This is a genomic window from Nocardia arthritidis (genome assembly GCF_011801145.1).
In the GTDB taxonomy this organism is placed as follows: Bacteria; Actinomycetota; Actinomycetes; order Mycobacteriales; family Mycobacteriaceae; genus Nocardia; species Nocardia arthritidis_A.
On the sequence record NZ_CP046172.1, the window covers coordinates 6,655,018 to 6,712,688 of the forward strand.

Genomic DNA, 57,671 nt, shown 5'->3' on the forward strand with positions numbered 1-57,671 from the left:
CCACGCATTGGGATCGGTCGCGCCCGCCCCGCGCGCAACGAACAGCGGGAAGATCACGTGATCGCGCAGCAGCCTGCCCAGGTAGCCGGGGGCCTTCCGGTCCCCCCGCTTCTTTCCCCATGCCACAACGTGTTCGACCCGCGCGCGGCGCTGCCGCTCATAGCTCGCGAACGCGGATTCGACAGAGGCTTCGTCGCGCAACGCCTTGCCCAGCACCACCGCGTCCTCCAGCGCCATCGACGCACCCTGCCCCGATGCCGGTGACGCCGCGTGCGCGGCATCGCCGATGATGATCATCCCGTCGCGATACCAGGTGGGCACCGAGGGGAAGTCGTAGGTGCCGAACGGCGCGATCAACTGTTCGGTATGCGCGATGAGGTCGAGCGCGGGCGAATTGTCCCCGGCGAAAAGGTCGTTCAGGCGGGCGCGGACATCCATGGCCGCCAACTCGTCGGGCCGCGGTTCGGCGGCCGCGCCGAAATTGGTGAACCACCAGACCGCGTCGTCCGGATGCCGGACGTATCCGAAGAAGGCCCGGCGGCCGAAGACGAAGGTCATTTCGCCAACCGGCGCATCGACTTTCGCGCCGTGCGCGTAACCGCCGGTGTTGAGCAGTCCGGTGTATCGGGCGGGCGGGGCGGCGGGATCGATGAGCATCCTTGTGCGCGAACGCAATCCGTCCGCACCGATGAGCAGGTCACCGTCGGCGGCCGAGCCGTCGGCGAATACGGCGCGCACCCCGGCCCGCCTCGGCTCAACCTCGACGAGCCGCTTGCCGTGCACGATCTCGATATCGCGGGCCAGTGCCGTCGCCCGCAATGCCGCGTACAGGTCCGTGCGATTCATCGTCCGGCAGCTGTCACCGTCCGCGAGCGTGGGCCCATAGTCGAAGGCGGCCAGGCGTTTTCCGGTGCCGCTGTAGATGGACATGCGCGGGGTGGGGAAGCCTTCGCGCAGGCAGTCGGCGCAATCCAGTGCGCGCAGGGCGTTGCGGCCGTTGACCGCGACCGTGAGGAAGCCGCCGACGGATTCCGCGCTCGTGGAATGAGATTCGTAGACGGTGGACCGAATCCCGGCCCGCCGCAAGGCCAGTGCGGCCGCGGGCCCGGCGATTCCCGCCCCGATGATCAGTGCGTGTCGCATGCATTAACCATAACATGGATAGCTATAAAATGGTGTCTAACTTTCCGAGATAGGAGGCCGAGACGATGGCCCGTCGCGCCGATCAGCGCTCACCGCTGGCGCTGCTGGTGTTGGCATTGCTGGCCGAGGCGCCGATGCACCCGTATCTGATGCAGCAGCTGATCAGGCAGCGCGGCAAGGACACGGTGGTGAACGTCGCGCGCAGTGCGAGCGTCTACCAGACCATCGACCGGCTGGAACGGGCCGGACTCATCACCCATCACGAGCACCAGCGCGCCCCGGGTAAGCCGGAGAGAGCCGCCTACCGTCTGACCGAGGACGGACAGACCGCGCTGTACGGATGGCTGGATTCGATGCTGGCCGAACCCGGTCGCGAATACCCGGAATTCCCCGCCGCGCTCAGCGTCGCGATGCTGCGCACCCCCACGGATCTGCTGCCGCTGCTGGAAACTCGCGCGGCCGCGCTCACCGCGGAACTCGATCGGCTGGCGGCACAACCCGATTACGGCCTGCCGCGCATCTCCATGATCGAGGACGAATACCGGGCCGCGATGGTCCGGGCCGAATTGGCGTGGACGGAATCGATTGCCGCCGAACTCCGTTCGGGGACGCTGAGCTGGACGATGCCGGAAATCATCGCGGCCGCCGAACAATCCAGGAAAGCCGCTTCGAGCGAGTGATCCAGGCCACGCGCCTGACGCATTCGCTCCGGCCATGCGCGGGCTGCGGGCGGCTTCGCCGACAGCGCCTATTAGGCTGGTTGACGCAATGACCAGGACAGCCGACGCGAGTCTCCGCGAGCTTCGTACCCGCCTGGCCGCCGTATCCCTGCGCGACGAACACCGGTTGCGCCGACGCCTGGACCGCGCCCGCGGCGGCGACCTCACCGGTATCGCGGCGGAGATCGCGGCCGCCGAGCAGCGGATCGAGGCCCGCCGAGCAGCGGTACCCGAAATCCGTTATCCGGAACAGCTACCCGTCTCGGCGCGCCGGGACGATATCGCCGCGGCCATCAGCGAACACCAGGTGGTGATCGTCGCGGGCGAGACCGGCTCCGGCAAGACCACCCAGATCCCGAAGATCTGTCTCGAACTCGGGCGCGGCATCCGCGGCACCATCGGCCACACCCAGCCGCGCAGGCTGGCCGCCCGCACCGTCGCCGAACGCATCGCCGAGGAGTTGGGCACCGAACTCGGCGATATCGTCGGCTACACCGTCCGCTTCACCGATCAGGCCTCCGAGCACACGCTGATCAAGCTGATGACCGACGGCATCCTGCTCGCCGAGATTCAGCGCGACCGGCTGCTGCGCCGCTACGACACGATCATCATCGACGAGGCGCACGAGCGCAGCCTGAATATCGACTTCCTGCTCGGCTACCTCAAACAGTTGTTGCCGCGCAGGCCGGATCTCAAGGTGATCATCACCTCGGCGACCATCGATCCCGAGCTGTTCGCCAGGCATTTCGCCGCCGAGGACGGTACGCCCGCGCCCATCGTCGAGGTATCGGGGCGGTCATATCCGGTCGAAATCCGTTACCGCCCACTGTCGTTGGAACTACCCGCCACCGACGATCCGGACGACGAGGACACCCGCGTCGTCGACCGCGATCCGACCGACGCCATCGGTGACGCGGTGGCCGAACTGTTCGCCGAGGGCGACGGCGATGTGCTGGTGTTCCTCTCCGGCGAACGCGAAATCCGGGACACCGCGGACGCTTTGCGCGATCTGAAGCTGCCGCGCACCGAGATCCTGCCGCTCTATGCCCGGCTCTCGGCCGCCGAACAGCACCGAGTGTTCCAGTCGCACACCGGACGTCGCGTGGTGCTGGCCACCAACGTCGCCGAGACCTCGCTCACCGTTCCCGGCATCCGATACGTCATCGATCCCGGTACCGCCCGCATATCACGCTATTCGATGCGCACCAAGGTGCAGCGGCTGCCGATCGAGCCGATCTCGCAGGCCTCGGCCCGGCAGCGCTCGGGCCGCTGCGGGCGCGTCGCCGACGGTATCGCGATCCGCCTCTACGCCGAGGACGATTTCGAGGCCAGGCCCGCCTTCACCGAACCGGAGATCCTGCGCACCAACCTCGCCGCCGTCATCCTCCAGATGACCGCGCTCGGGCTCGGCGATATCGAGGGTTTCCCGTTCGTCGAGGCGCCGGATCGGCGAGCGATCCGGGACGGCATCGCGCTGCTGGAGGAATTGGGCGCGCTGGCCCGGCAGGGCTCCGGAAAACGCGCCGCGGCAACCGATTCGGAGCCCGAGCCGCGAACCGATGATGCGGCAGGCGGGCTGACGCTGACACCGATCGGCCGGGAAATGGCGCAGCTGCCGGTGGATCCGCGGATGGCGCGAATGCTGGTCGAGGCGAACCGCGCGGGCTGCCTGGCCGAGGTGCTGATCATCGTGGCCGCGCTATCCATTCAGGACGTGCGGGAACGTCCGGCGGAATTCCAGCAGGCCGCCGACGCCAAACACGCCCGATTCACCGTCGAGAATTCCGATTTCCTGGCCTACCTGCGGCTGTGGGACTATCTGACCGAACAGCGGAAATCGCTGTCGTCCAATCAATTCCGGCGCATGTGCCGGGACGAGTTCCTGCACTACCTGCGCATCCGCGAATGGCAGGACCTGCACGGCCAGCTGCGCACCATCACCAGGGGCCTCGGCTGGTCGATCCAGGGTCCGGACGACGAAACCGACCGCCGGTCAAAGGATTCCGCGGGCCGATCGGCGAAAACGCCGGACCGCGCCGGGCGGGGCCGTCGGCCGTCCCGCGCCGACAACCGCGAATCCGACGGCGGCACAGTCGATTCGGCCGACCTGCCCTGGGATGCGACGTCCATCCATCAGGCGCTGCTATCCGGCATGCTGTCGCATATCGGCGTCCGTGAGGCCGAGTCCAGGGAGTTCCTCGGCGCGCGCAACGCCAAGTTCATGATCTTCCCGGGTTCGGCGCTGGCCAAGAAACCCCCGCGCTGGGTGATGGCCGCCGAACTGGTGGAGACCTCGCGGCTGTGGGGCCGGATGGCGGCCAGGGTCGAACCGGAGTGGGCCGAGCGGCTCGCGGGCGATCTCGTCAAACGCACCTATTCCGAACCGCATTGGTCGGCCAAGCGCGGCGCGGCCCGCGCCTACGAGCGGGTGACCCTCTACGGCGTGCCGTTGGTGACCGGCAGGCCGGTGGATTACGGCCGCATCGATGCGGAACTGTCCCGTGAACTGTTCATCCGGCATGCGCTGGTGCAGGGCGAATGGCAGACCAGACACGAGTTCTTCCACCGCAATCGCGAATTGCTGGACGATGTCGCGGATCTGGAGCATCGCGCCCGCCGCCGCGACATCCTGGTCGACGACGAGGTGCTGTTCGAGTTCTACGACCGGCGGCTTCCGGCCGAGATCGTCTCGGTGCGGCACTTCGACAGCTGGTGGCGCACCGCGCGACGCAAAGATCCCGCGCTGCTGGACTTCTCGACCGATACGGTGGTGAACGAGGGCGCGGCGACGCTGGATCCGGCGGACTTCCCCGACGCCTGGCGGCAGGGTGAGCTCAGCTTCCCGCTCACCTACCAGTTCGAGCCCGGCAATGCCGACGACGGTGTGACCGTGCACATTCCGATAGCGCAGCTGGCACACGTGCGGGCGGTCGGCTTCGACTGGCTGGTGCCGGGTATGCGCGAGGAGCTCGCCGCGGCGCTGATCAAAACCTTGCCGAAGACGCTGCGCCGCAGCGTGGTTCCCGCGCCCGACTTCGCTGCCGCGGCGCTGGCCGCGCTCACCCCGCGTGCCGAGCCGCTGCGCACCGGCCTGGCGCGGGAGCTGTCCCGGCTGGGCTCGGTGACCATCACGGCGAACGATCTGGACCCCGCCGCACTGCCGGACCATCTGCGGATGACCTTCGCCGCCTCCGACGCCTCGGGCGCCGTCGTCGCCCGGGGCAAGAGCCTCGCGCAGCTCAAAACCCAGCTGGCCGAGCAGGTTTCCGCCTCGGTCGCGCGGGCGACCGCCGGCGCCGAACGGGCGCCCGCCACCGTGTGGACCACCGAATCCCTCGGCCGCCTCGACGAGACGGTCCGCCGCGAGGCGGGCGGCCAGACCGTCACCGGCTATCCGGCGCTGGTGCCGGAGGGCGACGGCGTGGCCGTACGAGTGCTGAGTTCGCCTGCGGCACAGGCGAATGCGATGCGCGCGGGCACCAGGGCCCTGGTGCTGCACGCGATTCCCACCTCGGCGCGCACGGTCACCGCCGGTCTGCCGCCGACGGATCGCCTTGCGCTGAGCCAGAATCCGTACGGTTCGCTGGACGCGCTGGTCGAGGACTGCCGGGCCGCGGCGGCCGACGAGCTGATCGCCGCGGCGGGCGGGCCGGTGCGCGATCCGGAGCGGTTCGACGCGCTGGTCGCGCGGATCCGCCCCGAACTCACCTCGGCCGTGGCCGCCATCGTGCGCCTCGCGGTGCCGGTACTGGCCGCGGCACACCAGGTTTCGAGTGCGCTGACGCGGACCGCCGAACAGGACATAGCCGATGACGTGCGCCACCAGCTGGCGGATCTGGTGTTCCCCGGTTTCATCTCCGAATGGGGTACCGCACGCCTGCGCGAGCTGCCCCGCTACCTGCAGGCCGCGCTGATCCGGCTGGAGTCGCTGCCCGGTTCGGCGGTGCGCGACCGGCAGGGCATGGCCGAACTCGACCGGGTACTGGCCGCCTACGACCGGCTGGTCGCGAATCTGCCGGAGCCGCGCCGGAATTCGCCCGCGATCGGCGAGATCTGGTGGATGATCGAGGAATTCCGGGTGAGCCTGTTCGCGCAGCGGCTCGGCACGCCATATCCGGTGTCGGCCAAGCGAATCGAGCGGGCGATCGCCGCCGTCCGCTGACCGCCCAATGGACGCTGTCGGGCGAAGCCCGTCCTCAGCCCGCGCACGGCCGGAGCGAATGCGGAGGTACGCCTACTTGGCGGCGGCGGTCGCGGCGGCGCGGGCTTGGCGCATCTCCTGGATCTCACGTTCGAAATCCTCGGCCGAGCTGAAGGATCGGTAGACCGAGGCGAAGCGCAGATAGGCCACCTCGTCCAGATCGCGCAGCGGCCCGAGGATCGCCAAACCGACCTCGTGGCTCGGCACCTCCGGCGAACCCTTGGCCCGCACCGCATCCTCCACCTGCTGGGCCAGCAGGTTCAGCGCGTCGTCGTCGACCTCGCGCCCCTGGCAGGCGCGGCGCACGCCGCGAATGACCTTCTCGCGGCTGAACGGTTCGGTGACACCACTGCGCTTGACCACGGAGAGGATCGCGGTCTCGACCGTGGTGAAGCGCCGCCCACACTGCGGGCAGGAGCGTCGCCTGCGGATGGCCGTGCCTTCCTCGGTCTCGCGCGAGTCGACCACCCGGGAGTCGGGGTGACGGCAGTACGGGCAATGCATCCGAGAGATCCTTCGTCGATGCGCGCGCTCGCGACCGGTCGGTCCGGCGAGCTCATGTACAGGGGCCTGAACCCGGTAGCAGGTATACCTCTGTTGACATGCGGTATACCTTCATAGCACTTCGAGGATACCCGGACTATCGATTCATTCGGTCAGCGACCACTCACTGGTGAGATCACAGATCAGGTCGGGCAGCCGCGCGACGAGCCTGCCGTTGGCCAATTTGTTCCAGAACGGCTCCCCGAGCACGGTCGCCGCGAACGGCGTGTTCGATTCCATATCGATGTGGCGCGGCACCAGGTCACCCATGATGTACGTCCACCGCGTGTCGCGATCGGCCCAGTTGAAGCCGGGTAGCGGCGCCCGCAGCGCCACGGTGCGACCGCCGACCTCGGCGCGCACGGTGATCGGCGCGAACACTCCCGGCGCGCGAACTCCCGGCACCGCGGCCTTACCGGCCAGCGTGCTCACGTAGGTGAGCGCACGGCTGATCGGCGCGCGGCCCGCCGAGGTGGCGTCCCACTGGTCGGCGATCACGTGGTTCTGCTCCCGGTCGGTCATCCTGATCAGCGCGTCCACGTAACCGGCCTGGGTGCCGGATGCGATGGATTGCCATGCGGTGTGCAGACTCTCGTCGATCACACCGGCGGCGAACAGCTCGTCGATGGCTCGCATGCCATCGGCCGCGTACGCCTCGTGCATCGGCACCAGGTCGGTGAAGATGTGCCGCTGCATGATCATCAGCCTGGTCTGGTACCAGCTGAGATCGGCGCCGGTCAGGCGGGAGCCTTCGGTGGCGAGCAACCGGACGTCGTCGGGCAGCAGCGCCGTCAGTTCCGGTGGGGTGCCGCGCAACAGATCGGCCACCGCGTCACCGAGCTGGTGGATGCCGGTCAGGTCGATCAGCACGCCGACATCGCGCATATCGAAGAAACCCGAGGCGAACGAACCGCCGGCGAGCCCGGCCAGGCCCGCCCACCAGAAGTCCGGGTGCCGGGTGGCCAGCCGCAGGTAGTTGACGTAGACCTGGTTGAAGGTGGCCTCGTTCGCGCGAACCCCGCGGGTGGGATCCCATCCGGTGATGTCGATACCCGCGTTATCGGTGGCGACCACCATCCAGTACTGATGCAGCAGGGTGGCATAGCGTTTCGGATCGATGCCGTCGGCCCGCGCCGCGTCCAGTGCCGCGCGCAGGGCCGATTCGTCGAGGGGCAGCGCCGGATTCAGTCCGCCGCCACGTTCGCCCGCGCCGTTGAGCGATGGCAGATCCAGGTATTCCGCATAGCCGGGCGCCGCGGCGACGACGGGTGCGGCGCCGAATCCCAGTAGCAGGCAGGTGAGCACGCCGATTACTCGAATGATCGAGCGTGCGGCGGTGGCGAGGTTGATCATGGGGTTCGGTCCCGACATCGTTGCGCGGCAACCCCGTTCGCGAATTCCGGTGGACGCCGGAAGCCGAAGCCAACGTGTTGCCCTGATCACAGGTTTTCCGCACAGTAGCAACACGTTCTTGTCGCCGATCAACAAATTCGGTCACCTTGTTCGGCCCCGAATCCCCTTGGACCCCAATCGTGCCCATCCTCGCCGCACCGGGTTCTAGCGCGGCGCGACGCCGTCCTGGGGTGCCGAACCGTCGACGATCATCGGCGCCGGCGCGGGCGTGCCGTGGTCGAAAGTGCCCGCGCGCCAATGCCCCAACCCGATCAGCGCCGTCACCACCAGCGCGCTGAGCAGCGCCGACACCGCCAGCGCCGCGAAGCCGACCTTCGCCTCCTCGACCCGCTGCATCGGATACACGCTGCGCGACTGCCGCGGAGTCAGCGGGCGAGCGTCGTAGGCGACAACCGCGGCGCGCGGGCGCGCGCCACGCGGACGGCGGTCCACTGCGGGGCGGTATAGCGCCGCGGCGGTGCGGGCCCGCAGCACCGGCGGATGGACGGTGCGAACCCGCGGGACGGTGTCGAAGCCCAGGTCGTCCTCGACGACGGGGGCGGTGGCGATTTCGCTGATCGCAGTGCTCATCGGACAGACCTCCGGTTGCGGCCGTGGGATATGAGTGGAGATGTCGTTCGATCACGTGTTCGAAGAAAACTGTGTTCGATTTCTACCACGCGGCACCGACAAAGTCAGCAGAAACGCCCGACATACCTCGAACAGATGTTTGAAACATCGCCGTGACCGGACTAGATTCGAGAGACGAAAAACACGACTGCGGCATGAGCTCCGGCGGGCGCACGCGGGCCCGCGCATGCCGCGAATCGAACATAGGAAGGGCGGTTGCGGTGAGCCACACAGACGACACGGGTGATGAGAGCGACGTCGGCGCCGACCCGTCGGGGACCGGAGCGGAGCTCACCGTGCGTCAGCGCAAGGTGCTGGAGGTCATCCGGACCTCGGTCAGCGAGCGTGGGTACCCGCCGAGCATCCGGGAGATCGGCGATGCCGTCGGGTTGACCTCCACCTCCTCGGTGGCGCATCAGCTACGGGCACTGGAGCGCAAGGGCTATCTGCGCCGCGACCCGAACCGGCCGCGCGCGGTGGACGTCCGCGGGCTCGACGAGGCGGTCCGCGCGGTCACCAGCCTGCAGACGGTCGGCGCGAGTATCGAGGAGGCCGACGCCGCCGATCCGAACCGCCCGGTGCCGACCTTCGTCCCGGTGCTCGGCCGCATCGCCGCCGGTGGGCCGATCCTGGCCGAGCAGGCGGTGGAGGATGTCTTCCCACTGCCGCGTGAGCTGGTCGGCGACGGTTCGCTGTTCCTGCTGAAGGTCGTCGGCCAGTCGATGGTCGACGCGGCGATCTGCGACGGCGACTGGGTGGTGGTGCGTCAGCAGAACGTGGCCGACAACGGTGAGATCGTCGCGGCCATGATCGATGGCGAGGCGACGGTCAAGACGTTCAAGCGCACCGGCAAGGACGTCTGGCTGATGCCGCACAACCCGCTGTTCGAACCCATCCCGGGTAACGACGCCCGGATTCTCGGCAAGGTCGTCACGGTCATCCGCAAGATCTGAACGGCGAAAGATGAACGGCCGCACGGAGTTCCGTGCGGCCGTCCGTTTTCGGGTTCCCGATCCGCCCTGCTCACAGCGGATTGACAGGAAACATCCAGCGACTTCACCCCTCGGGTTGCCACACTGTCGCGAGTGACCGCAACCAGCGCCGTGCCCGATGCGACCGATGCCGCCTCGAACGACGAAACGCAGACCCCCGGTCCGCCCGCGCCCGACGCGGCCGGGAGGGCCGCGGCCACCCTGCCGCCCGCACGCCGCTGGGAACGTCTCGGTCTGGCCGCGCTGCTGCTCGGCACCGCGGCGGCCTACCTGTGGAATATCACCGTCAACGGAATGGGGAACGGCTTCTACGCCGCGTCCGCCTGGTCGGGCTCGCTGAACTGGAAGGCGCTGCTGTTCGGCTCGCTGGATCCCGGCAATTTCATCACCGTCGACAAGCCGCCGGTATCGCAGTGGGTGATGGGTCTGTCCGGGCAGCTGTTCGGGTTCGGCAGTGCCGGCATGCTCGCGCCGCAGGCGTTGATGGCGGTGGCCGCGGTGGCGCTGATGTACGGCGCGGTCGCCCGGGTCACCCTGAGCCGCGGCGCCGGACTGCTGGCCGGCGCCGTACTGGCGCTCACGCCGGTGGTGGCCATGATGTTCCGGTTCAACAATCCGGATGCGGTGATGGTGCTGCTGATGACCGCAGGCGCCTACTGCACCATCCGGGCGCTACCCCGGGCGAGCCTGCGCTGGCTGATGCTGGCCGGTGTCGCGCTCGGCTTCGCCTTCCTGGCCAAGATGCTGGAGGGCCTGATGGTGCTGCCCGCGGTGGCGCTGGCGTACCTGATCGTGGCGCCGACGTCGCTGCGTAATCGGTTGGGGCACTTGCTCGCCGCCGCTGCCGCGCTGATGGTGTCGTCGGGTTGGTATGTGCTGCTGACGATGCTGTGGCCCGCCTCGTCGCGCCCGTATCTGGCCGGATCCACCGACAACACCTTCATGGATCTCGTCTTGGGCTACAACGGTTTCGCCCGCTATCTCGGCCAGAACCACCGCGGCGGCGGTAACCGGATGGCGTTGCCCGAGGGCTACGAGATGCCGCATTTTCCGGGCGGCCGAGGCGGTTTCGGCGCCTTCGGCGGTGGTACGGGACCGGACAAACTCTTCACCGGTGAGATCGGCTTCGAGATCTCGTGGCTGCTGCCCGCGGCGCTGCTGGCCTTCGCGCTGGTGCTCGCGCTGCGCCGGCGGGCCCCGCGCACCGATGTATTGCGCGGCGCCGCACTGGTTTTCGGGTTGTGGCTGCTTATCGACGGGGTCGCCTTCACCGAGATGAAGGGCGGGATGCACGCCTACTACACGCTCGCCGTCGCACCGGCCATCGCGGGCATGTTCGCGATCGGGGTGCACGAGCTGTGGCGGCGGCGCGCCGATAACTTCGGCCGGATCGGTTCGGCGGCACTGATTCTCACCGGCGGCATATGGGGATTCGTTGTGCTGCAACGCAATGCGGATTGGCTGCCGTGGCTGCGCTGGACCATCCTCGTCGTCGCGGCGCTCGCCGCCGCCGGGCTGGTACTCGTCTCGCTGCCCGCGGCCGCGCGGTTGCGGGCCAGGGCGGTGACGGTGCTCGCGGTGGCGGGAATCCTTGCGGCATTGGCCGGTTCGACGGCGTACGCGGTGGCGACCCTGCCGCAGCCGCACACCGGCGGCAGCCCGTCGGTCGGCCCGGCCCGGCATCGGGCGGACTCCGGTCCGGCCGCCGAAATGCGCAGGCAGATGAGCATATTCATGGGCGACGGCGGTTACGATCCGAAGCTGGTGGACCTGTTGCGCGACACGTCGACGAAATGGTCCGCGGCGGTGGATCGTTCGTCCACCGCGGCGGGTCTCGAGCTGGCCAGCCGCACACCGGTCATCGCCATCGGCGGCTTCACCTCCGACGACCCGGTGCCGACACTGGACCAATTCCAGCGCATGGTCCGCGACCACCAGGTCACCTATTACCTCGCCCAGGAGGTCAAGCTCCCGGATTCCTGGCGGGTGCCGACCGCGGGCCGGCCTAGCCCGAACGCACAACCGCCCGCCGACCAGGGTTGGTGGCGTCCGGTGGGGCACAAGGACATCGCGGACTGGGTGAGCGCGCACTACACGCCGACCCACATCGGCAATATCGCCGTATACGACCTCACGGTGGCACCCAACTGATTCGTTCCCGAAGTCGGTACGGAACTATCCGCACCGACCGGGTCCAACCGCACGAGAATCAGCCAGCCGCAGGGGGTTTCGTGGGCATGCGCCGGGTCAGCCAGCCGAGGGCGGGAGCGTAGCGGTAGTCGATGCCCGCATGGCCGTCGTCGAAGTGTTCGAAGTGGATGATGTCGTCGGCGACGCCGTTGGCGCGCAGGGCATCTCGGAAGGCCTGCGCGCCGATATCGAGGAACCACTCGTCGCGGGTGCCGCCGTCGATCCAGATCGCGCGCATGGAGCGCATCGCCTCGGCGTATTTCGGCACCATGCGCACGGGATCCCAGTCGAGCCAACGCTGCCAGGGGATCTCCCGGAGAACACCGGTGACCGGATCGAACGGAAGTTCCGGCACACCGTCCTCACCCGCGGAATAACAAGCGGAGAGACCGAGCAGCATGGCGAGCAGGCTGTCGGTGTCCTTCAGCGGACCGCCGCGGGCCATGCGCTCGCTGAAATCACGCCAGAATGCCCAGATATCGCCGTCGTACTCGCGCAGCCGCCGGACACCCTTCCCGAATTCCATGATGTACGAGTACTCGTAGAGAGCGTCGCCGGCGTGCGTGGCAAAATTCGCGAACAGGTCGGGGCGCAGCATCGGGGTGATCATCGCGCCGAATCCGCCACTGGATTTGCCCTGGATCGCACGGTATTCGCGATCCGCGATCGTTCGATAATTGCGGTCGACCCACGGCACGATCTCCTCGCACAGATAGGAGTGGTAGCGCCCGGTACCCGGTGAATCCACGAATTGGCTGCCACCGTATTTGGTCCACGCGTCGACGTAGACGACGATCGCCTGCGGCGCCTCCTCGGCGGCGAACATCCGGTCGACCAGTTCCACGAAGGGGCTCTTGAAGGGATGCCGATATCCCCACATCGGCAGTCGACCGGAATAGCCCTGAATGACATAGACCACCGGGTAGCGCTCGGTTTCCCGGGCGTCGTAGCCGGGCGGCAGATACACCCACAGCGGGCGCTCGTGCGGATCACCGAGCGGGTTGCCGCGCAGCAGCGCGCTGGAGAAGGCGTGCTGCTCCAATCGTCCGGAGAGTTCGAAATCGGGTACGAAATCCGTCATTCCCCGACAATACGGATAAACATCCCAGGATTATGCGAAATCGACTGCTGGACAGCGATTTCCATCGTGCACCAGCGTTCGCGCGGCGTCGATCCACCGGAAATAACCCGGCGAACCGTATGGTTGGTAACCGTGTGACCTATCGCCGAGCCGAGAGGACCGTTCGATGGCCAAGATGACCAAGGCGGAGCGCGAGGCGTTCCTGGCAGACCTCCATGTAGGCGTGATCGCCGTCGAGCGACCGGACCGGGCGCCGCTTTCGGTGCCGATCTGGTACGCGTACGAACCGGGTGGCGAGGTCGCCATCTGGACCGAAATCGGGTCGGTGAAGGAGAAGCTGATCAGCGCGGCGGGCCGCTTCTCGATCACCGCCCAGGTGGAACAGCCGCCGTACCGCTACGTCACCGCGGAGGGCTCCGTCACCGGCACCGAACCGGCCACCGCCGATACGGTGCGGCCGATCGCGATCCGCTACTTCGGCGAGCAAGAGGGCGCGGATTTCGTCGAGAAGAATCTCGGCGCCAATTCGATCATCATCCGGATGCGCCCGGAGCGGTGGCTGAGCACGGACTACTCGAAGGAGTGACCAACTCCCCGACGACCGCCGCCGGTGCGTTCAGCGTGGCAGCGGGCCGGTGAGCTTGCCACCGGCCGGGTCGTGTACCGCGCAGACGATGCGCCTGCTCTGCAGCCAGCCGATTTCGCTGTCCGGTGACAGCGTGATCAGCGAATATCCGGCGACGCGCGGGCTGGTGCGCAGGATGTCGTCGAGTTCGGCGCGGCAGACCTGATGGGCCTGCTCGGCCACCACGTCGGCGCCGGGCCAGGGCGCGTCGGGCAGTTCCGGGTCACCGATCACCTCGGCGTCGTGCGGGGCGGTGCAGGACAGCACCGTCACCGTGTCGATATGTCCGATATGCACACCGTCGACGCAGTCGCCGACGCGAAGATCGTTGCTGGCGATCGCATTTCCGTGCACCGAACTCGGCAGCGGGGCGGCGACGGGCCGACCCGCGATCGGCCCGCGCAGCCAGCCGGCGGCGATCGCGACGGCGACGAGCACCGCCCAAACCGCCGAGGCGACCAGCCCGCCGATCGCGAGCAGACGCCCGCGCCCACCCCTGGCACCGAGTCGGGCCAGCGCGACGATCGCGAACGGAACCGCCAGCAGGCAGCCACCGAGCAACCCGAAGATCAGTGCGGCGACGGCGAACCCGTCGATTCCGCCGTACGCGCGCGACCGAGGCGCGGCTGGTCTGCGCGAATACTCGGTGGGCCGGTGCGGCTCGGCCATGGTGCCCTCCCCACGGCGAACGGCTATCGACCACAGTAGCCGCGCTCGCCGCAACCGCGCCGCCACTTCGTCCAGCTAAAATACGTGGCTGAACCGTGATCGACGAGCGAGGTGGTGCCATGCTGTCGGCTCTCGAGCCGGATGTGCTCGGACTGGCGCCCGCCGACTTCTCCTGCCGCGGCTACACCGAACACACCGTGCCGCACGCCGCGCTGCGCGGCCTGGTGGTCGGGGACTACCGGCACGGCCGCCAGCACCGTTGTTTCGCCTCCTGGCGGGTGCCCGCCCATCCGACGGTGCTGCTCACCGTGCTGCACGAACCCGTCGACGGCAGGCTCACCGGTTTCGTCAAACGGGAGACGCGACCGTATCTGGTCACCGCGCCGCCGGTTTCCACCGCCGCCTGTCTGACGCCGCTCGCGGCCTATCGGCTGTTCGGCCCGGCCGCAGGCGAATTCGAGACCGAGACGGTCTCGCTCACCGATCTGTCCGGCGGCTTCGGCCGCAGGCTCGGCGAGCGGATCGGCGCGGCCGCGAACAATGCCGAACGCGGCGCGGTGCTCAACGACTTCCTGGTGACGCGGCTGAGTCACGCGGTGCTGCCGACGCCGCAGATCGTTCAGGCCTGGCGGCTCATCCTGGATACCGCGGGCCGGATGCCGATCGCCGATATCGCCGCCGCGATCGGCTGGAGCCACAACCATCTGATCCGCCGGTTCAAACAGCACCTCGGCACGACACCGAAAACGATGGCGCGGCTCATCCGGTTCCAGTCGTTGCTGCGGCGGATCAACGGCCCGCAGCGGGTGCACTGGGGTGAGGTCGCGGCCGAATCCGGTTACAGCGACCAGGCGCACCTGCACCGCGATTTTCACGAACTCGCGGGCGTCACCCCGGCGCGCTATCGGGCGCGGGCGGAGCGCTGCGGCTGCATGGGCGCGGAATGATCATGCTGCGGCACAAGGCTATTCGATAGCTCTGACCGAAATCGCTAATGCGACACGGGGATACGCGCGGCGATGAATTCGGCGAGCTGCTCGGTCGCCGCGGCGGCCTCCGGTGTGCCGAGCGCAGTCTGGTAGACGTGCGGTAGCCCGGCGCCGACCTCCAACGTGACGTCCACGCCCGCGGCGGCGGCCGCCGCGGCGAACCGTTCCGCATCGCTGAGCAGCAGTTCGGCGCCGCCCACCTGAATCAGCAGCGGTGGCAGCCCGGACAGGTCCGCGAACAGCGGCGAGGCAAGCGGCACATGCGGATTGGCTCCGGCCAGATAGACCGTGGCGATGCCGCGCAGCATATTCGGGGTGAAAACGGGGTCGTCGTCGACGCGTTCGACGACCGATGCGCCCGAGACGGTGAGGTCGAGCACGGGCGAGAGCAGCGCCGCGGCGGCGGGTAGCTCCGCGCCCGCGTCGCGCAGCCGCAGCAGCAGTCCGGCGATCAACCCGCCGCCGGCCGAATCACCGGCCAGCACGATGTTTTTCGCCGCAACACCCGCATCGGTGCGCAGCCAGCGCCAGACGGCGAAAATGTCCTCGGGCGCTGCCGGGAACGGATGTTCCGGCGCCAGCCGGTATTCCGGGAACAGCACCCGCATACCGGCCGCGCGGCCCAGCCGCGCCGCCAATTCGCCGTGGCTGCCGAGCGATCCGATCGAGTAGCCGCCGCCGTGCACGAACATCAGCACCCGATCGGAATCCGCACCCGGTGCCGAAAGCCAGTGTGCGGCAACGCCTCCGGCGTTCACCGCGGTGACCCGCACGTCGTCCGGAATCGGGTGGCGCCGCAGCGCGGGCGCGAATGCCGCCCGCACCTGCGACAGCGGTGGCGGCGCCTGTCCGGCTCGGACCTTCCTGCGCTCTCGAAAGGCCTCGATCACCGCTTGCATTTCCGGACTCGGCATCGTCGAACACTCCTCAACGTCGATACACGCTGGCCAACAGTGCGCCGCCACACAGTATTCCGCCCAGACCCAGGAATCAGCGGTGGCACGCGCCGCCCGAATGTGCTGGAATGCGGCGATGTCCAGTGGAATGCTGCTCGGTTTCGTGGTAGTCGCCCTGTTGGCGGTGTTGACACCAGGACTCGACACCATGCTGATGCTGCGCTACGCCGTCATGGGTGGTTGGCGGGCGGGATTCCTTTCGCTGATCGGTATCAGCCTCGGTTGCGCGGTGTGGGGCACCGCGAGCGTAGCCGGGTTGACCGCGGTGTTGCGGGCCTCGCAGCTCGCCTACGACGCGGTGCGGGTGGCAGGCGCCTGCTACCTGTGCTGGCTCGGTGCGTCCGCGCTGTGGAAGAGCATGCGCCGCAACCGATCCCCCGAGGACGCACCGGAGGTCCCAGTGGCGCGTCCGTCGGCCGCGCTGCGGGCCGGGCTCACCACCAACCTGCTGAATCCCAAGGTCGGCGTGTTCTATATGAGCCTGCTGCCGCAGTTCCTGCCCGCGGGCGCCATCGCGTGGGGTGCGGCGCTCGTCGCGATCCACGTCGGCATCGGGTTGATCTGGATGAGCACGCTGCTGTCCATGGCCGCGAAGCTGCGCACCTACCTGCTGCGGGACCGGGTTCGGCGCTGGCTGGATCGGCTCAGCGCGACCGTGCTCATCGCGTTCGGCCTGCGCCTGGCCGCCGAATCCAATTGAGCCGAACCACGATTCGCTACTCGACGCAGGTGAACTGCACCACATCCAGATGCCCGGCACGGAAATGGTGGGCACATCCGGTCAGATAGTGCATATAGGTGTCATAGGTTTCCCGCCCGCACAGCGCGATCGCCTCGTCGCGGTGCGCTTCCAGGGAAGCCGCCCAGCAATCGAGCGTCCTGGCGTAGTGCAATTGCAGCGGCTGCATGAACTCGACCGTGAATCCGGCGCGCTCCGCGAATTCCTTGACGCCGGGCAGCTTTTCGCTGCCGGTCGCGAACGGCAGCTGACCGCCCGGGAAGATGACACCGCGGATGAAGCGCATGAAGGCGATATCGTCGCGATCATATTTGAGGCCACGTTCGTGCATATAGTCCAAGCCGTGGATGACGATGGTGTGCAACAGCATTCGGCCATCGTCCGGCAGCGCCCGATAGGCGAAATCGAAGAAGTCGGCGTGCCGCTCGTGCCGGAAATGCTCGAACGCGCCGATACTCACGATCCGGTCGACCTTGCCGTCGAATTCCTCCCAGCCCTGCAGACGCACCTCGGCGTGCGCACGCTTCGGATGCGCCGCCAGCAGCGACCGGATATGGGCATGCTGATGCTCACTAAGCGTCAACCCGATGACGTCGACACCGTAGTGGTCGAGGGCGCGCAGCATGGTCGAACCCCAACCGCAGCCGATATCGAGCAGCGTCATGCCGGGACGCAGGCCGAGCTTGCCGAGGGCCAGATCCACCTTCGCCAACTGCGCCTGTTCCAGTGTGTAGTCGTCTTTTTCGAAATACGCGCAGCTGTATGTCCGGCTCGGATCCAGGAATAGCGCGAAGAAATCGTCCGACAGGTCATAGTGGGACTGCACGTCCGCGTAGAAGGGCGCGTATCGGCTCATCGGAACATCTCCCATCGGCTGGATCGGACGATCAGGGCAGCGATCGATCTCGGTACACCAGTTGGTTGCTCGACAGCAGACACAATGAATAGCGGCGACTCAGGAGAGTTGCACTGTCGCGATCGCGCGGCCGAATATCTTCTTACCGTCGTGGGTGGCGGTGATGGCGATGACCGCCGTGCGGTCGATGGTATCGACAGATTTGACCCTACCGGCGAATTCGACGATGCCCGGCCTGTCGTGTCGCACATATACCGGGCTCGTCATGCGCACGCTGTAATCGCGGACGGCGCCGGGGTCGCCGAGCCATGAGGTGACGAATCCGGCGCCCGCGCCCATCAGCAGCATGCCGTGCGCGACGACGCCCTTATCCAACCCGGCGAGCCGCGCGGTTTCCACGCTCCAGTGGATCGGATTCGAATCACCGGACACCCCAGCGTAATTCACCAGATCGCCGAGGGTGAGTTCGATGGTGCGCGGCGGCAGTTCCATACCGGCGGACACCGCGTACGCGGGCAGACCGGTGCGCTGGGCGTAGCCGGACATCTCCGGGGCGGCCAGCTCGTCGGCCGGGCCGCGCGGCGGGGTGACGCGGTTGCGAATGTCGTAGCGCAGCACGGTTTTCAGCGCGTCCACGAAACCGGAGTCGGCGGGCGCCGATGCCTGCGGCGAGCGGGCCATCACACCGGTGAAGCCGGTGAGCACGGGCCGTCCGAGATGATCGAAAACGGTGTTCTTGGTGGTGATCAGGTCGCCGCCCGCCGCGTGGCGCAGCGAATGCACGTGACTGTCCGACATCAGCCGGTCGCCTACGGTGACCGGCCGGTGGTAGGTCAGGATCTGATCGGTCTGGATGATGCCGCTCGGGTCGTAGTCGACCAGAACCTCGGCGAGCAGCATTTCGAAGGTCTGGATCCCGATCAGGGACAGGAAGGTCAGCGGGGCCACCACATCGGCGTAGCCGACATGTCGCGCGGCCGTCTCATCCCAGTGCACCGGATGGAAGTCCTGTACGGCGCGCGCGTATTCGCGGATCTTCTCGCGGCCGACGATGTAGGTGTCGTGTAGTCGAACGCCACGTCCCAGCAACGGCTCCGCAGCCACGAACCGACCAGTATCGACCAGGGTGTCACCAGCAGACATGCCGGAAAGCTATCACCGCATCCGCGCGGGGGTGGCCAGCGGACCGGCATGTCGGCAACAATCGTCGACCGCCCGTCGGCAACCGGCCGGTAGCCGAACGGGCCCCGCGGTACGGCATCCCTTGTCCGGCAAGATATGTCGCGCCGCGGGTCGCGACCACCGGCAATTCCACGGCTATGCGCGTTTCCGCGCCGAGGAATGTCTCCTGAGCACCGTTCAGTTGTCCGGCGGGAACTCACCCTTGGGGCTGACCGACCGGCCCTTCAGGGTGAACGTCACTTCGGTCGGACCGCCGGTGGGGCAGCACAGCGCATCAAACTTCTCCGCCCACTTGTATTGCACCGTAACGGTATTCCGGGTCTTGCCGAGCACCTGGGTGTAGCCGTACGGCTTCAGGGTCGCGGTGCCGAGATAGGTGCCGCCGGTGAAGAACAGCACATGGACGTACGGGTGAATATTGCCCGATTCCACCGTCATCCAGGACAGTACGCCGTCACAGCCAGCGGAGATCGGATCATTGCTCGCGAAGGGGTTCTGCCAGCTGCCGACCGCGGGCCGAGCGAGGCCGGCTATCGCATCGGCCGCGAGCTTGGAGTTCAGATCGAAACACAGGCCGTGCCCGCTGCCGTACGGTCCGGCCGGATCGTTCTTGACGGAGGTCACGGGCGGCGCGGGATCGTCGTTCTTGACCGTCGTCACGGGCGGCGCGGGCTGATCGTCGCGGACCGTCGTCGCGCCCGGGGTCGGCCCGTTGTCGTCGACCACCGTCGCACCCGGCGCCGGTCGGCCGTTCGTCGGCGCGACCGTATTCGGTTGCGACGCTGATGGATTCGGTTGGGTGGTGACATTGCCCGGCTTGGTCGTCGGCGCGCTCTGCGAGCTGGTCGCGGAACCGCATCCGGCGAGGCCGATCGCGGTGACCGCGGCCAGTACGACTGCCGCCATTGACTTGCTTCTCATGGTTCCCCCGTCGGAGTTACACCTGCGATGAACGTGGATTGTCTTCCGCCCCAGCGGATCTGCCGGACTATCGACCCATGGACTCGGAAGACATATGAAATATCCGGTCCGGTTTGCCGGATGTTACCGGGGGCCGGGACCAAACTCTCTGTGCCCCAAATTCTTTGGTCATCGCCGCGAACCCCGGCCGCGGCCCGGATTCGCGAGCCGGTAGCCTGTGCGGCGACTGGACGGGTTCGGACGGGAGAGACGATGCCTGCACGGTGGGCTCGACGGCTGACAGTGGGGATCGCGGTGCTCGTGGGCCTCGCGAGCGAATGCCCGGCCATGGCCGCACCCGAGGACGCGAGCCCGGCCCGGTTCTACCACCAGAGCCTGGACTGGAAACCTTGTGGCGACCCGGATCTCGACGCCGCACACGCCGACTGTGCGAGCGTCACGGTGCCGCTCGACTACGGCCGCCCGCAGGACCGCACCATATCCGTCGCGCTGTCGCGGATACCGGCTACCGATCCGGCGCGGCGGCGCGGTTTCCTGCTGTCGAATCCGGGCGGCCCCGGCGGTCCCGGGCTGAAGATGATGCTCAACGTCGGGCAGACGCTGTCACCCGATGTGCGCGCGCAATACGATCTGATCGGCATGGATCCGCGCGGAATCGGCCGCTCCGACAAGATGAACTGCGCGCTGCCGCTGCCGACCATGATGTTCTCGGCCGGATTCGACATCTTCGGTTACGCGCGCGACACCGCGCTCGCCGCCGCGCTGGCCGCCGCCTGTGTCGCACCGGATCCGGAGAAGGCGCGATACATCACCACCCGCAATACCGCCCGCGATATGGATATCGTCCGCAGCGCCTTCGGCGACGCGAAACTCAACTATTTCGGTGCCTCCTACGGAACCTATCTCGGCTCGGTGTACACCCAACTCTTCCCGGACCACGCGGGGCGGATCGTGCTCGACAGCAATGTCGATCCGGACCGGTACTGGATCGGAATGTTCCAGGACATGGGTCCGATCAACGAGGCGGGCCTGGACGACTGGGCGGGCTGGGCCGCCCGCCACGACGACGAATATCATTTCGGCACAACCGCATCCGCGGTACGCGCCTTCGTCGAGGAGATGATCCACCGCGCCGCGGCACATCCGGTGATCGGCAGCGGGTACCTCATCGACGAACACACCGTCCCGCTGATGGTGCTCGCGCTGTTGACGAACCCGAGGGCGAATCCCGACCTCGCCGCCGTGGTGCGGTTGATCTCCGACGGCGTCTCCGGCCTGCCCATCGATATGGACCAGTTGAAGGCCAAGATCACCGCCGCCGTCCCGCTGGAGACCGCGGGTATGGCCGCGGTGCTGTGCGGCGACCGGGCCGCGCCACGCGATCCCGCCTGGTACTACGCGAATATCGAACGCACCAGGGCCACCGAGCCGGTCTTCGGCGCGTTCGCCAACAACATCACCGCCTGCGCATACTGGCCCGACCCCGTCGAACCGCCCACCGAGGTCCACAACGCGGTCCCCGTCCTCATGCTGCAGGCCGAGCGCGACACCCGCACCGCCTACGCCGAAGGTCTTGCGCTGCACCGCGATCTGACCGCCTCCCGCCTGATCACACTGTCCGACACCCGAATTCACGGCACCTTCCGCCCCGTCCTCAGCCCCTGCCTCATCGCCGCGGTCAACCACTACTTCGCCGAGGGTGTGCTGCCGGACACCGACATCACCTGCCAGCCTGACCCGAATTACGCTCCGGCGTAAGGATATTCGCGGGCCGTGCTGCTGGGTCTCGATAGAATCGCCCTACCTGCCCGGTCGGCACGTTGACGAAGCCGGGTTCGGCCGGGTCCTGGGGCTGCGCACGGAAAGTTCACCTCATCGATGAGGTACGGGCCATCAGCGCGATCCGACAGGACCGTTGAACGCCGATGCGGCAGGCCGTCGAGTCGCTACTCGCCGTCAGGCCGGAATGATGCCGTGCTGCGACTCGCCGAGAACCTACTGAGCGGCTATTTCAAGGCAAACCGTTGACAGACTGTGAGCGCGAGCCTATTTTTCGGTAATCTAAATTTTCAATTATCGGACGGTCAGGGCCGAGAGTGGATCGAAGCGCTGTTCGTCGCGGTCGTCGGCAAAGGGGCCGGATCATGTCAAACCAGGTACAGCGTCGCATCGTTGCCCGCTCGACCCGGCCGCCGACCGCGGTGTCCCGGCGGTTGCGGCGCGCGGCGCGTACGACCGGCAGCATCGGCGGCGTGCTGATCACCGCGACCTTCGCCACGCTGGCAACCGCGCCGCTCGCACACGGCGACCCCGCGTACAACACTCGCACCGAGCAAGTCGTGGATTCGCTGAATCCGGATCCGGCGGTCGAAATCTCTTGGGTGAGTTTGTATTCGCCGCTCACCACCGGATTCGACGCGCATCCGCCCGAATGCGACTGGATCCACTACATGCGTTACCGGGACAAGAACGGCCCGCGGGATTCGGCCGACGCCGATGCCGTCGTGAGCGCGCAGGCCGGATTCCAGGGCGGTGCGAGCACCTATGACATCAAGGCCCGTCAGGTCGTGAAAAAGGCTGCGGCACAAGGTAAACACGTCGAATTCTGGGCCGTCGAACGCCGCCCGACCTGCCTGGTCGACCGCACCGGAATCGATGCGGCGACGGCGGCGCACGATTACCACGTCGCGGTGGACTACTACTTCCACGGAGCTACCGTCGACGGCCGCCGATACGGGGGCACCCTCGATTGGTGGAACGTTCCGGGTTCGCCGCACGGCAGTGCGTCATGGCTGCGCGATATGCGCCAAGAGCAGGACAATCGCGACTGGCACCAGATCATGGCCGAGGCGATTCCGGATGCGGCGGCACGCGGGCGAAAGGTGTTCTGCGGCGGGCACTCCTACGGTGGCTTGATCGCGGGCCTGTACAGCGCATGGGATTTCGACCTCGACCGGGCCAGCGTGCCCCACGACGGACCCGGCTACGCGCAATGCGCGGGATTCTTCGCCGACGATTCCCTGGTCACCCCCGACCCCGCCGGAGCAGGCAACATGCCCGTCTTGGGCAGCCTGGTCGATATGGTCGCCGGGCTCGCCTACACCTACAACCGCGGCATCCCCGGCGTTGTCGGCGGCCTTTCCTCGCTGTATCCCTATCTCGATTCGAGCGTCGTACTGACGCCCGAGACCTATTACCTCATCGAAATCATCGCCATGGCAGCGTATTTCGAACCGGACCAAGAAACCGACCTGCTGCGGATCCTGCCGCACACCCTCAATACCGAGGCCACGCTACGGCTCTTCCTGTCCCGCACCTACCAGCAGGCGATCACCAACACGCCGGACGTCTGGAGCTTCCGCTACACCAACGCGGCACTGTTCGGCGCGGTGCTCGGCAGCCAGGGCTCGCCGGTTTCGATCCTCAGCAACAGCATGGGCTCCTACGGCGACTGCCCGGTCGCCGACAAAGACTTCCCGGTGCCCAACCAGCTCGCCGACCTGCATCTGCCGTTCCTCGATGAGCTGCGAAAGATCCCGCTGTTCGCGCAGTTCCCCGATATCGGCGACCTGATCTCGCACGAAATCGCGCCCGGCGCAAGACGAGTCGCACCCGTCGATCCGAATATCCTTTGCACCTGGCGCAGTTACGACGAGGATCCGGCGCCGGTGGCCGATGGCGCGCCATACGCCGCGAAATCCGCTCAGGTGGTCGACCTACACGATTTCGCCCGCACCTGGTTCGAGGGGCCGAGCAACTACATCGAGATCTACCTGCCCTACGTCGACGGGCCTGGAAACCTGTTCATGGCCAACATGAAATGGTGGGAATACGCCGCCGCACCGCACCGCGAGGACGTCTACCACCGGCCGATGCTGACCACCCTCGGCTCGATCGGTGAGATCAACGACGGCATCCACGCCCTCAACCCGCTCACCGCCCTGTTCCCGGTCCCCGGCCCCCTGGTCCCGGAAAACACCGTCTACGCCCCGGGCCGCCACCACTTCGACGTCGTGGCCGCCGCCGAAAAACAGAACGACGGCAAACCCGAAATCGGCAGCCAAGCCATGGTCGACTGGATCGTCCAGAACACCGGGCGGTGAAAGTGACGGAATTTCATCTGATTCGGCATTCGACACTCGGTGCTACGAGACGAATACCGAGTCCAGAGGGCGCGACCGATGTCCGCGCGAGGACTGCCCATGCCGATGTCAGGACGACGGTGCCGGCGTCTTTTGTTTGCTCGCCTTGCGAGCGGCGATTCGTTCACGCCGCTCCTCGAACCGGAGAATTTCTTTCTCGTATCCTGCCAGGTATCCGGCGAGCTCTTCGCGGGTCCGTTCGCCATGTGCGGTGAAATCGTTGCGCTCGAAGACCTTCCAGGTACGCAGCACTGGCATGACGACAACCTCGAGGTGCTGGCGCCTGTCGTAGATACCATGTGTGGCCATCAGTGCCCCATAGCGGCGGAAGTTGGGGTTCTCGGTGCCGGGCATTTGAAAATTCCTCAGCATCATCGAAATGGCTTCGAGGGCTTGATCGGGTGCCAGATCCAGCGCGGCGGCGCACATGTTGCGGTAGAAGATCATGTGCAGGTTCTCGTCGGCGGCGATGCGTTGCAGCATGCGGTCGGCGATCGGGTCGTCGCACACCGTCCCGGTATTGCGGTGGCTGAGCCGGGTGGCGAGCTCCTGGAATGTCACATAAGCGATGGCATGCAGGAATCCCGCATCGGCCAGCTCATCCGAATCGATATCGGCCTGCCCCACAGCAGACATCGGGTCGAAGCCCTTTGTCATTGCCGCCATACGCGCACGTTCGAGTTCGACCGGGTCCACACCTCGAGTGACGACGAGGTAGTCGCGCATCACGATCCCGTGCCGGTTCTCCTCGGCGGTCCAGCGCCCCACCCAGGTGCCCCACGCACCATCTCGGGAGAAATGCTCGGCGATCACCCGGTGATAGGACGGGAGATTGTCCTCGGTGAGCAGGTTCGTGATCATCGCGGCCTTGGCCACATCGGAGAGCCTGGATTGCTCTCGGTCCCAGTCGATTCCACCCATGGCGGCAAAGTTGCGTCCGCCGTCCCACGGGACGTAATCGTGCGGGTGCCACTCCTTGGCCAGCGACAGGTGCCGGTTGAGGTTGTGTGCGGCGACCGGTTCCAGCTCAGTGAGCAGCTGCAGCTGGGTGAGGCGCTTGGCCATGCGGAAATCCTTTCGAAAGTATGTGGTGGGCCTGCAATCCGGCTTCGGCCGGACCACCACCAGGTGCGGTCTGATCGATGCCCCGCGCGAGTGGACGTTGCAGCTAGTGGAGGCGGCGGACGTAGAGGTCCTGGCTCGCTTTCGCGACAATCGCGCCGTCGCCATCGCGAATCTCGGTGACGTGTGCGGTGATCGACTTGGCCCCGTTCGCGGTCCTATCCCGGATCTCCGCGACCACATCCGGGTCGAGTTCCATGGTCGCGCTGACGGTTCCGCGGCCAGGAGCGACGAATTCGATGCTCGCGCAGGTGTTCCAGACTCGGTAGCCGGGGCCGAGCTGACCGAGCGCCATGATCCCGTAGAACGGGTCGGTCATCGAAAACAGGGTCCCGCCGAAGGCCGCTCGGTTCGCGTTTCGATTCCACGGCCGAACCCGGTGAGAGACCTCGACCGAGGTCCAATCCGTGGCGATGCGCTGCACACGCACGCTGGAGAACAAGAACTGCGGATACGCGTTCATGACCAGCCGAAACCACCGCGAATCCGGCATCATGCCGCCACGGCTCCGGCTGATCTCCCCGCCACCGGCGTCCGCACCCGCAATTCGATTACTCATCCGCGGCCCCCTCTTTTCTCGACTGTGACCGGACAATTGACACCGACCGGCCATCTGGCTTCGACCACCTCCGGTGACGTCGACCACTACGCTAGAACCTCCACTCGACTGGAGGTTCAAGGAGCTGTGACTGACCTCACGCGCGGCGAAAACCTCGTCAGCATAGGAACCTTGGCGCGCACCACCGGGATATCCGTGCGAAACCTCCGTTTCTATTGCGACAGCGGAATCCTCGAATATCGGCGAACTCCAGGTGGGCACCGCGTGTTCACCCCAGATGCGACAGAGCGTGTGGCGCTCATCCGCCGGTTGAGAGCCTTCGGCCTGAGCCTGGACAGAATCAAGGAGGTCCTCGACGGTTCCGTCTCGATCGCGGAGGTGGCTGCGGCCCAACGCCGCGAGGTAGACATCGCACTGAGCACGATGGCCTGGCAGCGCGCCGGGCTTTCAGCAATCGAGAACGCGGAGCCGGTCACCGTAGCCACCAAGCTGGAATTGCTGGCAGCAGTGCAGCACGGCCGCGCCGCGCACAACATGCTCGTCAACTTCTGGCGAACGGTACTCACCGCCATGCGACCCGCCGCGTTCGACGAATTCATCGCGATGAACATTCCTCAACCGCCGTCATACCCGACCCCGAGCCAAGCACTCGCCTACGCCGAACTCGCCACTCTCACACAGGACCCAGGACTCAGGCTGGCGGTGTCGCGTCAGATCTGGCTGTCCAACGGCAGCGAAGTCGGCATCAACCCCGCGCTGCTCCCTGAAATCACTGAAGCCTACTCCCGCACCATCCCCCTTGTCCTCAAAGCCGAAATCCCGCGCCCAGGACCAGAACTCGATCAATTCGTCGCTGCCCACGCAACCGCGCGTGGCGAACGCGATACCGCGACGTTTCGGCTCGCGCTACACGACTTTTCCGCAGAGATCGACCCGCGCATGCGCCGCTACTCACAGCTCACCTGGGAGATCAACGGATCACGGGGGACAGTCGGAGCAGCACATTACTGGCTCATCCAGGCGCTGGACCGCAGTCTTGCCGACCATGCGTGACGGAGGTTCCCGACCTCCCGTCACCCCGGGTCGTACGGACGCTTCAGAGGCCGGGAAATAGCGTCAGCACGAATACAACTCTGCGCCAGTACTATTCGGCTACCGGCCGATTACCCTTCGGGGCGGGGGTGGTTGACGTTGTAGCGGGCGCGTTCGTGGGCGGTGGCGTGTAGGACGCCCGGAGCGTCCAGGTCGGCGGGGTAGCCGTGTTGTGTGAGGCGGTGGGTGCGGTTCGGGGCCATGTAGGCGGCGCAGTAGAACAGGGCGAGGATCAGTGCCAGCAGGGTCATGGCGGCGCGGATCCAGAATGGGCCGGGGAATAGCAGGAAGGCTGTGAACAGCGGCAGGAACGGGACCATGCCGCGGACGAGATGCCTTGTGTAGGTGTGCTTTCCGGTCAGGTCGCGCAGGACCCATGCGCTCAGATCGTCGGGCATGGCGCGGCCGACGGTATAGCCGAGCCACGAGTCGGCCTGAGCGGACAATTTCGGGCCGGATCCGGTCGAAAAGCCTTCGCGGGGTCCGAAATTGTCCGTCCAGGCCGGAGACACGACCGCGGTCACTCGAGAAAGCGCAACAGCTCCGCGGCGGCGACGTGGCATGGTGGACTCCTCCTATCGGGACGCGCCCAGTCTCACCGAACCCACCGCGATCTGGCACGCAAACTTGCTGTTCCGGCAAGATGAGCCGATGGACCGCGATACCGAAGACGTACTCCACGGCGTAGGCCCGAGGCTGCGCGCGCTGCGCCGCGAACGAGGCTTCACCCTCGCCGAACTCGTTGCGACGACCGGGATTTCGGAGAGCACGCTGTCCCGGCTGGAAAGCGGGCAGCGGCGGGCGACGCTGGAACTGCTGCTGCCGCTGGCGCGGGTATACGGCGTTCCGCTGGACGATCTCGTCGGCGCGCCGCGCACCGGCGATCCCCGGATCCATCTGAAGCCGATCTACCGGTCCGGGATGACCTACGTACCGCTTTCCCGCAGACCGGGCGGGGTGCACGCGTTCAAAATGATCATTCCCGCCCGGCCGGAACCGCTCGAACCGACACCGCAGACGCACGAGGGCTTCGAATGGCTGTATGTACTCGACGGCCGTCTGCGGCTGGTGCTCGGCGAGCGCGATATGACGTTGCCGCCCGGTGAGGCGGCCGAATTCGACACGTCGGTGCCGCACTGGCTCGGCAGCGCCGACGGCGGCGCGGTCGAACTTCTCATCCTGTTCGGCGTGCACGGGGTGCGCGCGCATGTCCACGCCGAACCGCATCGGTGAGCTCGGCCGATGCTGAGATATCAGATTCGCTTGTTAGTATCTCAGCGTTCGAGGAAATGAGGTATTGAGATGACGACCGCGCTTATCGTCGGCGATTTCCAAGTGGGCATCACCGGCGCCCATGCGTTCGCGCGAGACCTGGTTCCGACGGTCGCCGCGCTGGTATCCCGGGCGCGCGAAACCGGCACGATTATCCTCTTCGTGCGAATTGAATTGCGCGACAACGGCTTCGATGTCGCACCCGCCAACTCGCTGATCGCCGCGCTGCATGCCCTACCCGAATACCGCCAGGGTTCGCCCGGCACCGAACTCGATCCCGGCCTCGGCGCCACCGAGGACGACGCGGTGGTCGTCAAACATCGGGCCAGCGCGTTCACCGGAACAGATCTGGACCTGATCCTGCGCGCACAGGGGGTGACGTCGGTGGTGGTGGCCGGGGTGGCCACCAGTGCGATGGTCGCCGCCACCGTCTACGACGCGCTCGACCGCGACTATCGCGTCACGGTGGTGCGCGATGCCTGCGCGGATCCGGACCCGCAGGTGCACGAATTCTTCGTCGACAAGGTATTTCCCGCCCGCGGCGTGGATATCGTCACCGCCGACGCCTGGAGTTCCGGTGCGATACCAACCTGATCTGCTGCTCCGGCACCCCGAGCCGGGCACCATGATGGAACGGGCGTACCGCACGGTGAAACGCTCGATCATCGAACTGGACCGGCCGCCCGGCGCGAGATTCACCGAGCACGAAGTGGCCCGAACGCTCGGGCTCAGTAAAACACCTGTCCGCGAGGCGCTCGCCAGACTGCACCGCGACGGCCTCGTCGCACCGCTGCCCCGCTCCGGATACGTCGTTTCCGCGATCACCCTCGCGGATGTCGCAAACCTGTGCGATATGCGAACCCTGCTCCAGACCGAAGCCGCCGGACTGTGCGCGACACGTCGGCTCGACGCCGAATCGGCCCGCCGACTCGACGAGCTGTCCATCGACGACGATGAAAAGTACACGGGCGAAACCGGTTTCGAGGACCGGCTGCGCGCCAACTACGAGTACGAGGCGATCATCGCGAACGGTTCCGGAAACGACCGGCTGGCGATGGCGGTCGTCACCGTGCTCGACGAGATCGAACGGGTCGCACGACTGGTCGCCCGGCTGACGCCGACCCTGCCGCCCGAACGAACACGGCAGCGGATCGCGGTGACCGAGGCTGTCCGCCAAGGCAATCCGATCGAAGCCAGGGCCGCCATGCGCGTGCGCACCGTTTCCGCCCGCGACGAAATCCTGCGAACCCTGCTGATAAGCCCGGCCGTGACCACAACCGCGATCCCGGTGCCGTAGCGCTCGGAAGGTTCAGCGCGGCGGCAGGATACGGCCGAGGAAGGCGCGAGTATCCGGCCAGGCGACATCGACGATGGTTTGGTGGTCGGCATCGTAGGTCCGCAGGTCGAAATCGACACCGCCGGCCCGGAATCCGGCCGCCAGTGCGAGCGTCGCGGGCAGCGGGACCGAGACGTCGGCGATGCCGTGCGCCAGCAGGATCGGCTGCCGGTACCCCGTGGTGGGTACTGCGGTGTAGCGCCGCAGCCGATCCGGGAACGGTCCGGACGAGAGCGGTTGTGCCAGCAGGGATCCGAACGATGTCGAACCCACCTGCCCACCGAAGTCGAGCACACACGACGTGCTCAGCCGGTCGAGCAGGTCGGCGCCCGCCGGGGTCAGGTACGGTCCTAGATCGAAATCCGGTGCGCCGGAGCGCATTCCGGCCAGCACGGCGGCGAGCACACCGACCGCCTCGCCGGTGCCGGGCAGCGCGGGCATCTGCGGGCCGATCAGCGGCAGAATGGTCTCGATATTCGAGGCGGGCGCCATCGCGACGGTGCCGCGGAAATCCAGCTCCGGCGCATAACTCGAGGCGATATTCCCGGTGTTGAGCGCGGCGTGGCCGCCCTGCGAAACACCGGTGACCGCCCAAGCTTTGGACAGCCGCGGATCGGCATCGCGGGCGGCGCGCACGAGATCCACCGTCGCGGTCGCCTCGGTGCGGGAATGCTGATACGGATGCGGCGCTTGGGTGCCCGGACCCAAACCGAGGAAGTCGGGAGCCACCACCGCGTAGCCGGTGTCGACGAATCGCCGCACGATATCGGCGTCCGGACCGGGGAGGCTGGTGAGCCCGCACTGATTGGCGAGGCCGCGGCTGCCGTGCTCCCACGCCACGATCGGCCAACCGCCCGCGGGGGGCTGTCCACTCGGCACCGCCACGATTCCGGTGGCGATGGTCGTTGCGCCGGTGGGACTTTCGGTGGTGTACCGAATGGAGCGGGCGCCGACGACGCCGCCCCAACCGTCGGATACGACCCCGGCGAACGCACCTACCCCATCGGGTTGCGCGGTCGCCGCCGGGACCGCGACGGTCCCCATGACCACCGCGGCGAGCACCGCCACCGACCCGGCGAAATGTACGACCCGTACCCTCTTACGCCTCATCAAACCTCAACTCAACGAAACCCGGCCCGATCGAAATCTAACCGGCTGTCCGGCGTGACACATCGGTATGTGACGACAACTACAATTCGGCTCGAATACGTTGCGACAACGGGATACTCGCCTGATAAGGCGACTTATCAGTTGGGCACGAGGATCCGAATTCGGCAAGCCCCGAAATGGTTTGGGGCCTCCGAGCCGGTCAGCAGCGCCCCCGATCTCCGCGGTGTTATCGGTCGCACGCCGGGTATCACCCTGAAGGGCCCACCGACGATATTTGCGGCACGACGTCGGTCCCCCGGCGAAATCCACCGCCGAACAAGAGGAACCACATGAACCCGGAGATCGATCACTACCGTTTCCCGCCCCGGCTCACCGCGCTCTGGCAACGCCTGATCGCCTGGACCGATCCGATTACCGCCGCCTACGAACACTTCTACCGATCCCTGCAACCCTGGCGCAGGGCTCAGCCGTGATCGCCGCGCACCCCGGCCGGAGATCCGGGGTGCGCGCACGATCAGAGCCGACCGTCAGTTGGGTTCCGCGACAACGGGATAATGATCCGACAGGTTCGTGTACGTGTAGTCCTTACCCCAGCGGGTGACGGTCCATGGAGCGGTCTGCTCCTTGATCACGGTGTTGCGCCACCTCGCGGGCCGCGCGTGCCCCTTTCGGTGCAGCACATAGTCCAGATCCTCGCGGCCGTCGTTCGGATAACGGTACGCGGCAATCGAATTCTCCTTCGTATCGAAGGAGTACGGATGGCCGGTGCGCGCGTCGGCGGGCGCCAATCCGGCATTCTCCAGCATCGTCGCGTACTCGGCGCCGTGCGAGTCGACGTTCAGGTCGCCCGCTACCAGAACCTGCTCGGTGACCGGAATCTTCTTGGCATCCAAGAACTCTCCGATCTGACGGAACTGTTTCGCCCGATCCGAGACGGCCTCCCCCGCACGGCACATGCTGTCCGTCGACTGGGTATGCGTCCCGACCACATGCGCCCTGGTCCCGTTCACGTCCAGCACCACATAGGCGAAACCCTTGTTCGCCGTCCAATCCGCACCGCAGCCGTTCTGGAACAGCACCTGTTCCTTCCGGATGATCGGCCACTTGCTCATTACCGTCACTCCGCCGTCCTCGGCGGTGAAATCGGAGTACTTGCCGCCCGTCGCGTCCCAGCCGTCCCGACTGCGGCCGACCACCGGCGTCTGATGTGCATAGTGCTGTGCCGCATCGGCTTTCATCGCGGCGGAGACGCCGTTGTCGAATGCCTCCTGTAACACGACGACGTCGTTGCCGCGAAAGAAATCGGCGGCGACGATCGCCTTCGCCCGATGGTCCTGCCCCCAATTCGGGTACAGGGATTTGCTCATCAGAAATACGTTGTAGGTCAACACTTTCAGCCCCGGGGTTGCCGGAACGGCCGGTGCGGGAACCTGCGGCAGCAATCCCGCCAGCGTGGCGGCGGCGCAGGCGGCCAGAACTCTCGCGGATTTGTATCCGGCGAGCGGCATCTACTTCTCCTTCGATTCGACGAGCCCGGTCCGGATCGCGGACGGGCCCGTCGATGAAAGTGCGCCGTGTTTACGCCGAAACGACCACCGAGTGACGCATCCATGCCGATACGGTGGCGAATGCCGCCCCTAGAGTCCCAGATCGCGACGAATGGATTCGGCCACCTCGGGCGGCATACCGTCCGAGGGCGATACCGTGACATCCGGTGCGGTGGGCCGCTCGTACGGCGAGCTGATGCCGGTGAAATCCGGGATCTCCCCCGACCTGGCCCGGCGGTACAGTCCCTTGGGGTCGCGCAGTTCGCACTCCTCGAGGGGCGTGTCGACGAACACCTCGTAGAACTTCAGCCCGCGTGCGCGGTGAATTTCCCTGGCCCGCTTGCGTTCTTCGGCGAACGGGCTGATCAGCGTGGCGATCGCGACGCTTCCCGAATCGGCGAGCAGCGCGGCGACCTCGGCGACCCTGCGGATGTTCTCCCGCCGGTCCCGCGCGGAGAATCCGAGATCGGAATTCAACCCGTGGCGCAGATTGTCGCCGTCCAGCAGGTAGGCGGGGCGACCGCGCTCGGTGAGCAGCCGCTCCAATTCCACACCGAGACAGGACTTTCCGGATCCGGACAGCCCCGTCAGCCAGATCGTCGCACCCTCGTGGACCCGCTCGGTGGCGGCATGCTCATGCCAGACAACGTTTTTCGATTCGGTGACCGCGCCGTTGATGGTGCCCGCGGCCACCGTCCGGTTCGTCGCGGGATCGATCAGGATGAAGCTGCCGGTATCCCGGTTGCGGCGGTACGGGTCGAAGGCCAGCGGGCTCTGGGCGCGCAGCGTCAATCTGCCGATATCGTTGAGCCGCAACGATTCCGCGTCCTCATCCCGGTGCAGCGTCTCGACATTCATGCGGTAGTTCACCCCGGTCACCGCCACCCGCGCGTCGCGGCTGCCGTGCAGGATGACATATGTGCTGTCGCGGCGCAGCTCCGTCGCATCGTCGAACCAGCAGACGGTGGCGTCTAATTCGCGTCCGACGGTGGGGCGGTTGTTCGGCCGGGCCAGCATGTCGCCGCGGGCCAGATCGATATCGTCGGCCAGCGACACACTCACCGCCATCGGCGCGAACGCCTCGGTCGCCTTCGCGCCGCCGGGCCCCCAGATCTGCTCGATCCGAGTCGTACGCCCGCCGGGCAACGCGACCACCTCGTCACCGGGCCGGAAGGTACCGCCCGCGACGGTCCCCGCGTAGCCGCGGTGATCGGTCCCCTCGCCGTGCCGCGGCCGGATCACGTACTGCACCGGCAGCCGCGCGTCGACCAGGTTCCGGTCCGAGGCTATGTGCACGTCCTCCAAGTGGCGCAGCAGGGAGGCGCCCCGATACCAGGGCATATTCTCGGACCGCTCGACGATATTGTCACCGGAGAGCGCCGAAACCGGCACGAAGGTCAGATCGTGCACGTCGAGTTTGCTCGCGAAAGAACCGAATTCGTCCCGGATTTCGGCGAAGCGTTCCCGCGACCAGTCCACCAGATCCATTTTGTTGACGCACAGCACCAGGTGCGGAACACCGAGCAGCGTGGCCAGGAACGCATGCCTGCGGGTCTGTTCGAGCACGCCCTTGCGGGCATCGAGCAGAATCAGCGCGAGATCCGCGCGCGAGGCGCCGGTCACCATATTCCTGGTGTACTGCACGTGCCCGGGGGTGTCGGCGATGATGAATTTGCGGCGCGGCGTCGCGAAATACCGGTACGCGACATCGATCGTGATGCCCTGTTCGCGCTCGGCCCGCAACCCATCGGTGAGCAACGCCAGATTCGGCTCGGCCGCGCCGAGTTCACGGCTCGCCCGTTCGACCGATTCGAGCTGATCCTCGAATATCGATTTGGAGTCGTACAGCAATCGCCCGATCAGCGTCGATTTTCCGTCGTCGACACTGCCCGCGGTGGCCAGCCGCAACAGCTCCTTCCGTGGTTTCGCGGGGTCAAGCATCAGAAATAACCTTCCTTTTTCCGGTCCTCCATCCCCGATTCGGAGATTCGATCGTCGGCACGGGTCGCGCCGCGCTCGGTCAATCGGGTTGCGGCGATCTCCGCGATCACCTCGGCCACCGTCGCCGCCTCGCTCGGCACGCAGCCGGTGCAGGTGGCGTCGCCGACGGTCCGGAAACGCACCGTCTCCGGATATCCGAGTTCCCCCGGCCGCATCGGCAGGAAGGGGGTGCGGGCCAGCAGCATGCCGTCCCGCTCGACCACCTCGCGCCGATGGGCGAAATAGATACTCGGCAGTTCGATGCCCTCGGATTCGATGTACTGCCAGATGTCCAGCTCGGTCCAATTGCTCAGCGGGAAGACCCGGACATGCTCACCCCTCGTATGCCTCCCGTTGTACAGATTCCACACCTCGGGCCGCTGATCTCGTGGATTCCAGGCGCCGAATTCGTCGCGCAGGCTGAATACGCGCTCCTTCGCGCGCGCCTTCTCCTCGTCGCGGCGGGCGCCGCCGAATACCGCGTCGAAGCGGTTCTCCTGAATGGCGCGCAGCAGTGTCGTGCTCTGTAATCTGTTGCGCGACGCGCCGATTCCGGTGTCCTCGACGACCCGGCCCGCATCGATATCGTCCTGCACTCGCGCGACGACCAGGCGCACGTCGGCACACGCCCGGTCCCGGAATTCGAGCACCTCGTCGAAATTGTGCCCGGTATCCACGTGCAGCAGCGGGAAAGGCGGCGACGCCGGCCAGAACGCCTTCCGCGCCAGATGCAGCACAACAGCGGAATCCTTGCCGCCGGAGAACATCAGCGCGGGCCGTTCGAAGGTGGCGGCGACCTCGCGGAGGATATGCACCGATTCCGATTCCAGTGCCGAAAGGTGCGAAACGTCGTATACGGTTGCGTCCGAAATCATATTTTTGCCCAATATCCGTATCGTGTCATGACCGGTTGCGCGGACAGCTCCGTGGCCAGCCGGGTTCGGCGGTCCATGGTTCGCCAGCGTTCGCCGTCGCGGATGGGCACCTCGCCGGTGCGCAGGCGATCCGGATTGCCGGTCACCGTGTGATTCCCACTCATCCGGACCGTCCCGGATTCCGAAACCAGGCCCGCGACATCGGCTTCGGCGCCGACGAAGTCGAGCACGGTCCGCAGCGCATCCCTCGGTTGTGCCGTGAACCATTCGTATTTGAACTGCAGGAACCGATCGCGCGGAACGGCCGCACGCAGCAATTCCGACGCCGCGTTGAACGCCGTCCAATAGGCGACGGTGCGCCACCACGGCATCGGCTCCAAATAGGATTTCGGATTCGAGTAGGACGCCACCGCGGCACGCGGATCGCGCACCAGGTGCAGCAGATACAGGTCGACGTCCTCGCGACGGGCCAGGTCGGGTACTTCCCCGGGCGCCTTCGAACTGTCGATCAGCAGTCTTCGACCGGCACCGGCGTGCTCGTAGACCTCGACGGCCGCGTCGGTGGCGATATTCCTGGGCCGTGGCCGCAGCAACCGTTGCGGCGTATGCCGCGTCCGATGGTGGGATTGCTGGTATCGCCAGATGTCCTCCGCGTCCGCGCCCCGGCGCGCCAGCAGCGATTTCCAGATATCGCATTCGGTCAGCGGCGCACCGCAGCCGCACAGGTTGTTGGTGCCGTCGCCGGCGAGCGCGTTCTTGTAGAGGAAATATCGTTCCCCGAGGTGGGTCACCCCGGGCAATTCGTGCAGAATATTGCCGAGGAAAGTGCTGCCGCAGCGCATCATTCCGGTGATATAGAGAACCGCGGCCATCATCAGTCCTCTTGCTTCAGCAGCACAAAATGCTGCGGCACGTGGACGGCCAGGCCGACTCGGCTCACCACGGTCAGGTCCCGGCTCCGCCCCGCCGGATCGGCCGCGGAAAGGGATATCGCCGAATCCCCCGGATCGTAAATGGTCGCCCCGGCGCGGAAATCACCTAGCAGTGCCTGGTCCCGGGGAATCATCCTGGTGCGCGACACGGTGACCCCGGCGTCTCGCAGCCGGTCGAGATAATTGGATTCGCTTGCCTGCCAATAGGTTTCGGTATGCAACACGATTCCGTCGCAGGATCCGCCGGTCTCCTCCACCGTCGCTGCGGTGGCGAACAATCCGCTGACGAGATCGGCGGTGCGCGCCTCGCGCAACCCGTCGGTGGTGAGCAACCCCGGCAGTCCCGCGTCGGCGTCACCGTAGAGCAGCAATTCGTTCTCCCGCGTCCACATGCGGACGAACATGCGATAGGAGATGAATTGCTCCAATTCCGCGACATGGCGGGTGATATCGGCGGGCACCGGAAGCGATACCGCGACGCGGGAGAATCCGGTGCGCTCGGCGACCGCGCCGAACGCCGCCTCGGGCGTGCTCTGGTACGAGGTTCCGGAGCGACCGATCCCGATCGGCTCGCGTTCCTCGCGGGGCAGCGGTTCCCGCAGGTAGTAGCCGTCGTGGCCGGAATCGACCCGGACCATCTTGATCAGGTGCCGCACCATGAACCGGCGGCGCGTGCCGAGCAATGGGAAATAGTCGGGCAGATAGGTCGAATATGATCTTCGATATCCGGAATTACCGGCGGCGCCCGCGATCGCATGCGTGGCGAAATCCTTCGCAGGCGATATATCCGAGCCGCGCGTATCGTCGCCGACGATACGGCTGTCGCTGCCGATCGGATACGGTTCGTTCGAGGTGTAAACGGGCATGGGTATCCCCTGGAACCCTTTCTGTGAAAAGTCTAGGAATTGCTCGCGGCGAATGCCCGGTAGCTGCGCCCCAATTCGTCGGCGACCGCGTCGACCTCGGGCAGTGCCATTGATTTGCATTCGTAGCCGAGCATCGCGTGCATGATCCGCATGGTTTCCGCGGTGAACGCCACCGTGCCGTCGGCATCGATGCCATCGATTCCGTCGGCCTGCTGGCATTTTTCGTTGATGGCGACGGCCTGGTCGAGGGTCAGATCCGTCGGCAGGTCGAGCTCGACTCCGGCATCGGTTATCCGGACCGGGTAGCCGCCGGGCAGCCCGAACGGCGCGGGTGCGTGCACCAGACGTCCTGATCGGGTCAGCAATTCGGACAGCACCGCCACGGCGGACGACGCGGTGAGCATCTGACCGTCGAGACCGCCTTTTCGGCGCAGGTCATCGGTGAGATGCGCGAATACTCGCGAATCGTCCGGCTGTTCCGGCGCCGGGGCGTCGGCGTAATCGACCGACAGCGCGTAGGCGCTGTCCCCGGCAGTCCCGAAACGCGGCACATAGTGGCTGAAATAGTGTTGGGCCACCAGGCGCAATTCGATGCGCTCCGGACTTTCGCCGAGTTCCGCGGCCACCGCCCTGGTGAGCGCGGGAATGATATTCGCGACATTGCCGATTCCGATGGACGGCGCGAGCCCCTGGGTGCGCAGCACCGGTCCGACGGCGTCCGGGAATGCGGCATTGACGGTCACCGGCGACCGGCCGCTCGCCCGGACGGCCTGCATGAGCTTGACGTTCAAACTCAAATGCATGGGCAGCCACGGCCCGAACTGGGCCTGATCGAGTTCTTCGTAGAGATGTTTGGGCAGCTCGGTGAGCCGCCGCCACGATTGCAGCGAGGCGCCCATGAAAACGATGTCCGGCTCGACGGCGTCGATCGTTTCGGCCGTGCGATCGATATCGCCCAGATTCAGCACCCGGGTCGCGATATCGACCGGCTGTCCGAGATTGTCGGCGGTGAAGCGAATCAGGTTCGCCAACCGTATGGTGCGGTCGTCATCGCGACCCGCCAGCGTCAACCGGATATCCGGATACCGCTGTGCCAGTTGGCAAACGACCTTGAACGAGAGGTCGCCGGTGCCGACGACGAGGATATTCGAATCCACTGTTGCCCACCCTTCAGATCGCGCCGCAGTGCGAGTTCTCGACGATATGTTCGACGAAATCCTTCAGCCGGGAATGGTTCTGCAGGATCTCCGCATAGGTGTCGACGAACGACGGGTGGGTTTCGAACTCCTTTTCGTCCAATCCGTCCGGATCCACCGCGGTCCGGAAGTACGGCAGTTTCATCAACCGGTTGAACACATCGGACGGAATCGGTTCGGACATGGCGTTCTCGGGGAAGTCCATGCGCTGGTATTCGGTATTCACCAGGCTCTTCAGCACATCCGGTTTCAGCGTGTACACGATGCCGCAACCGCACGTCTCGGTGATGTGCGGGCACAGGGCGCGCCCGGTTTCCGGATCGATATCCACCTGCAGGCTCGACAGCAGCATCTTCACCTCGGGCCCGAACGGCCTGATGGTGTTCTGGATATTCTTGACGATCGCCACCTCGGCCCAGCGGATATCGGCGAGATCGAGCGGGAGTCCGCGCCGCTTCGCCTGTTCCCCGAGTGCGCCGGGTGCACCGTAGCGGCCGATCATATGTGTGATGACGGCACGCCACGGCTGATCGTCGGTGCCACCGCCCCTGGTCCGCCGGACGATTTCGGCGAGCCTGGTGAATTGCGGCACGGTATACGCGAGCGTGTTGTTGATCGAAATACCTTGTGCGACAAGATGACTCATCGCCTCGTAGCCCGCCTTACTCCCCGGAATCTTCACCATGACGTTCGGGGAGATATCCGCGAGGTATCTCGCGTGCTCGATCATCGCATCGGCGTCGAGCGTATGCCGAGGGTCGGTCTGAGCGCTGACCCAGCCGTATTTCCCGCCGCTGCGCCGCCACAGCGGGTGCAGGATTTCCGCGGTCTCCTCGACCACCGCGCGCTGCACCATACGCAGCACCTCTTCGGGGTCGATGGCGCCGGTCTCGTGCACGAATCGGCAGATACGGTCCCGCCAATGCGCCGGATGCGCCAGCACACTGTTGGCGACCAGTGACGGGTTGGTCGTCACGCCGCGCAATAGGCCGTTGCCCGTCTTCGGATCGAAAAATCGGTCTAGCGCGTTCCTACGGTCGGCCCGCTCGCTCGGACCGGACGCCGCGCCCAGGTAGTCGCGGCGCCACAGTTCGTATTCGGTCAGTGGGGAATCCCACCACAACTCCAGTTCCGGGTGGGTGCCCTGAATTCTATCCAATATCGTTGCTCGGGCAGTTCTCTTTCGTTCGCTAACAATGACAGACAAAATCATCAATCCCGTTGAGCCGTAATTCTGTTCGGTCGATCAATTGTCGGTTCTCGCATCGGCTCGATCCGGAGCCGGAATCACCTCCATTCGATTGCCGACGTTGACGATCCAGATCAGGGTGCCGACGCAGAGCACCGCGGTGGCCGCCATGAGGACCGGCACGCCGACCGCCCGTTCCAGGAGGGCGAGCAGATACGGCGCGGCGAAGCCCGTGTACGCGACGGCCTGGAAGACGGCGGTGACCCGCCCCAGGTTCGTCGGCGCCGCGATGCGGTGCACCTCGCCCAGCCCGCAGACCAGGCAGCAGCCATAGCCCGCACCGAGCACCAGGGTGCTCAGGAAGATGAGCACCGCGCTGTTGCCGAACGCGGTCGCCACCGCCGCGACGACAAGACCCGCCGTGACGATGCCGAGCGACACCGCGGCCAGCCGGGACACATCGACCCGCTTGGCCAACGGCTGGATCGCGATACCCGCCATCATCGTCAGGCAGGTCGATATCGCGCCGAAGGTCAGCGCGTTGTCGCCGAGGCCGGAACGGGTCTGTTCGGGTAGATAGGCCAGTGCGATCGAGGATGAGCCGAATACCCACGGCGCCAACGGCACAACGATCGCGAGGAAGCGCGACCGGCGCGCACCGCTCAGCTCGAGCGGCGCGACGACCCGCGCCGACGGATCGCTCGCTGGATCCGTCGGCGTCAGCACCACCAGCACGATGGCGATCAAGGTGATCACCAGGTGCGGTATGTACGAGGTGAGCATCGGCGACGGCGCCCAGCGGGCGATCAACCCGGCGACGAGCGGCCCGACGGCGAATCCGACGGTCATCGCTATCGTGGCGCGGCGCGCACCGGCGGCCGGATCGTCGCGCGAGAGCTCCTTGATCCACGCGGTGCCCGCGCTGAACGCCGTCCCGCTGGCGACGCCCGCGATCAGGCGCCCGATGAACAGCCAGGCCGTGCCCGCGGCAGCGGCCATCAGCACCGACGATCCGATGAAGGAAATAATCAAGCAGGGCAACAGGATTCGCTTACGCCCGAATCGGTCGGACAGCGGCCCCGCGACCAGTAGACCCGGTATCAGCCCGATCGCGTACAGACCGTAGGTGGCCTGTACCGTCGCCGACGAGGCGGGCAGGTCCGAGCGGTACATCAGTAGTAGCGGCGCGAATTGGTTTGCGCCCCAACCGACCGCGGCCACCGCCATGGCGGCCGCGATCCATGCGCCTCTGGGGGCGGCGACGGCCCGTGCCTCGGATGGCGACTCCCGCGGTGCCTGCGCTGGTCGAGCGAGTGCGCCTGCGCGGTCACCTCCGCCCGTGGGACGGCCTCGATCGCGGCCCGACGAAGAAAACGTGAACACTCGCGCCTCCCGTGAGATCGGTCGTTCTCGGCTGTCTGATTTCCGGTTAGGACGTACTCCTCCCCGGTAACCGGATGAACCGGATCCTGAGGTGCGAAACCCTTGTCGGCCACTTGATTTCAACGACGGATGCGGTCGGCGCCCGCTGCTCCGGCCGCCTCGGTCAACTGACGCATCCATCCGGTGGCCGTACGCGCCCCGGAAGCGGGGCGACAGCGCGCCGGGTAGTCGGCCGACGGAGGCGATGAGCTGCGCGATCCTGGTCGTCCGGTCTGGCGTACGGCTCCACTATCGGCCCCTCCAAGTCGAGTGTCAAGAAAATGAACGGATCATCCGACATCGCCGGAGACGATGTTTATTTCCTCGAAAGCGCGGCACCCAGCGAAAACCGGGATTTCGCCGCGACTTCGCGCGAAGTCGGCTCCCACGCGATCTCGATGCGTTCAGCGGGGTTGAATCCGGAACCCATTGCGCGGCCGCAGGAAATCGACATCCCGGCATCCACATGTACCGAGAGTTCAATGCGGCCCGGATAATTCGGCAGGTTCAGGCAAGACGTTCGCCGGATACCCCATCGATGCGCAGATCGGCTCGTTCCTCGGTGCGGTCGGCGGCGAAATGCGCTGTCTCCCGGTCACTCCAGCGATCCCACCGCGGACCGAGCTCACCACCGTCGCGCCCGATCACCCGCGCGCGCCGCAACTTTCGCGGCGCATCCAGCCAAATTCGGTACGCCGCAGGTGATTCCCGCCACGCCGCACCGACTCCCTCGACGATCAGCACCGGCGTCACCGGAATCTCCAACCACTCCCCGTAACCGCCGCGCCGCCAACTGAACGGCCGGAATCCACCGGCCCGCCCCGCCGCCAACGGCGTCAGCACCTGTTCGGCGAACGGTTCCCACCACACCAGCGGGCTCTCGCTCTCCCACGGCACCCGGAACTGGTCCGACCCGACCACCGGCGCCGCCAGCACGGCCCCCAGCCGCCGCGCGAACGTGGACTTCCCCGCCCCACTCGGCCCATCCACCGCCACCACCCGCACCGGCCCGCACGAGGGCGGTAACCCGGCCAGGCGCTCGGCCAGCGTGAATAGGTCGACGATCGGCATCCGCCCATCCTGCCAGGCCGGAGCCCGTAGACTGCGCGGGCCGTGTCGGCGTCTTATCCGGACCCACATTCGTCGCCGCCGAGCCGCGTCAGCCATGTCGTTGTGCACCTTCCCAGTTCGTGAAGTCGCCGGTTCCGTTGCGGCGCACGGATACTCGACCTACAGATCGGTGCGACCTCGAACCTTGCGCTGCTTGGCACCGTTGCTTGCCGTTGTGCCCCCGATCACCGCTCGTCCGTCAGCGTGACGCGGCCGGTATCGCCGTCCACGTGCACCATCGCGCCCTCGGGCAGCACCGTTGTCGCGTCCGGTACGGCGAGCACGGCGGGTATGCCTTGTTCACGCGCGACGATCGCGGCGTGCGAGAGCAGACCGCCGATCTCGGTGACCACCGCGGCGACGATACCGAACAGCGGCGTCCACGCCGGTTCGGTTGTGCGGCAGACGAGTACGTCACCGGGGCGCACCTCGACGAAATCGCTCGGACCCCGCACCACGCGCACCGGTCCGGCGGCCTGTCCGACGCTTCCTGGTGTGCCGGTCAGCGATCCGGCTCCGACCGAGCGCGCGGGTGGGAGGGCGGCGGTGACGGGCCGGGCCTGTAGCAGCCATATCCGGTCGTCGGCGATCGCCCACTCGATATCCCTTGTCCCGCCGAATAATTCCTCGATCTCGCGGCCCAATCGCGCGAGGCGCGACACCATCTCGTCGGTGAGGCAGAAGCGGCCGGAGTCCGGTATCGCGCGGGTGACTACCTGCCCGTGCAGTCGGTCGGTCCGCCGGTCTTTGGCTCCGAGCCGCCGGTCGACAATGGCTCCGCCGGACACCAGCCACGAGTCCGGGGTGACCTCGCCCCCGACCACATTCGTGCCCAGCCCCGGTGACGCCTCGATCCGAATGTCGGTCCCGGTGAACATCACACCGGCGACCTCGGCATCGATCAGCCGCTGCACCAGCACCGCGGTCGCGGGCGGTTCGATGTCTGTGGCACGCGCGCGCCGATATTCGACGGCCCGCTCGGACCACAGCGAGGCCCAGCAGCGACGCACCGCGTCGGCGACCGCGTCCGCGCCGCGGACGCCGAGGAAGGTGTCGTGCTGCCCCGCCGCGGCGTCGGCCCCGTCCTCGCTGGTCGCCGAGGACCGCACCGCGACATAACCGGACGGGCCGCCGATCCGGACCAACTCGCGAGAGATCTCGGCGACCAGTGTGGACGGGAGTTCGGCCCGCTCGATCAACGCACGCGCCGCATCGGGATCGCGGTGTGGGTCGAGCCTGGCGACCGCGTCCGCATACGCGCGGACCGGGACCACGAACCCTGGCGGCACCGGCCACCCGGACCGCAGCAGCCGGGCCAGCGGGGCGGCCTTACCACCGGAGACGGCGGCATCGGCGGCGTCCGCCAGGTCGATCAATGTCGCGGCATCGTTGCTGACCACCATGCCCACAAGCATCCGCCCTTCCCTACGCTGGGCGCGAAACCGCGTTGACGCGAGGGGAATTCGCCTGAATTGTCGATCCCATGACGCGCACCACCTCATCGCCGGAGTTATTGGTCCTGCACGCCGTGCGGCTGATCGGCATGGCCGACGACGCCACCATCGCCGAGCACACGGGCCTCGACCCGGACGAGGTATCCGAACTGCTGGGCGACTATCAGGCGTACGGCTGGGTGACGCGTGCCGAATTCGCGGGCACCGGCGGGTGGGCCCTCACCGACCGCGGCCGCGCCGAGGACACCCGGCGGCTCGTCGAGGAACTGGACAAGGCGGGAGCCCGCACCAGGCTGGAGGCGGCCCACCGGGAATTCGACGCACCCAATGCCCGGCTGCTGCGGGCCTGCACCGACTGGCAGCTGCGCCCGGGCGCGGGCGGCAGGCTCGCGGCCAACGACCACTCGGATCCGGACTGGGACGCCCATGTCTTGGACGAATTGTCGGCGGTCGCAGACTATTCGAAACAACTCATCGCCAAGCTTTCCGGTGAATTGGCCCGATTCGCCGGCTACGACCGGCGTTTCGGTGCGGCCCTGGAACGAGCCCGCGCCGGTGACGAACGATGGGTCGCCGGTATCGGCATCGATTCCTGCCACGTCGTCTGGATGCAGTTGCACGAAGACCTGCTCTCCACGCTCGGGATCTCCCGCGGCGCGGCGACCGAACCCCGATAGGCGAACTCCCCCATGGCAATTCGACATCTCTATCTCGCACGCCACGGCGCGGCCGACGCCTTCGGTCAACTCACCGAACAGGGCCACCGCCAGGCGGGCCTGCTCGGCAGACGCCTCGCCGAAATCCCCGCCGACGCCGTGTGGCACTCGCCGCTACCCCGCGCCGCCGCCACCGCACATGAGCTGGCCCGCCACCTACCGAATGTGCCCGTCGCCGAAGCGGCCGAACTGGTCGACCACATCCCCTACGTCCCCACCGCCGCCGAAACTCCGCCCTCCTGGCGAGGATTCTTCGACGGCTACGACGAGGCCGAAGCCGCTTCCGGCCGACGGCTCGCCGAGTCCCTCATCGCCCGCTTCGCATCAGTCCCCAACTCCCCCAACGATATCCACGAAATCCTTATCACCCACGCCTACCCGATCGCCTGGCTGATCCGCCACGCCCTCGACGCACCCCCATCCCGCTGGCTCGGCCTCGAAAGCGCCAACACCGCACTCACCATCATCGAATACCGCCCCCACCTCCCCCCAACCCTGGTCATGTACAACGACATGACCCACCTCCCCGCCGCACTCCGCTGGACCGGCTTCCCCAACGCCCGACGCCCATGAAACCCGTTGCGCCCCAGGGCTGGACCCGCACCGATTACACGATGTTCGAGGTGGCAATCTGTCAGTGCAAGGGCGATTGCCCACTGCCGTACAGGAGGGACTACCGCGCGGCCGGTAACGGGTAGCCGAGTACCGCGGCGGCCGAGCGGGTAACGTCGGCATCAATCGAACACGATCTTCGGCCGTCACGCAGGTGCAGCGGGTCGTGATCGAGTATCGGCCCTCGATCGCAGGCACCAGGCGTTCGGTCGGGGCTACCCGCGAGGAGTCTTCATGGCATCGGTCCGAACCAGCTGTTTCATCGATCCGGCAATACCGTTCGCGGATGTTCGTGCCGCTGAGAAGGCGGCCCATCTCGAACGGAACGCGCTGGCCGCGAGGACGACCGCTGTCCACGCGCGCGACGCTGCCGAGTGCGTGCAACTGCTGGCCATGCTCGGCCTCGATTTGTCCGAATTGAAATAACGGACGAAGGACACCCCTAGCGGCTTTTCAGGCGGATCGCCCGGAAGCGCAGCCGGAGCCACACGAAACCGATATGCGACAACAACCGAGAAAGAGCGAGAACAACTTTCGCCGCACGTCGAGCCCGAGTGAACCGTACGGGCGCGCTGTCTTCCCGACCGGCGCGCGGTCGGTGGCGCTGAACCCTGGGCGTGGTTCGTCGGTCCCCTCCTCCTGATCGGCCGACGAACCATCGGCCCGACCCCGCTGCCCAGCATGGTTTTTCGTTTGTTGGGAAGTCAATTGTGTTGGGTCTTAATATCTTTAAGACCCGAGGCGGGGGCCGGGTGCCGACGCAGCCGATAGTCTGCGATCAGAGATCGTTGACACCGGGTGTGATTGGGGCGTGTTGTGCGTTTGAATGGACCGAGTCAGCTGCTGGCAGGTAAAACCGTGCTCGTCACCGGCGCGAGCCGCGGAATCGGTAGGGCGATCGCGGTGCGGTGTGGCGCGGAGGGCGCGAATGTGGTGCTGGTGGCGCGGACCGATCAACCGCATCCGAAGGTTCCCGGCACAATTCATACGGCGGCCGCGCAGGTGCAGGCCGCGTTCGCGAGTTACGTCCAGGGCGTGCTACCGCTGGTCGGCGATGTGCGCGACGACAAAGAGATGACCGCGGTGGTGGAACAAGCCGTCGACCGGTTCGGCGGTATCGACATCCTGGTGAACGCCGCCGCCGTCCTCTACCAGGCCCCCGCCCGTCGGATGCGGATGCTGGAATACGACTACATGGCCGACATCAATTCCCGTGGCGTGGTGTTGATGTCGACGCTGTGTCTGCCCGCTCTGATGGTGTCGGCGCAGGCGGGGCGTAATCCGCACATCCTGAACTTTTCGCCGCCGATCAATGTGAATCCGGATTGGATCGCCCCGTCCTTGGGGTATGCGATCAGCAAATACGCCGCCTCGTTGGCGACGATCGGGATGGCCGCCGACCTCCGCGATTACGGAATCTCGGTCAATTCGTTGTGGCCGCGGACGACCATCGATACGGCAGCGGTACGCAACGTCGTCGGCGGCTCGGAAATGACGGCGACCTCACGGACCACCGATATCTGCACCGACGCCGCGATGATGATCCTGACCAGCCCCGAATTGACCGGTCAATGTCTGCTCGACGAGCCGGTGCTCACCGCGCACGGTGTCACCGATTTCGACCGGTACAGCGTCACCCCCGGCACCGAGTTGTCGCGCCACCTCTTCGTCGACGCATAAGCGGGCCACGGTGATACAGAAACCCGATGACGAATCGAGCCGGGTACCCGATCTGGCGTTCTGGATGCGCTATCAGCGTGAGGCCGAGGGACTTTCGCGGGAGACGTTGGCCGCTCGGGCCAAGGTGTCCAAACACCTGCTGTACTTGTGGGAGCAGAAAGGCAAAACGCATAAGCCGTCGGACCAGACATTGCTCGCCTGGCTCAAAGGGACTTTGGGCGAGATGTGGCGTTGGCCGAAGGCCGTGGATTTGGTCAACCCGATACTGTCGGATCTTCGTTGGGCCTTGCCGACCGAGGTAACCCCCGACGAGAAACTACAGGTGGATCGAGTACTCGACCCGATGGCGCTACACGACGCCGCATTCGACCTGTACTACGCGAACGAGGCGTGGTGGCGGGTGTGGCCGGGACTGCGCCGTCCCACTCCTGATCAGCACAGACGCCCGAACCTGCTCGAATACATCGCGACCCATCCGATGGCCGAAGAAGTGTGCCGAAACCACGATCATCGGGGCGGTGTCATGGTCGATGCATTCAGAACCGTTGCGCCCGGCCGTATTTCGTGGGAGCGGATCAAGGAGATCGACTCGGTGCTGCAAGGTTCGAAGAACTATCAGCGATGGAGCAAGGTCCGAGCCACCGACGCCGAAATCAACGACCAGACATTGATTTTGCGAAACCCGGACACGATGCAGTTCGAGGAACGCAAAGTGGTTGCGGTAACACCGAAATACCCGCCGCGCCGGTGGGACTATTTGTGGCTGCCGCTGACCAGCCCGAGCTGATATCCATCGGCCCGGACACCGGTCCGCGCCGGAAGTCCTTCTCGGACCCCACGAACCGGCCCGATTTCGGATCCACGGGATGCGGACGCGACAACGGCCGCATCCCGGAAACCGCCTCCTATCAGGACAGTTTCAGTGAACGACCGATGATCTCCTTCATGATTTCGGTGGTGCCGCCGTAGATGGTTTGGACGCGGGCGTCCATGTAGGCCTTGGCGATCGGGTATTCCTTCATGTATCCGTAGCCGCCGTGCAGTTGTAGGCAGCGGTCGATGAGGTCGAGTTGTTCCTCGGTGCTCCACCATTTGGCCATGGCGGCGTCTTCGACGGACAGTTTGCCCGCGTTGAGGTCCTCGATGAAGCGGTCGACGAGCACGCGCACCGCGGTGGTCTTGGTGGCGAGTTCGGCCAGCACGAAACGCGTGTTCTGCAGTGCGCCAATGGGTTTGCCGAAGGCTTTGCGGTCGCGCACGTATTGGACGGTCATGTCGAGGCAGGCCTCCATGGCGGCGGCGGCCATGACGGCGATCGAAAGCCGTTCCTGCGGAAGGTTGTTCATCAGGTGGACGAAGCCCATGCCCTCGGTGCCGAGCAGGTTCTTACCGGGCACCCGGACGTCGGTGAAGCTGAGCTCGGCGGTGTCCTGCGCCTTCAGCCCGAGTTTGTCGAGGTTGCGGCCGCGTTCGAAGCCGGGCATCCCGCGCTCGACGACGAGCAGGCTGAAGCCCATCGCGCCCTTTTCCGGATCGGTTTGCGCGACAACGATAACGATGTCGGAGTTGATGCCGTTGGTGATGAAGGTCTTGGCGCCGTTGAGGATCCAGTCGTCGCCGTCCTTGACCGCGCGGGTCTTGATGCCCTGCAGATCCGAGCCGGTGCCGGGTTCGGTCATCGCGATCGCGGTGATGATCTCGCCGGAGCAGAAACCGGGCAGCCAACGCTGCTTCTGTTCCTCATTGCACAGTCCGAGCAGGTACGGCGCGATGACATCGTTGTGCAGCGCGAAACCGAGCCCGGAGTATTGGCCGCGCACCGACTCCTCGGCGACGATCGCGTTGTAGCGGAAGTCCTCGACACCGCCGCCGCCGAACTCCTCCGGAACGGCCATGCCGAGGAACCCTTGTTTACCTGCCTCCAGCCAGACGTCACGGTCGACGATGCCCTGCTCCTCCCACTGCGCGTGATTGGGCGCGACATGCTGATCGAGAAACTTGCGGAACGATTCCCGGAACAGCAGATGCTCGGGTTCGAACAGGGTGCGCTCCACGCCTACCTCCTAGTGCCAACCGTGGCCGGTACCCACCGACCCGTCGTTGCCACATACGGTACCCGGAATGAGAATGACAGTTCACTTCTGGTCGGCGATTCATTGTCTCACCTGGACCGGCGGCGTGGGGTGTGTGACCCGATCGAGATTCTCGGCTCAGGTGACCGTTCGGTAACCTACAGTCCCAGCCCGCGGGCCAGCACCGGCCACGAGGCCACCAGAGCGTCCTGCCAGTAACCCCACGAGTGGGTGCCGGTGGGCTGGAAATCGTAGGTGGCCGCAATGCCGAGCTGGTTCAGCTTGGTCTGCATGTTGTGCGCGCAGTAGTCGGCCGCGTATTCGAGGACACCACCCACGGCCAGCTGATTGACCAGCCCGCCGGGGCCGGGCAGCGCGTATTTCCCGTTCAACGTGTCGTACTGGCCCGGCAGCCCGGTGCCGTTGGAGATGAACAGGTCGACACCGCGCAGCTGGTCGGCGTGCACATAGGGATCGTTCGCCGCCCACATCGGATCCCCTTGCGGCCCATACATATTCACGGAGTTGCCGCCGCCGGTGGCGACCACGGCATTGACGAAGTTGTAGCCGACCGGATCGCTGATCTGCGCGCAGCCGCTGTAGGCGGCGGCCGCCTTGAACAGTCCGGGTTTGGCGATGGGCAGTTGCAGCACCGAGGTGCCCGCCATGGACAGCCCCGCGATGGCATTGCGCCCATCGGTGCCGAAGGCGCCATCGATCAGCGGCGGCAATTCCTCGGTGAAGAACGTCTTCCATTTGTTGACGCCGAGCACCGGATCCGTTGCGCGCCAGTCGGTGTAGTAGCTCCACGCCCCACCCACCGGCTGCACGACGTTGACGTCCTTGCCCGCCAGGAATTGCAATACCGAGGTCTGCTTCTGCCAGGTCGCCGAATCCTCCCCGCCGCCGGCGCCGGACAGCAGATACAGCGCGGGACGCGGCGCCGAGGCATCGGCGGGGCGTTGCACGTCGACCCGCACGTTCTTATTCATCGCCGCCGAATACACCTGTAGTCGGACGGTTCGATCGTTGACGACGGTGAAGTCGGCGATGCGTGACCCGTCGGCGGATCGCGAATCGGCGAGCGGCGCACCAGAGGCAATAACCGGATCGCCCGGGGCGGCAGCGCTCGCCGCGCCACCCGTCGCCGCCGCACCGGTCATGAGGACCGTTATCGCACCGGATACTGCCGCTATCTTTCGCCGCACTCGCACGCAAGCCACGGTAGCCAGATGTAACTGAGAATTTGCCAGCTAATATTAAGTGACCGTTCAGGTTGCCCGAAAGCCGTTCGGACACAAGCGGGATCGCCATGGCCGCGCGGCTCGCATGATCTGGGCTTCCGCATCGAACCGGGCAAACCGCCGATGACCGATGAATTTTCGAGACGGAGATCGTCGATACGAATATGACCACAACGCACACCCTCCGGACCGCAGAGGCCGAACTCGTCTACGACATCCACGGCCCGCTCCCCACCGCCGACGGCCGCCCGCCGCTGTTCATGATCGGCCAACCCATGTGCGCGGACGGTTTCGCCGCCCTTATCTCGTACCTTCCCGATCGCACCGTGATCACCTACGATCCGCGCGGCCTCGGCCGCAGTACCCGCAGCGACGGCCGGACGGACAACACGCCCACCGTGCAGGCCGAGGATGTGCACGCCATCATCGAGGCGCTCGGCGCCGGACCGGTCGAGATGTTCGCGAGCAGCGGTGGCGCGGTCACCTCACTCGCACTCGTCGCGGCCCATCCCGGCGATGTGACAACGCTTGTCGCGCACGAACCGCCGATCTTCGGCGTACTGCCCGACGCCGCCGCGGCCGAACGCGCCTCGAACGCCGTCGGCGAGGCTTACGCGGCAAAGGGTTCCGGCGCGGGTATGGCCGCGTTCATCGCGATGACCATGTGGCAGGGCGAATTCACCGAGGCATATTTCGAACAGCCGCTGCCCGATCCCGCCCAGTTCGGCATGCCGACCGAGGACGACGGATCGCGCGACGACCCGTTGTTGTCCGGCACGTCCGCCGCGGTCACCGCGTACCGGCCCGATCCGGCCGCCTTGGCCGCCGCGCCGACCCGGGTGGTGATAGCGGTCGGTGAGGAGTCCGCGAACGTCGTCACCGGCCGCACCGCCGTCGCGACCGCCGAACTGCTCGGCCAACAGGTGACCGTTTTCCCGAGTCACCACGGTGGTTTCCTCGGCGGCGACCACGGATACCCAGGCCAGCCCGAAGCTTTCGCGCACCGGCTGCGGGAGGTGCTCGACGCGAAGGACTGAGCCCGACTCCGGCATCGCCGCAGCGGCAACCGATCTGGAGTAGTGCGTGATGTCCAGCTCTGAGCGACAAGCTCTTTCGATCTGAAGGATGTCACTCGGAGTTGGACGACCTCATCGGCGTCTCGGTTACACGGACTACCCGTGACGGGATTGCGCCTATCGCTGCCGGGCCGCGACATCGATCAGCGGCGGCAATTCCTCGGTGACGGACGCCTTCCACTTGTTGATACCGGGCACCGGATCCGTTGCGCGCCAGCGATGGACAGCTGCACGCATGCTCGGCGTGGAGTGCTCCTCGCCCCGGCCGACGGACTGCATGCGGTAATGAGTGAGTAGAGCGCCAGATCCGTGCTCAGCGAGTGAGTAGAGCGCCGAATCCGCTCAGCGCGGCAGCAACTCGCGCAGACGGCCCGCCAGCGTGCGCCCCGCATCCCGCTCGCGCTCGGCGAATAGGAAACGCAGCTCCTCCTCCAACTCCTTGCGCACCACATCGCGCAATTCCGTTGCGGCCTTGTGCATATCGTCGGCGTCGCGCCACGGCGCCGGATCGATCGGCGCGCCGAAGGAGAAATAGAAGCGTTCCGGGCGCGGGATGAGGGTCGGGCCGAGCCCGCGGATGAGCGGCGGGGTGAGTTCACGCCGCAGCCCCATCGCCTCGACGGTCCAGCGCAGCGGCCGCAGCACCGGGTGATCGCCGTCGACCACGATGTCGTACGCGTCGTCGACGCCGATCATGGCGACCGGCACGATCGGCGCACCCGCCTCGATCGCCATGTGCGCGAAGCCCGTTCGCCCCTCCCACTTGAGCGCGTACTTCTCGTTCTTGCGCCGCACCGCCTCCCGGCCGCCGCCGGGGAAGACCAGCACCGCCTCGCCCTGCCGCAGCAGCGCCATGCAGTTGCGGCGATTACCGCGCACCGAACCGAAGCGGTGCAGCAGGTGCCGCACACCTGGTGTCGCGATCAGCACGTTCTCCGCGAGCCCGCGAATCAGCCTGCCGCGCCTGCGCAATACCTCCGGCCAGAGCAGGGGTGCGTCGATGCCGCCCATCAGATTGTGATTTCCGACCAGCAGCGCCGGACCCTCGACCGGAATGTTCTCGATTCCGTAGAACCGCGGACTCGTCCACGCGCGCAGCGGCGCCAGCAGGGTTTCGATGAACCGGATATCACCGTCGGTGAGCGAAACCGAAAGCGGCGCACCATCACTCAGCGATGGTTCGGCATGGCCGGGCCGCGGATCGGCCACGGAGTGATCGTGCGACATGACACCCTCCTGCTGTCGATCCGACGATAGCGTAACGAAATCGACTGCGCCGCATCGCATGTGAGCTGGAACACGTTAAATGCCGGTGACATTCCGGTGTGCGGGGGAGCAAGCACGGGCTTCGCGTCCGGCGAGGTGGTTCGAATCACACTGAGCGTTTCTGGGTCCGCGTGGGGATCGGGTACGTCGGCACCGGCGGGGAGAAATCGGTACGTCAGGTTTGTGGTTGCGCTGCTACGACGACGGAATCGCCCGAGGTGGGTGCGAGGTTGCGTTGGCATGCGGCGGTGACGGTTTCGCACCACGGGCGGGAGGAATCGGTACGTCGGGTGTGTGGTTGCGCTGCAACGACGACGGAATCGCCCGAGGTGGGTGCGGGGTTGCGTCGGCAGGCGGCGGTGGCGGTTTCGCACCACGGATGACGCTACGGCGTGTCGGACGACACGAGCTGCCATCGTCGGCGTGTCACGACGTGTCCCGGTGCCGCCGCCCCCCGTCTTCGAACCGAACATTCGGTATACGGGGTGTCCGGTTGGTGGACGGGGTTCGGGACCGATCACCTACGCACACAAAGATAGCCACGAAGTCGCCAGCGGTCTGGGTCGGGTTGTGGTTGTTGTCTAACTCTGAGCGACAACAACGGATGCGAGCCTGAATTGTCGCTCCGAGTTAGACAACAACTACCTTGCGCGACTCACACCATGTTCTCCTGCGCAAACATTCAGCTTTCCCATGCTGACGATTACAAGCGCGAAAAGCTGAAACCTACGCGGGAACAACGCCATCCGTGGTGCGTAACCGCCGCACCGCTCGCAACGCAACCCCGCACCCACCTCGGGCGATTCCGTCGTCGTAGCGGCGCGGCCACGCTCTCGACGCACCGACACCTCCCCACCGAAGCGGAGCCCGCAACGCCACCGACCAACGCAACCCCGCGCTCACCTCGGGCGATTCCGTCGTCGTAGCGGCGCGGCCACCCACTCGCCGCACCGACACCTCCCCATTCAAGCGGAGCCCGGAACGCCACCTACCGGCGTACCTCAGCCGCAATCTCAGGCGATCCCATCGTCGTAGCGGCGCAACCGAACGTACCGATCACGCCGAACGTACCGATCACGCCAACGGATTCACGCTTGTGCCGCAGCGCCACCCGCGTGCGCGTACTCGGCAAGCGCCGCCGCCAGCGCATGCGGCACCCGCGCGTGCACCCGGGCACCGCCTTCCTCATGCGTCGAGCTCACGATGCGCCCGTCGGCGTGGATGCGGGCGAGCAGGTCGCCGCGGCTGTACGGGAGCAGCACGCTGATCTCCACGTCGAGTCCGCCGAGCAGGTCGCCGAGCCGGGCGCGCAGGGCATCGATGCCCGCGCCGGTGTGCGCGGAAACGAAGGCGGCGTCCGGAAGCTGGGCCTGCAACCTGGTCAGCTCCATCGGGGCGATCGCGTCGATCTTGTTGACCACCAACAGTTCCGGCGGAGCCGGCAGCTTCGACTGCTTGATGACGTCGGTGATGACCTCGCGGACCGCCTTGATCTGTTCGGCGGGCAGCGGATCGGATCCGTCGACCACGTGCAGCAGCAGGTCGGCGCCGGTCACCTCCTCCAGGGTGGAGCGGAACGCCTCGACCAGCTGGGTGGGCAGGTGCCGCACGAATCCGACGGTGTCGGTGAACACCACCTCGCGGCCGTCGTCCAGCGCGGCCCGACGGGTGGTCGGGTCCAGGGTGGCGAACAGCGCGTCCTGCACCAGCACACCGGATCCGGTGAGCGCGTTCATCAGGCTCGATTTGCCCGCATTGGTGTAGCCGACGATGGCCACTGAAGGGATGCCGCTGGAGTTGCGGCGCGAACGCATCGTGTCGCGCGCGGTCTTCATCTCCCGGATCTCGCGGCGCAGCTTGGCCATTCGCTCGCGAATGCGCCGACGATCGGTTTCGATCTTGGTCTCACCGGGACCACGCAGACCGACACCGCCGTTGCTGCCCGCGCGGCCACCGGCCTGCCGGGACATGGACTCACCCCAACCGCGCAGCCGCGGCAGCATGTACTCCATCTGTGCCAGCGCGACCTGCGCCTTGCCCTCGCGGGAGGTGGCGTGCTGGGCGAAGATGTCCAGGATCAGCGCGGTCCGGTCGATCACCTTGACCTTGACCACCTTTTCCAGCGCGGTCAACTGCGCCGGGGTCAGCTCACCGTCGCAGATGACGGTGTCGGCACCGGTTTCCAGCACCACCGCCCGCAGCTCATCGGCCTTGCCGGAACCGATATAGGTGGCCGGGTCCGGCTTATCCCTGCGCTGGATCAAACCCTCCAACACCTGCGAACCGGCGGTCTCGGCGAGCAGCGCGAGCTCGGTCATGCTCGCATCCGCCTGGGCGGCCGTGCCCGTGGTCCAAACACCAACCAGCACAACGCGTTCCAGACGCAGCTGCCGGTACTCGACCTCGGTGACGTCGGCGAGTTCGGTGGACAGCCCCGCGACTCGACGCAGCGACGTGCGCTCCTCGAGCTGCAACTCGCCCGCGGTGGGCTCGGCGCTCCAGCCGTTGCGGGCCATTCGCGCCTTATGCTCCGCCACCACATCGGTGGCGTCGTCGAACACGGCGTCATCGGCGGTCACGTCGATTTCGCTCGCGTCCGCCGAAGTAATGTCATACGTCTCTGATTTCCTCATACATCCTCAATGCTGCCACGCGGCAGCCATTCGTCGCATCCGGATATCCGCCCCGGCGCGGCGACCGTCATCCGGCAACGGCCTGCTCGCATCAGCACAACGAACGACCGGCCGCCGCCGGTTCCTGTCCTCGAAGTCGGGACGTGGAGGCGCCGGATGGGACAGACCTCGCCGCGAGCGACCGGTACGTGGGCCGCCAAGCGACAGCTCAGCAATCCCGAAACGCGCGAAAACGCAATTGCCCGCGCATACCTCTACTGCGCGGACCACCAGGCCGAGGCGATGCGACCGCTGGCGACCAGCACCGACGGGCCGCGCATCCACGCCTCCCCGTTCGCGAGCCGCACCCGCAGCCGACCGCCCGGCACGCGAACGGTGACCTCCCCGGTGTCCTCGCCGATCCGGAATCCCTCGTGCGCCAGCGCCGCCGCGGCCGCGGCGACCGTCCCCGTCCCACAGGAACGCGTTTCGCCGACGCCGCGCTCGTACACCCGCATATCGACGCCGCCATCCGCGTCGAGCGCGGTGAGGATTTCGACGTTCACCCCGTTGGGAAACAGATCCGGATCGAATCCGGGCGCGACGGTCAGATCCAGTTTGGCCAGTCCTTCGGCGGACATTCCCGGATCGACGCAAGCCAGATGCGGATTGCCGACATCGATCCCGATGCCCGGGTATCCCCAGCCCCCGATGGTGGCGGTGGATTTGCCGAGCTCGCCGACCCGACCCATCCCGACGGTGACCTCGCCGTTCACCGCGTCGCTCGCGTGCACGGTGACCGGACGCGCGCCCCCGCGGCTGCCGACCACGTATTCGTCCCGGGATTCGCGCCCGGTAGCGGCCAAATAGTGCGCGAACACCCGGACCCCGTTACCGCACATCTCCGCGATCGAACCGTCCGCGTTGCGGTAATCCATGAACCAGTCGTCCGCGCCGATACCGGCCGGGATCGCGTCCAGCACACCGGCTTCCAGCAACGCACCGGCGCGCGCCACCCGCAGCACACCGTCGGCGCCGAGCCCGCGCTGCCGGTCGCACAGCGCGGCGACCCGCTCCGGCGTCAGCTCCAGCCGCAGGTCCTCGTCGGGCAGCACCACGAAGTCGTTCTGGGTGCCATGGCCTTTGGTGAACTCGATATCCAGCACGCCTGCATCCTCCCAGTCGATTCGCGCCCGCGCCGCGCCCGGGTTCATCTGGCAAACGTCCGGCGCTGCCGGGAAATTTCGTAGAGCGCGGCGGCGGCCGCGGACGGCGCGCCCAGTGAGCTCGCGGTGCCGCCCATCGGGATGTGCACCGTATCGTCGCAGGCCTGCAGCCAGGCCGCGCTCATTCCGCTGGTCTCGTTGCCGATGACCAGGATGGTCGCCTCGGTGAGGTCATGGTCGTAGATCGCCCGCGCACCCTTTTCGTCGGTTCCGACGATGCGCGTCGAGATGCCGCGCGCGACCTGGCGATCCCGGAATTCGAGCACCTGCGCCGGACCCGCGGCCCGCAGCACCGGCACCGCGAACAGCGATCCGGTCGAGGCGCGCACCGCCTGCGGGTCGTACTGGTCCGCGCCGTGCCCGGTGACGATCACCCCGCAGGCCCCGAACGCGTCGGCGGACCGGATCAGGGTGCCGAGGTTGCCCGGCGAATTGGGCCGGTCGAATACGACGACAACAGGCGCGTCTTCACCGGGCTCCCCCGGTTCGAAGGTCTCCAGCGCCGGATCCCGCGTCATTGCGACTGCCACCAATTCCGGTGTGCCCGTTGCCTTTTCGCCGAGTTCGGCCATCAACTCGGGCACCAGGCCGACGGCGGGAACGCCGCTGGTGTCGAGCAGTTCGCGGGCCCAGCCGGATAGATCGGGCGCACCGAGCCGGTACAGCAGCGTCTCCAGCGGCCAGCCGTTGGCGACCGCCTGGTTGATCGGACGCACGCCCTGCACCAGGAAGCGGCCGTCGCGGTGGCGTTTACCGCGATTGTTCAGATAGGCCTGCCACACCTGGACCGATGCGTTGCGAGTACTGACACGTCTGGTCACTGTGGGGTCCGTTCCATCTCGTCGAGCATTTGCAGCGCCGCGTCCACCAGCCGAGGGTCGGCGCCGTCCACCCAGCGCACCCGCGGATCCCGGCGGAACCACGAGCGCTGCCGCCGGACATAGCGCCGGGTGCCGATCAGGGTGCGTTCCTGCGCATGACTCAGGTCGTATTCGTTGTCCAGGTAGGCCAGGACTTGTGCGTAGCCGATGGCGCGCCGCGCGGTCTGCCCGTCGCGCAGGCCGTGCGCAAGCAACCCGCGCACCTCGTCGACCAATCCGCCGTCGAACATGGCGGCGGTGCGCAGCCCGATCCTGGCGTCCAGCTCCGAGGTATCCCGGTCGACGCCGATAATCCTTGTCCCCCACCGTGGTTCGCCGATCGCCGGAGCAGACGCGGCGAACGGCTTACCGGTGATCTCGACCACCTCCAGCGCGCGCACCATCCGGCGGCCGTCGGTGGGCAGAATCGTGGCCGCGGCAACCGGATCCGCGGCGCGCAGCGCCTCGTGCACCGCGGCGACGCCGCCGTCGGCCAGCACCGCCTCCCACCGCGCGCGCACCTGCGGATCGGTCGCCGGGAACTCCCAATCATCCAGCAGCGCTTGCACATACATCATCGAACCACCGACGATGACCGGCGTGCGCCCGCGGGCCATGATGCCGGTGACGTCCGCGGCGGCGGCCGCCTGATACGCGGCGACGCTGGCGGTTTCGGTCACCTCGAGCACGTCGAGCTGGTGGTGCGGAATGCCGCGGCGTTCGGCCACCGTGAGTTTCGCGGTGCCGACGTCCATCCCGCGATACAGCTGCATCGCATCGATATTCACGATCTCGCCGTCGAGCCGTTCGGCCAGCGCGAGCCCGAGCTCCGATTTGCCGGTCGCGGTGGGCCCGACGACGGCGACCGGCCGGATCGCGGATGATCGTTGCGCGGGAACAGGATTCGTCATACCGCGCCACCTTCCGCATCGGGACGCCAGACCGCGACGTCGTAGCCGACGCCGAAAGGCGCGTCCTGGTAAAGGGTTTCGATCGCGGGCGGGCGCGCGTCGGCGGCGAACAGTCCCGCCAGCACCTGGTACGCGGCCCGGCCGGACAGCATCAATTCGTCGCAGAGAGTGGGATCGAGCGTGGCGAGCGCACCGAGATCGCCGATGGCCAAGGCCCGGTCGAGCGCCGCCTGCGCCGCGGCCGCTCGTTCGTCCAGATAGCCGGGCGCCTTCAACGACAGGGTCGCCGCGCCGTCGCCGAGTACGAGCACTCCCGACGGCTCGGGCGCGCGATCGAGTTCGGCACGCAGCGCGCTACCGATCG

The 57,671-nt window shown here is 66.6% G+C and carries 52 protein-coding genes (2 of these 52 only partly in view); 20 read left to right on the top strand and 32 right to left on the bottom strand.

Annotated features, from left to right (window positions below; translation table 11 throughout):
* Positions 1-1,143 carry the 5' portion of an FAD-dependent oxidoreductase gene (locus F5544_RS30150; protein WP_167476314.1) on the bottom strand. The gene continues 57 nt to the left of window position 1, outside the view, so the window shows 1,143 of its 1,200 coding nt (coding positions 1-1,143); it begins with the start codon at positions 1,141-1,143; the stop codon falls past the left edge of the window.
* A gap of 65 nt (positions 1,144-1,208) precedes the next feature.
* On the opposite strand from F5544_RS30150, the gene F5544_RS30155 reads away from it, so the two are divergent.
* Positions 1,209-1,823 (top strand): PadR family transcriptional regulator, encoded by a 615-nt coding sequence (locus F5544_RS30155; protein WP_167476315.1) that lies wholly within the window; start codon positions 1,209-1,211, stop codon positions 1,821-1,823.
* An 88-nt stretch (positions 1,824-1,911) separates the two neighbouring features.
* Positions 1,912-6,024 carry an ATP-dependent RNA helicase HrpA gene (gene hrpA, locus F5544_RS30160; protein ID WP_167476316.1) on the top strand — a complete coding sequence of 1,371 codons (4,113 nt, stop codon included), beginning with the start codon at positions 1,912-1,914 and terminating at the stop codon, positions 6,022-6,024.
* A 72-nt stretch (positions 6,025-6,096) separates the two neighbouring features.
* On the opposite strand, the gene nrdR is transcribed toward hrpA, so the two are convergent.
* The 3 genes from nrdR to F5544_RS30175 form a co-directional block, all read right to left on the bottom strand.
* Positions 6,097-6,567: a transcriptional regulator NrdR gene (nrdR, locus tag F5544_RS30165; protein ID WP_167476317.1), complete on the bottom strand. Its 471-nt coding sequence runs from the start codon at positions 6,565-6,567 to the stop codon at positions 6,097-6,099.
* A gap of 144 nt (positions 6,568-6,711) precedes the next feature.
* Positions 6,712-7,977, bottom strand: coding sequence for a hypothetical protein (locus F5544_RS30170; protein WP_238846740.1), 1,266 nt, complete (start codon positions 7,975-7,977; stop codon positions 6,712-6,714).
* A gap of 186 nt (positions 7,978-8,163) precedes the next feature.
* Positions 8,164-8,589: a hypothetical protein gene (locus F5544_RS30175; protein WP_167476318.1), complete on the bottom strand. Its 426-nt coding sequence runs from the start codon at positions 8,587-8,589 to the stop codon at positions 8,164-8,166.
* Between the two features lie 260 nt (positions 8,590-8,849).
* Here F5544_RS30175 and lexA point away from each other — a divergent pair, with 260 nt between their 5' ends.
* Positions 8,850-9,581: a transcriptional repressor LexA gene (gene lexA, locus F5544_RS30180; RefSeq protein ID WP_167476319.1), complete on the top strand. Its 732-nt coding sequence runs from the start codon at positions 8,850-8,852 to the stop codon at positions 9,579-9,581.
* A gap of 132 nt (positions 9,582-9,713) precedes the next feature.
* Positions 9,714-11,771: an ArnT family glycosyltransferase gene (locus tag F5544_RS30185; protein WP_428847078.1), complete on the top strand. Its 2,058-nt coding sequence runs from the start codon at positions 9,714-9,716 to the stop codon at positions 11,769-11,771.
* Between the two features lie 58 nt (positions 11,772-11,829).
* Here the strand turns inward: F5544_RS30185 and F5544_RS30190 are convergent, their stop codons facing one another.
* Positions 11,830-12,891 carry an alpha/beta hydrolase gene (locus F5544_RS30190; protein ID WP_167476320.1) on the bottom strand — a complete coding sequence of 354 codons (1,062 nt, stop codon included), beginning with the start codon at positions 12,889-12,891 and terminating at the stop codon, positions 11,830-11,832.
* A 166-nt stretch (positions 12,892-13,057) separates the two neighbouring features.
* Between F5544_RS30190 and F5544_RS30195 the strand changes: the two genes are divergently transcribed.
* Entirely contained in the window at positions 13,058-13,477 is a 420-nt protein-coding gene (locus F5544_RS30195) for a pyridoxamine 5'-phosphate oxidase family protein (protein WP_174867442.1), read from the top strand.
* Positions 13,478-13,507: 30 nt separating this feature from the next.
* Here the strand turns inward: F5544_RS30195 and F5544_RS30200 are convergent, their stop codons facing one another.
* The gene (locus F5544_RS30200; RefSeq protein ID WP_167476321.1) at positions 13,508-14,185 is read right to left on the bottom strand and encodes a septum formation family protein; all 678 of its coding nucleotides are present in this window, start codon (positions 14,183-14,185) and stop codon (positions 13,508-13,510) included.
* Between the two features lie 119 nt (positions 14,186-14,304).
* Here F5544_RS30200 and F5544_RS30205 point away from each other — a divergent pair, with 119 nt between their 5' ends.
* Positions 14,305-15,132, top strand: a complete 828-nt coding sequence (locus F5544_RS30205) for a helix-turn-helix domain-containing protein (RefSeq protein ID WP_167476322.1) — start codon at positions 14,305-14,307, stop codon at positions 15,130-15,132.
* 44 nt (positions 15,133-15,176) lie between these two features.
* On the opposite strand, the gene F5544_RS30210 is transcribed toward F5544_RS30205, so the two are convergent.
* Entirely contained in the window at positions 15,177-16,088 is a 912-nt protein-coding gene (locus F5544_RS30210; protein WP_167476323.1) for an alpha/beta hydrolase, read from the bottom strand.
* A gap of 118 nt (positions 16,089-16,206) precedes the next feature.
* Between F5544_RS30210 and F5544_RS30215 the strand changes: the two genes are divergently transcribed.
* Positions 16,207-16,830, top strand: coding sequence for a LysE family translocator (locus tag F5544_RS30215; RefSeq protein ID WP_167476324.1), 624 nt, complete (start codon positions 16,207-16,209; stop codon positions 16,828-16,830).
* A gap of 16 nt (positions 16,831-16,846) precedes the next feature.
* On the opposite strand, the gene F5544_RS30220 is transcribed toward F5544_RS30215, so the two are convergent.
* The 3 genes from F5544_RS30220 to F5544_RS30230 all read right to left on the bottom strand — a co-directional run bounded on the left by F5544_RS30220 (position 16,847) and on the right by F5544_RS30230 (position 19,828).
* Positions 16,847-17,740 (bottom strand): cyclopropane mycolic acid synthase family methyltransferase, encoded by an 894-nt coding sequence (locus F5544_RS30220; protein WP_275106975.1) that lies wholly within the window; start codon positions 17,738-17,740, stop codon positions 16,847-16,849.
* Between the two features lie 84 nt (positions 17,741-17,824).
* Positions 17,825-18,868, bottom strand: a complete 1,044-nt coding sequence (locus F5544_RS30225) for a fused (3R)-hydroxyacyl-ACP dehydratase subunits HadA/HadB (protein WP_167476325.1) — start codon at positions 18,866-18,868, stop codon at positions 17,825-17,827.
* Positions 18,869-19,084: 216 nt separating this feature from the next.
* On the bottom strand, positions 19,085-19,828 hold the full coding sequence (locus tag F5544_RS30230) for an LppP/LprE family lipoprotein (protein ID WP_167476326.1): 744 nt from the start codon (positions 19,826-19,828) through the stop codon (positions 19,085-19,087).
* A gap of 252 nt (positions 19,829-20,080) precedes the next feature.
* Between F5544_RS30230 and F5544_RS30235 the strand changes: the two genes are divergently transcribed.
* Together F5544_RS30235 and F5544_RS30240 are read left to right on the top strand one after the other, a co-directional pair.
* Positions 20,081-21,586, top strand: a complete 1,506-nt coding sequence (locus F5544_RS30235) for an alpha/beta fold hydrolase (protein WP_167476327.1) — start codon at positions 20,081-20,083, stop codon at positions 21,584-21,586.
* Between the two features lie 386 nt (positions 21,587-21,972).
* Entirely contained in the window at positions 21,973-23,931 is a 1,959-nt protein-coding gene (locus F5544_RS30240) for a hypothetical protein (protein WP_167476328.1), read from the top strand.
* Between the two features lie 108 nt (positions 23,932-24,039).
* Here the strand turns inward: F5544_RS30240 and F5544_RS30245 are convergent, their stop codons facing one another.
* Positions 24,040-25,035: an acyl-ACP desaturase gene (locus tag F5544_RS30245; RefSeq protein ID WP_167476329.1), complete on the bottom strand. Its 996-nt coding sequence runs from the start codon at positions 25,033-25,035 to the stop codon at positions 24,040-24,042.
* A 103-nt stretch (positions 25,036-25,138) separates the two neighbouring features.
* Positions 25,139-25,651: a DUF4442 domain-containing protein gene (locus F5544_RS30250; RefSeq protein ID WP_167476330.1), complete on the bottom strand. Its 513-nt coding sequence runs from the start codon at positions 25,649-25,651 to the stop codon at positions 25,139-25,141.
* A gap of 126 nt (positions 25,652-25,777) precedes the next feature.
* Here F5544_RS30250 and F5544_RS30255 point away from each other — a divergent pair, with 126 nt between their 5' ends.
* The gene (locus tag F5544_RS30255) at positions 25,778-26,704 is read left to right on the top strand and encodes a MerR family transcriptional regulator (RefSeq protein WP_167476331.1); all 927 of its coding nucleotides are present in this window, start codon (positions 25,778-25,780) and stop codon (positions 26,702-26,704) included.
* Between the two features lie 110 nt (positions 26,705-26,814).
* Here F5544_RS30255 and F5544_RS30260 read toward each other — a convergent pair whose 3' ends face one another.
* Positions 26,815-27,267 carry a DUF5313 family protein gene (locus F5544_RS30260; protein ID WP_238846741.1) on the bottom strand — a complete coding sequence of 151 codons (453 nt, stop codon included), beginning with the start codon at positions 27,265-27,267 and terminating at the stop codon, positions 26,815-26,817.
* A 127-nt stretch (positions 27,268-27,394) separates the two neighbouring features.
* On the opposite strand from F5544_RS30260, the gene F5544_RS30265 reads away from it, so the two are divergent.
* The 3 genes from F5544_RS30265 (at position 27,395) to F5544_RS30275 (ending at position 29,312) form a co-directional block, all read left to right on the top strand.
* Positions 27,395-27,976, top strand: a complete 582-nt coding sequence (locus F5544_RS30265) for a helix-turn-helix domain-containing protein (RefSeq protein ID WP_167476333.1) — start codon at positions 27,395-27,397, stop codon at positions 27,974-27,976.
* A 69-nt stretch (positions 27,977-28,045) separates the two neighbouring features.
* The gene (locus F5544_RS30270; RefSeq protein ID WP_167476334.1) at positions 28,046-28,609 is read left to right on the top strand and encodes a cysteine hydrolase family protein; all 564 of its coding nucleotides are present in this window, start codon (positions 28,046-28,048) and stop codon (positions 28,607-28,609) included.
* On the top strand, positions 28,593-29,312 hold the full coding sequence (locus F5544_RS30275; RefSeq protein WP_203217378.1) for a GntR family transcriptional regulator: 720 nt from the start codon (positions 28,593-28,595) through the stop codon (positions 29,310-29,312). The genes F5544_RS30270 and F5544_RS30275 overlap by 17 nt, the downstream gene beginning before the upstream one ends.
* Before the next feature lie 12 nt (positions 29,313-29,324).
* Here the strand turns inward: F5544_RS30275 and F5544_RS30280 are convergent, their stop codons facing one another.
* A complete protein-coding gene (locus F5544_RS30280) occupies positions 29,325-30,461 on the bottom strand; it encodes a lipase family protein (protein ID WP_167476335.1) in 1,137 nt (378 codons plus the stop codon).
* A gap of 329 nt (positions 30,462-30,790) precedes the next feature.
* On the opposite strand from F5544_RS30280, the gene F5544_RS30285 reads away from it, so the two are divergent.
* Positions 30,791-30,934 (top strand): hypothetical protein, encoded by a 144-nt coding sequence (locus F5544_RS30285; RefSeq protein WP_167476336.1) that lies wholly within the window; start codon positions 30,791-30,793, stop codon positions 30,932-30,934.
* A gap of 54 nt (positions 30,935-30,988) precedes the next feature.
* On the opposite strand, the gene sph is transcribed toward F5544_RS30285, so the two are convergent.
* From sph to F5544_RS30335, 10 genes are all read right to left on the bottom strand, one after another.
* A complete protein-coding gene (sph, locus tag F5544_RS30290) occupies positions 30,989-31,969 on the bottom strand; it encodes a sphingomyelin phosphodiesterase (protein ID WP_167476337.1) in 981 nt (326 codons plus the stop codon).
* Positions 31,970-32,098: 129 nt separating this feature from the next.
* Positions 32,099-33,949, bottom strand: coding sequence for an adenylyl-sulfate kinase (gene cysC / locus F5544_RS30295; RefSeq protein ID WP_167476338.1), 1,851 nt, complete (start codon positions 33,947-33,949; stop codon positions 32,099-32,101).
* Positions 33,949-34,863, bottom strand: coding sequence for a sulfate adenylyltransferase subunit CysD (gene cysD, locus F5544_RS30300; RefSeq protein WP_167476339.1), 915 nt, complete (start codon positions 34,861-34,863; stop codon positions 33,949-33,951). Before cysD ends, cysC begins: the two co-directional genes overlap by 1 nt.
* Positions 34,860-35,738: a sulfotransferase gene (locus tag F5544_RS30305; RefSeq protein WP_167476340.1), complete on the bottom strand. Its 879-nt coding sequence runs from the start codon at positions 35,736-35,738 to the stop codon at positions 34,860-34,862. The genes cysD and F5544_RS30305 overlap by 4 nt, the downstream gene beginning before the upstream one ends.
* The gene (locus F5544_RS30310) at positions 35,738-36,661 is read right to left on the bottom strand and encodes a family 3 encapsulin nanocompartment shell protein (RefSeq protein WP_167476341.1); all 924 of its coding nucleotides are present in this window, start codon (positions 36,659-36,661) and stop codon (positions 35,738-35,740) included. Before F5544_RS30310 ends, F5544_RS30305 begins: the two co-directional genes overlap by 1 nt.
* 32 nt (positions 36,662-36,693) lie before the next feature.
* Positions 36,694-37,818 carry a hypothetical protein gene (locus F5544_RS30315; protein WP_167476342.1) on the bottom strand — a complete coding sequence of 375 codons (1,125 nt, stop codon included), beginning with the start codon at positions 37,816-37,818 and terminating at the stop codon, positions 36,694-36,696.
* A 13-nt stretch (positions 37,819-37,831) separates the two neighbouring features.
* A complete protein-coding gene (locus F5544_RS30320; protein ID WP_167476343.1) occupies positions 37,832-39,016 on the bottom strand; it encodes a transaldolase family protein in 1,185 nt (394 codons plus the stop codon).
* 87 nt (positions 39,017-39,103) lie between these two features.
* The gene (locus F5544_RS30325; RefSeq protein ID WP_167476344.1) at positions 39,104-40,609 is read right to left on the bottom strand and encodes an MFS transporter; all 1,506 of its coding nucleotides are present in this window, start codon (positions 40,607-40,609) and stop codon (positions 39,104-39,106) included.
* Positions 40,610-40,975: 366 nt separating this feature from the next.
* Positions 40,976-41,539 (bottom strand): uridine kinase family protein, encoded by a 564-nt coding sequence (locus tag F5544_RS30330; RefSeq protein ID WP_167476345.1) that lies wholly within the window; start codon positions 41,537-41,539, stop codon positions 40,976-40,978.
* A gap of 224 nt (positions 41,540-41,763) precedes the next feature.
* A complete protein-coding gene (locus tag F5544_RS30335) occupies positions 41,764-42,981 on the bottom strand; it encodes a PEP/pyruvate-binding domain-containing protein (protein WP_167476346.1) in 1,218 nt (405 codons plus the stop codon).
* A gap of 80 nt (positions 42,982-43,061) precedes the next feature.
* On the opposite strand from F5544_RS30335, the gene F5544_RS30340 reads away from it, so the two are divergent.
* The 5 genes from F5544_RS30340 (at position 43,062) to F5544_RS30360 (ending at position 46,827) form a co-directional block, all read left to right on the top strand.
* Positions 43,062-43,709: a transcriptional regulator gene (locus F5544_RS30340; RefSeq protein WP_167476347.1), complete on the top strand. Its 648-nt coding sequence runs from the start codon at positions 43,062-43,064 to the stop codon at positions 43,707-43,709.
* A gap of 12 nt (positions 43,710-43,721) precedes the next feature.
* The gene (locus F5544_RS30345; protein WP_167476348.1) at positions 43,722-44,321 is read left to right on the top strand and encodes a histidine phosphatase family protein; all 600 of its coding nucleotides are present in this window, start codon (positions 43,722-43,724) and stop codon (positions 44,319-44,321) included.
* 273 nt (positions 44,322-44,594) lie between these two features.
* Positions 44,595-44,786, top strand: a complete 192-nt coding sequence (locus F5544_RS30350; protein WP_167471240.1) for a hypothetical protein — start codon at positions 44,595-44,597, stop codon at positions 44,784-44,786.
* Between the two features lie 390 nt (positions 44,787-45,176).
* A complete protein-coding gene (locus tag F5544_RS30355; RefSeq protein ID WP_238846742.1) occupies positions 45,177-46,040 on the top strand; it encodes an SDR family oxidoreductase in 864 nt (287 codons plus the stop codon).
* Between the two features lie 10 nt (positions 46,041-46,050).
* Entirely contained in the window at positions 46,051-46,827 is a 777-nt protein-coding gene (locus tag F5544_RS30360) for a helix-turn-helix domain-containing protein (RefSeq protein ID WP_167476349.1), read from the top strand.
* Positions 46,828-46,948: 121 nt separating this feature from the next.
* Here F5544_RS30360 and F5544_RS30365 read toward each other — a convergent pair whose 3' ends face one another.
* Both F5544_RS30365 and F5544_RS30370 read right to left on the bottom strand, forming a co-directional pair.
* Positions 46,949-48,094: an acyl-CoA dehydrogenase family protein gene (locus tag F5544_RS30365; RefSeq protein WP_167476350.1), complete on the bottom strand. Its 1,146-nt coding sequence runs from the start codon at positions 48,092-48,094 to the stop codon at positions 46,949-46,951.
* A 176-nt stretch (positions 48,095-48,270) separates the two neighbouring features.
* Positions 48,271-49,275, bottom strand: coding sequence for an alpha/beta hydrolase (locus F5544_RS30370; protein ID WP_167479580.1), 1,005 nt, complete (start codon positions 49,273-49,275; stop codon positions 48,271-48,273).
* Between the two features lie 245 nt (positions 49,276-49,520).
* Between F5544_RS30370 and F5544_RS30375 the strand changes: the two genes are divergently transcribed.
* Positions 49,521-50,393, top strand: a complete 873-nt coding sequence (locus tag F5544_RS30375; RefSeq protein ID WP_167476351.1) for an alpha/beta fold hydrolase — start codon at positions 49,521-49,523, stop codon at positions 50,391-50,393.
* 381 nt (positions 50,394-50,774) lie between these two features.
* Here F5544_RS30375 and F5544_RS30380 read toward each other — a convergent pair whose 3' ends face one another.
* The 6 genes from F5544_RS30380 to F5544_RS30405 form a co-directional block, all read right to left on the bottom strand.
* Positions 50,775-51,659, bottom strand: coding sequence for a lysophospholipid acyltransferase family protein (locus F5544_RS30380; RefSeq protein WP_167476352.1), 885 nt, complete (start codon positions 51,657-51,659; stop codon positions 50,775-50,777).
* A 1,127-nt stretch (positions 51,660-52,786) separates the two neighbouring features.
* Positions 52,787-54,214 (bottom strand): GTPase HflX, encoded by a 1,428-nt coding sequence (gene hflX / locus F5544_RS30385; protein ID WP_167479581.1) that lies wholly within the window; start codon positions 54,212-54,214, stop codon positions 52,787-52,789.
* Positions 54,215-54,585: 371 nt separating this feature from the next.
* Entirely contained in the window at positions 54,586-55,524 is a 939-nt protein-coding gene (gene dapF / locus F5544_RS30390) for a diaminopimelate epimerase (protein WP_174867446.1), read from the bottom strand.
* Complete coding sequence (locus F5544_RS30395) at positions 55,521-56,357, bottom strand: TrmH family RNA methyltransferase (RefSeq protein ID WP_167476353.1); 837 nt, start codon at positions 56,355-56,357, stop codon at positions 55,521-55,523. Before F5544_RS30395 ends, dapF begins: the two co-directional genes overlap by 4 nt.
* Positions 56,354-57,307 carry a tRNA (adenosine(37)-N6)-dimethylallyltransferase MiaA gene (gene miaA / locus F5544_RS30400; protein WP_167476354.1) on the bottom strand — a complete coding sequence of 318 codons (954 nt, stop codon included), beginning with the start codon at positions 57,305-57,307 and terminating at the stop codon, positions 56,354-56,356. The genes F5544_RS30395 and miaA overlap by 4 nt, the downstream gene beginning before the upstream one ends.
* A protein-coding gene (locus F5544_RS30405; RefSeq protein WP_428847079.1) for a hypothetical protein crosses the window boundary here: on the bottom strand, positions 57,304-57,671 show its final stretch. The gene runs 406 nt beyond the window's last position; 368 of the gene's 774 nt are visible here — the last part of the coding sequence; its start codon lies off the right edge, out of view — the gene reads right to left on this strand; its stop codon occupies positions 57,304-57,306. Before F5544_RS30405 ends, miaA begins: the two co-directional genes overlap by 4 nt.

What these genes read in the sequence shown, in the direction of transcription:
- F5544_RS30205 (WP_167476322.1), top strand. Translation starts at nt 14,305, where the DNA reads ATGCTGTCGGCTCTCGAGCCGGATGTGCTCGGACTGGCGCCCGCCGAC.
- F5544_RS30210 (WP_167476323.1), bottom strand. Translation starts at nt 16,088, where the DNA reads ATGCCGAGTCCGGAAATGCAAGCGGTGATCGAGGCCTTTCGAGAGCGC.
- F5544_RS30235 (WP_167476327.1), top strand. Translation starts at nt 20,081, where the DNA reads ATGCCTGCACGGTGGGCTCGACGGCTGACAGTGGGGATCGCGGTGCTC.
- nrdR (WP_167476317.1), bottom strand. Translation starts at nt 6,567, where the DNA reads ATGCATTGCCCGTACTGCCGTCACCCCGACTCCCGGGTGGTCGACTCG.
- F5544_RS30345 (WP_167476348.1), top strand. Translation starts at nt 43,722, where the DNA reads ATGGCAATTCGACATCTCTATCTCGCACGCCACGGCGCGGCCGACGCC.
- sph (WP_167476337.1), bottom strand. Translation starts at nt 31,969, where the DNA reads ATGCCGCTCGCCGGATACAAATCCGCGAGAGTTCTGGCCGCCTGCGCC.
- F5544_RS30340 (WP_167476347.1), top strand. Translation starts at nt 43,062, where the DNA reads ATGACGCGCACCACCTCATCGCCGGAGTTATTGGTCCTGCACGCCGTG.
- miaA (WP_167476354.1), bottom strand. Translation starts at nt 57,307, where the DNA reads ATGACGAATCCTGTTCCCGCGCAACGATCATCCGCGATCCGGCCGGTC.
- F5544_RS30285 (WP_167476336.1), top strand. Translation starts at nt 30,791, where the DNA reads ATGAACCCGGAGATCGATCACTACCGTTTCCCGCCCCGGCTCACCGCG.
- F5544_RS30330 (WP_167476345.1), bottom strand. Translation starts at nt 41,539, where the DNA reads ATGCCGATCGTCGACCTATTCACGCTGGCCGAGCGCCTGGCCGGGTTA.
- F5544_RS30190 (WP_167476320.1), bottom strand. Translation starts at nt 12,891, where the DNA reads ATGACGGATTTCGTACCCGATTTCGAACTCTCCGGACGATTGGAGCAG.
- F5544_RS30310 (WP_167476341.1), bottom strand. Translation starts at nt 36,661, where the DNA reads ATGCCCGTTTACACCTCGAACGAACCGTATCCGATCGGCAGCGACAGC.
- F5544_RS30375 (WP_167476351.1), top strand. Translation starts at nt 49,521, where the DNA reads ATGACCACAACGCACACCCTCCGGACCGCAGAGGCCGAACTCGTCTAC.
- F5544_RS30240 (WP_167476328.1), top strand. Translation starts at nt 21,973, where the DNA reads ATGTCAAACCAGGTACAGCGTCGCATCGTTGCCCGCTCGACCCGGCCG.
- F5544_RS30195 (WP_174867442.1), top strand. Translation starts at nt 13,058, where the DNA reads ATGGCCAAGATGACCAAGGCGGAGCGCGAGGCGTTCCTGGCAGACCTC.
- F5544_RS30225 (WP_167476325.1), bottom strand. Translation starts at nt 18,868, where the DNA reads ATGTCTGCTGGTGACACCCTGGTCGATACTGGTCGGTTCGTGGCTGCG.
- cysD (WP_167476339.1), bottom strand. Translation starts at nt 34,863, where the DNA reads ATGATTTCGGACGCAACCGTATACGACGTTTCGCACCTTTCGGCACTG.
- F5544_RS30155 (WP_167476315.1), top strand. Translation starts at nt 1,209, where the DNA reads ATGGCCCGTCGCGCCGATCAGCGCTCACCGCTGGCGCTGCTGGTGTTG.
- dapF (WP_174867446.1), bottom strand. Translation starts at nt 55,524, where the DNA reads ATGAACCCGGGCGCGGCGCGGGCGCGAATCGACTGGGAGGATGCAGGC.
- F5544_RS30230 (WP_167476326.1), bottom strand. Translation starts at nt 19,828, where the DNA reads ATGAGAAGCAAGTCAATGGCGGCAGTCGTACTGGCCGCGGTCACCGCG.
- F5544_RS30370 (WP_167479580.1), bottom strand. Translation starts at nt 49,275, where the DNA reads ATGACCGGTGCGGCGGCGACGGGTGGCGCGGCGAGCGCTGCCGCCCCG.
- F5544_RS30245 (WP_167476329.1), bottom strand. Translation starts at nt 25,035, where the DNA reads ATGGCCAAGCGCCTCACCCAGCTGCAGCTGCTCACTGAGCTGGAACCG.
- F5544_RS30270 (WP_167476334.1), top strand. Translation starts at nt 28,046, where the DNA reads ATGACGACCGCGCTTATCGTCGGCGATTTCCAAGTGGGCATCACCGGC.
- hflX (WP_167479581.1), bottom strand. Translation starts at nt 54,214, where the DNA reads ATGGCCCGCAACGGCTGGAGCGCCGAGCCCACCGCGGGCGAGTTGCAG.
- F5544_RS30350 (WP_167471240.1), top strand. Translation starts at nt 44,595, where the DNA reads ATGGCATCGGTCCGAACCAGCTGTTTCATCGATCCGGCAATACCGTTC.
- hrpA (WP_167476316.1), top strand. Translation starts at nt 1,912, where the DNA reads ATGACCAGGACAGCCGACGCGAGTCTCCGCGAGCTTCGTACCCGCCTG.
- F5544_RS30280 (WP_167476335.1), bottom strand. Translation starts at nt 30,461, where the DNA reads ATGAGGCGTAAGAGGGTACGGGTCGTACATTTCGCCGGGTCGGTGGCG.
- F5544_RS30305 (WP_167476340.1), bottom strand. Translation starts at nt 35,738, where the DNA reads ATGATGGCCGCGGTTCTCTATATCACCGGAATGATGCGCTGCGGCAGC.
- F5544_RS30175 (WP_167476318.1), bottom strand. Translation starts at nt 8,589, where the DNA reads ATGAGCACTGCGATCAGCGAAATCGCCACCGCCCCCGTCGTCGAGGAC.
- F5544_RS30380 (WP_167476352.1), bottom strand. Translation starts at nt 51,659, where the DNA reads ATGTCGCACGATCACTCCGTGGCCGATCCGCGGCCCGGCCATGCCGAA.
- F5544_RS30335 (WP_167476346.1), bottom strand. Translation starts at nt 42,981, where the DNA reads ATGGTGGTCAGCAACGATGCCGCGACATTGATCGACCTGGCGGACGCC.
- F5544_RS30200 (WP_167476321.1), bottom strand. Translation starts at nt 14,185, where the DNA reads ATGGCCGAGCCGCACCGGCCCACCGAGTATTCGCGCAGACCAGCCGCG.
- F5544_RS30215 (WP_167476324.1), top strand. Translation starts at nt 16,207, where the DNA reads ATGTCCAGTGGAATGCTGCTCGGTTTCGTGGTAGTCGCCCTGTTGGCG.
- F5544_RS30170 (WP_238846740.1), bottom strand. Translation starts at nt 7,977, where the DNA reads ATGTCGGGACCGAACCCCATGATCAACCTCGCCACCGCCGCACGCTCG.
- F5544_RS30250 (WP_167476330.1), bottom strand. Translation starts at nt 25,651, where the DNA reads ATGAGTAATCGAATTGCGGGTGCGGACGCCGGTGGCGGGGAGATCAGC.
- F5544_RS30325 (WP_167476344.1), bottom strand. Translation starts at nt 40,609, where the DNA reads ATGGATGCGTCAGTTGACCGAGGCGGCCGGAGCAGCGGGCGCCGACCG.
- cysC (WP_167476338.1), bottom strand. Translation starts at nt 33,949, where the DNA reads ATGCTTGACCCCGCGAAACCACGGAAGGAGCTGTTGCGGCTGGCCACC.
- F5544_RS30265 (WP_167476333.1), top strand. Translation starts at nt 27,395, where the DNA reads ATGGACCGCGATACCGAAGACGTACTCCACGGCGTAGGCCCGAGGCTG.
- F5544_RS30220 (WP_275106975.1), bottom strand. Translation starts at nt 17,740, where the DNA reads ATGGGAGATGTTCCGATGAGCCGATACGCGCCCTTCTACGCGGACGTG.